This window comes from Sinorhizobium mexicanum, assembly GCF_013488225.1.
GTDB classification, from domain to species: Bacteria; Pseudomonadota; Alphaproteobacteria; order Rhizobiales; family Rhizobiaceae; genus Sinorhizobium; species Sinorhizobium mexicanum.
This window is the reverse complement of sequence record NZ_CP041241.1, coordinates 677,449-734,213: the sequence shown is the minus strand read 5'-3', so window position 1 is coordinate 734,213 and position 56,765 is coordinate 677,449. Positions and strand designations below refer to the sequence as shown.

51 protein-coding genes (2 of these 51 only partly in view) are annotated in these 56,765 nt (G+C 63.1%); 28 read left to right on the top strand and 23 right to left on the bottom strand.

The window, feature by feature from the left end:
- Together FKV68_RS27660 and FKV68_RS27655 are read right to left on the bottom strand one after the other, a co-directional pair.
- Nucleotides 1-510, bottom strand: partial view of a CaiB/BaiF CoA transferase family protein gene (locus FKV68_RS27660; protein ID WP_180943705.1) — the 5' end (the start) only. Its footprint begins 678 nt before the window's first position; the window shows 510 of its 1,188 coding nt (coding positions 1-510); it begins with the start codon at nt 508-510; its stop codon lies off the left edge, out of view.
- An 11-nt stretch (nt 511-521) separates the two neighbouring features.
- Nucleotides 522-1,709, bottom strand: coding sequence for an acyl-CoA dehydrogenase (locus FKV68_RS27655; RefSeq protein ID WP_180943704.1), 1,188 nt, complete (start codon nt 1,707-1,709; stop codon nt 522-524).
- Between the two features lie 165 nt (nt 1,710-1,874).
- Between FKV68_RS27655 and FKV68_RS27650 the strand changes: the two genes are divergently transcribed.
- Together FKV68_RS27650 and FKV68_RS27645 are read left to right on the top strand one after the other, a co-directional pair.
- Nucleotides 1,875-2,831 carry a LysR family transcriptional regulator gene (locus tag FKV68_RS27650; RefSeq protein ID WP_180943923.1) on the top strand — a complete coding sequence of 319 codons (957 nt, stop codon included), beginning with the start codon at nt 1,875-1,877 and terminating at the stop codon, nt 2,829-2,831.
- Nucleotides 2,832-3,017: 186 nt separating this feature from the next.
- The gene (locus FKV68_RS27645) at nt 3,018-4,154 is read left to right on the top strand and encodes an NAD(P)/FAD-dependent oxidoreductase (protein WP_180943703.1); all 1,137 of its coding nucleotides are present in this window, start codon (nt 3,018-3,020) and stop codon (nt 4,152-4,154) included.
- Between the two features lie 46 nt (nt 4,155-4,200).
- Here the strand turns inward: FKV68_RS27645 and FKV68_RS27640 are convergent, their stop codons facing one another.
- Entirely contained in the window at nt 4,201-5,130 is a 930-nt protein-coding gene (locus FKV68_RS27640; protein WP_180943702.1) for a LysR family transcriptional regulator, read from the bottom strand.
- Between the two features lie 192 nt (nt 5,131-5,322).
- Between FKV68_RS27640 and FKV68_RS27635 the strand changes: the two genes are divergently transcribed.
- The 6 genes from FKV68_RS27635 to FKV68_RS27610 all read left to right on the top strand — a co-directional run bounded on the left by FKV68_RS27635 (nt 5,323) and on the right by FKV68_RS27610 (nt 11,444).
- Nucleotides 5,323-6,168, top strand: coding sequence for an AraC family transcriptional regulator (locus FKV68_RS27635; RefSeq protein ID WP_180943701.1), 846 nt, complete (start codon nt 5,323-5,325; stop codon nt 6,166-6,168).
- A 213-nt stretch (nt 6,169-6,381) separates the two neighbouring features.
- On the top strand, nt 6,382-7,035 hold the full coding sequence (locus FKV68_RS27630; protein ID WP_180943700.1) for a hydrolase: 654 nt from the start codon (nt 6,382-6,384) through the stop codon (nt 7,033-7,035).
- A gap of 71 nt (nt 7,036-7,106) precedes the next feature.
- The gene (locus FKV68_RS27625; protein ID WP_180943699.1) at nt 7,107-7,391 is read left to right on the top strand and encodes a XapX domain-containing protein; all 285 of its coding nucleotides are present in this window, start codon (nt 7,107-7,109) and stop codon (nt 7,389-7,391) included.
- Entirely contained in the window at nt 7,391-9,376 is a 1,986-nt protein-coding gene (locus tag FKV68_RS27620) for an amidohydrolase (protein ID WP_180943698.1), read from the top strand. The genes FKV68_RS27625 and FKV68_RS27620 overlap by 1 nt, the downstream gene beginning before the upstream one ends.
- 14 nt (nt 9,377-9,390) lie before the next feature.
- Nucleotides 9,391-9,840, top strand: a complete 450-nt coding sequence (locus FKV68_RS27615) for a DoxX family protein (RefSeq protein ID WP_180943697.1) — start codon at nt 9,391-9,393, stop codon at nt 9,838-9,840.
- On the top strand, nt 9,837-11,444 hold the full coding sequence (locus FKV68_RS27610) for an MFS transporter (RefSeq protein ID WP_180943696.1): 1,608 nt from the start codon (nt 9,837-9,839) through the stop codon (nt 11,442-11,444). Before FKV68_RS27615 ends, FKV68_RS27610 begins: the two co-directional genes overlap by 4 nt.
- 121 nt (nt 11,445-11,565) lie before the next feature.
- Here FKV68_RS27610 and FKV68_RS27605 read toward each other — a convergent pair whose 3' ends face one another.
- The 12 genes from FKV68_RS27605 to FKV68_RS27550 all read right to left on the bottom strand — a co-directional run bounded on the left by FKV68_RS27605 (nt 11,566) and on the right by FKV68_RS27550 (nt 23,725).
- A complete protein-coding gene (locus tag FKV68_RS27605) occupies nt 11,566-12,996 on the bottom strand; it encodes an MFS transporter (RefSeq protein ID WP_180943922.1) in 1,431 nt (476 codons plus the stop codon).
- 60 nt (nt 12,997-13,056) lie between these two features.
- Nucleotides 13,057-14,091 carry an aliphatic sulfonate ABC transporter substrate-binding protein gene (locus FKV68_RS27600; protein ID WP_180943695.1) on the bottom strand — a complete coding sequence of 345 codons (1,035 nt, stop codon included), beginning with the start codon at nt 14,089-14,091 and terminating at the stop codon, nt 13,057-13,059.
- Between the two features lie 62 nt (nt 14,092-14,153).
- Nucleotides 14,154-15,020, bottom strand: coding sequence for an ABC transporter permease (locus FKV68_RS27595; protein ID WP_180943694.1), 867 nt, complete (start codon nt 15,018-15,020; stop codon nt 14,154-14,156).
- A gap of 12 nt (nt 15,021-15,032) precedes the next feature.
- Nucleotides 15,033-15,869, bottom strand: coding sequence for an ABC transporter ATP-binding protein (locus FKV68_RS27590; RefSeq protein WP_180943693.1), 837 nt, complete (start codon nt 15,867-15,869; stop codon nt 15,033-15,035).
- A 20-nt stretch (nt 15,870-15,889) separates the two neighbouring features.
- Complete coding sequence (locus FKV68_RS27585; RefSeq protein ID WP_180943692.1) at nt 15,890-16,219, bottom strand: 4Fe-4S dicluster domain-containing protein; 330 nt, start codon at nt 16,217-16,219, stop codon at nt 15,890-15,892.
- Between the two features lie 2 nt (nt 16,220-16,221).
- Complete coding sequence (locus tag FKV68_RS27580; protein WP_180943691.1) at nt 16,222-17,853, bottom strand: FAD-dependent oxidoreductase; 1,632 nt, start codon at nt 17,851-17,853, stop codon at nt 16,222-16,224.
- A gap of 78 nt (nt 17,854-17,931) precedes the next feature.
- Nucleotides 17,932-18,516, bottom strand: coding sequence for a thioredoxin family protein (locus FKV68_RS27575; RefSeq protein WP_180943690.1), 585 nt, complete (start codon nt 18,514-18,516; stop codon nt 17,932-17,934).
- Nucleotides 18,517-18,774: 258 nt separating this feature from the next.
- Nucleotides 18,775-19,176, bottom strand: a complete 402-nt coding sequence (locus FKV68_RS27570) for a c-type cytochrome (protein WP_180943689.1) — start codon at nt 19,174-19,176, stop codon at nt 18,775-18,777.
- Nucleotides 19,177-19,250: 74 nt separating this feature from the next.
- Complete coding sequence (locus FKV68_RS27565) at nt 19,251-19,451, bottom strand: hypothetical protein (RefSeq protein ID WP_180943688.1); 201 nt, start codon at nt 19,449-19,451, stop codon at nt 19,251-19,253.
- 93 nt (nt 19,452-19,544) lie between these two features.
- Nucleotides 19,545-19,913: a hypothetical protein gene (locus FKV68_RS27560; RefSeq protein WP_245181730.1), complete on the bottom strand. Its 369-nt coding sequence runs from the start codon at nt 19,911-19,913 to the stop codon at nt 19,545-19,547.
- Between the two features lie 213 nt (nt 19,914-20,126).
- On the bottom strand, nt 20,127-22,790 hold the full coding sequence (locus FKV68_RS27555; protein ID WP_180943687.1) for an ATP-binding protein: 2,664 nt from the start codon (nt 22,788-22,790) through the stop codon (nt 20,127-20,129).
- A gap of 389 nt (nt 22,791-23,179) precedes the next feature.
- Nucleotides 23,180-23,725 carry a gluconokinase gene (locus FKV68_RS27550; protein WP_427916000.1) on the bottom strand — a complete coding sequence of 182 codons (546 nt, stop codon included), beginning with the start codon at nt 23,723-23,725 and terminating at the stop codon, nt 23,180-23,182.
- A gap of 278 nt (nt 23,726-24,003) precedes the next feature.
- Between FKV68_RS27550 and gntR the strand changes: the two genes are divergently transcribed.
- The 3 genes from gntR (at nt 24,004) to FKV68_RS27535 (ending at nt 29,527) form a co-directional block, all read left to right on the top strand.
- The gene (gntR, locus tag FKV68_RS27545) at nt 24,004-25,017 is read left to right on the top strand and encodes an HTH-type transcriptional regulator GntR (protein ID WP_180943686.1); all 1,014 of its coding nucleotides are present in this window, start codon (nt 24,004-24,006) and stop codon (nt 25,015-25,017) included.
- A gap of 620 nt (nt 25,018-25,637) precedes the next feature.
- Nucleotides 25,638-27,107, top strand: a complete 1,470-nt coding sequence (locus FKV68_RS27540; RefSeq protein ID WP_180943685.1) for a multicopper oxidase family protein — start codon at nt 25,638-25,640, stop codon at nt 27,105-27,107.
- A gap of 209 nt (nt 27,108-27,316) precedes the next feature.
- Complete coding sequence (locus FKV68_RS27535) at nt 27,317-29,527, top strand: copper-transporting P-type ATPase (protein WP_180943684.1); 2,211 nt, start codon at nt 27,317-27,319, stop codon at nt 29,525-29,527.
- Between the two features lie 81 nt (nt 29,528-29,608).
- Here FKV68_RS27535 and FKV68_RS27530 read toward each other — a convergent pair whose 3' ends face one another.
- On the bottom strand, nt 29,609-31,198 hold the full coding sequence (locus FKV68_RS27530; protein ID WP_180943683.1) for a bifunctional aminoglycoside phosphotransferase/ATP-binding protein: 1,590 nt from the start codon (nt 31,196-31,198) through the stop codon (nt 29,609-29,611).
- A gap of 210 nt (nt 31,199-31,408) precedes the next feature.
- Between FKV68_RS27530 and FKV68_RS27525 the strand changes: the two genes are divergently transcribed.
- The 5 genes from FKV68_RS27525 to FKV68_RS27505 all read left to right on the top strand — a co-directional run bounded on the left by FKV68_RS27525 (nt 31,409) and on the right by FKV68_RS27505 (nt 34,785).
- Entirely contained in the window at nt 31,409-32,242 is an 834-nt protein-coding gene (locus tag FKV68_RS27525) for a universal stress protein (RefSeq protein ID WP_180943682.1), read from the top strand.
- A 213-nt stretch (nt 32,243-32,455) separates the two neighbouring features.
- Complete coding sequence (locus FKV68_RS27520; RefSeq protein ID WP_180943681.1) at nt 32,456-32,875, top strand: DUF3775 domain-containing protein; 420 nt, start codon at nt 32,456-32,458, stop codon at nt 32,873-32,875.
- Between the two features lie 172 nt (nt 32,876-33,047).
- Nucleotides 33,048-33,548, top strand: coding sequence for a DUF4405 domain-containing protein (locus tag FKV68_RS27515; RefSeq protein WP_180943680.1), 501 nt, complete (start codon nt 33,048-33,050; stop codon nt 33,546-33,548).
- Nucleotides 33,549-33,673: 125 nt separating this feature from the next.
- Nucleotides 33,674-34,384 carry a YoaK family protein gene (locus FKV68_RS27510; RefSeq protein ID WP_180943679.1) on the top strand — a complete coding sequence of 237 codons (711 nt, stop codon included), beginning with the start codon at nt 33,674-33,676 and terminating at the stop codon, nt 34,382-34,384.
- Nucleotides 34,381-34,785, top strand: a complete 405-nt coding sequence (locus FKV68_RS27505; protein ID WP_180943678.1) for a DUF1622 domain-containing protein — start codon at nt 34,381-34,383, stop codon at nt 34,783-34,785. Before FKV68_RS27510 ends, FKV68_RS27505 begins: the two co-directional genes overlap by 4 nt.
- Before the next feature lie 140 nt (nt 34,786-34,925).
- Here FKV68_RS27505 and minE read toward each other — a convergent pair whose 3' ends face one another.
- From minE to minC, 3 genes are read right to left on the bottom strand one after another with little or no spacing between them, the layout of a single operon-like run.
- A complete protein-coding gene (gene minE, locus FKV68_RS27500; RefSeq protein WP_180943677.1) occupies nt 34,926-35,189 on the bottom strand; it encodes a cell division topological specificity factor MinE in 264 nt (87 codons plus the stop codon).
- The gene (gene minD, locus FKV68_RS27495; RefSeq protein ID WP_136505139.1) at nt 35,186-36,004 is read right to left on the bottom strand and encodes a septum site-determining protein MinD; all 819 of its coding nucleotides are present in this window, start codon (nt 36,002-36,004) and stop codon (nt 35,186-35,188) included. Before minD ends, minE begins: the two co-directional genes overlap by 4 nt.
- 32 nt (nt 36,005-36,036) lie before the next feature.
- Nucleotides 36,037-36,789: a septum site-determining protein MinC gene (gene minC, locus FKV68_RS27490; protein WP_180943676.1), complete on the bottom strand. Its 753-nt coding sequence runs from the start codon at nt 36,787-36,789 to the stop codon at nt 36,037-36,039.
- Between the two features lie 522 nt (nt 36,790-37,311).
- On the opposite strand from minC, the gene phnC reads away from it, so the two are divergent.
- The 7 genes from phnC (at nt 37,312) to phnN (ending at nt 44,435) form a co-directional block, all read left to right on the top strand.
- Nucleotides 37,312-38,154, top strand: a complete 843-nt coding sequence (gene phnC, locus FKV68_RS27485) for a phosphonate ABC transporter ATP-binding protein (protein WP_180943675.1) — start codon at nt 37,312-37,314, stop codon at nt 38,152-38,154.
- A gap of 90 nt (nt 38,155-38,244) precedes the next feature.
- A complete protein-coding gene (gene phnD, locus FKV68_RS27480) occupies nt 38,245-39,150 on the top strand; it encodes a phosphonate ABC transporter substrate-binding protein (RefSeq protein ID WP_180943674.1) in 906 nt (301 codons plus the stop codon).
- 191 nt (nt 39,151-39,341) lie between these two features.
- On the top strand, nt 39,342-40,304 hold the full coding sequence (gene phnE, locus FKV68_RS27475; protein ID WP_180943673.1) for a phosphonate ABC transporter, permease protein PhnE: 963 nt from the start codon (nt 39,342-39,344) through the stop codon (nt 40,302-40,304).
- 9 nt (nt 40,305-40,313) lie between these two features.
- The gene (gene phnE / locus FKV68_RS27470) at nt 40,314-41,828 is read left to right on the top strand and encodes a phosphonate ABC transporter, permease protein PhnE (RefSeq protein WP_180943672.1); all 1,515 of its coding nucleotides are present in this window, start codon (nt 40,314-40,316) and stop codon (nt 41,826-41,828) included.
- A 174-nt stretch (nt 41,829-42,002) separates the two neighbouring features.
- Nucleotides 42,003-42,710 carry a DUF1045 domain-containing protein gene (locus FKV68_RS27465; protein ID WP_180943671.1) on the top strand — a complete coding sequence of 236 codons (708 nt, stop codon included), beginning with the start codon at nt 42,003-42,005 and terminating at the stop codon, nt 42,708-42,710.
- 1 nt (nt 42,711) lies between these two features.
- Nucleotides 42,712-43,851, top strand: coding sequence for an alpha-D-ribose 1-methylphosphonate 5-triphosphate diphosphatase (locus tag FKV68_RS27460; RefSeq protein ID WP_180943670.1), 1,140 nt, complete (start codon nt 42,712-42,714; stop codon nt 43,849-43,851).
- Complete coding sequence (phnN, locus tag FKV68_RS27455) at nt 43,848-44,435, top strand: phosphonate metabolism protein/1,5-bisphosphokinase (PRPP-forming) PhnN (RefSeq protein ID WP_180943669.1); 588 nt, start codon at nt 43,848-43,850, stop codon at nt 44,433-44,435. Before FKV68_RS27460 ends, phnN begins: the two co-directional genes overlap by 4 nt.
- Nucleotides 44,436-44,586: 151 nt before the next feature.
- Here phnN and FKV68_RS27450 read toward each other — a convergent pair whose 3' ends face one another.
- Nucleotides 44,587-44,958: an ArsR/SmtB family transcription factor gene (locus FKV68_RS27450; protein WP_180943668.1), complete on the bottom strand. Its 372-nt coding sequence runs from the start codon at nt 44,956-44,958 to the stop codon at nt 44,587-44,589.
- 141 nt (nt 44,959-45,099) lie between these two features.
- Here FKV68_RS27450 and FKV68_RS27445 point away from each other — a divergent pair, with 141 nt between their 5' ends.
- The 5 genes from FKV68_RS27445 to hutU all read left to right on the top strand — a co-directional run bounded on the left by FKV68_RS27445 (nt 45,100) and on the right by hutU (nt 52,067).
- Nucleotides 45,100-46,284, top strand: a complete 1,185-nt coding sequence (locus FKV68_RS27445; protein WP_180943667.1) for an MFS transporter — start codon at nt 45,100-45,102, stop codon at nt 46,282-46,284.
- Nucleotides 46,285-46,794: 510 nt separating this feature from the next.
- Nucleotides 46,795-48,042, top strand: coding sequence for an imidazolonepropionase (hutI, locus tag FKV68_RS27440; protein WP_180943666.1), 1,248 nt, complete (start codon nt 46,795-46,797; stop codon nt 48,040-48,042).
- Nucleotides 48,039-49,574 carry a histidine ammonia-lyase gene (gene hutH / locus FKV68_RS27435; RefSeq protein ID WP_180943665.1) on the top strand — a complete coding sequence of 512 codons (1,536 nt, stop codon included), beginning with the start codon at nt 48,039-48,041 and terminating at the stop codon, nt 49,572-49,574. Before hutI ends, hutH begins: the two co-directional genes overlap by 4 nt.
- A 1-nt stretch (nt 49,575) precedes the next feature.
- Nucleotides 49,576-50,391 (top strand): N-formylglutamate deformylase, encoded by an 816-nt coding sequence (hutG, locus tag FKV68_RS27430; RefSeq protein ID WP_180943664.1) that lies wholly within the window; start codon nt 49,576-49,578, stop codon nt 50,389-50,391.
- 2 nt (nt 50,392-50,393) lie between these two features.
- Nucleotides 50,394-52,067 carry a urocanate hydratase gene (gene hutU / locus FKV68_RS27425; RefSeq protein WP_180943919.1) on the top strand — a complete coding sequence of 558 codons (1,674 nt, stop codon included), beginning with the start codon at nt 50,394-50,396 and terminating at the stop codon, nt 52,065-52,067.
- A gap of 52 nt (nt 52,068-52,119) precedes the next feature.
- Here hutU and FKV68_RS27420 read toward each other — a convergent pair whose 3' ends face one another.
- The 3 genes from FKV68_RS27420 to FKV68_RS27410 form a co-directional block, all read right to left on the bottom strand.
- Nucleotides 52,120-53,334 (bottom strand): MFS transporter, encoded by a 1,215-nt coding sequence (locus tag FKV68_RS27420; RefSeq protein ID WP_180943663.1) that lies wholly within the window; start codon nt 53,332-53,334, stop codon nt 52,120-52,122.
- 80 nt (nt 53,335-53,414) lie between these two features.
- Nucleotides 53,415-54,848, bottom strand: coding sequence for a M81 family metallopeptidase (locus FKV68_RS27415; protein WP_180943662.1), 1,434 nt, complete (start codon nt 54,846-54,848; stop codon nt 53,415-53,417).
- Nucleotides 54,849-54,858: 10 nt separating this feature from the next.
- Nucleotides 54,859-56,765 carry the 3' portion of a beta-N-acetylhexosaminidase gene (locus tag FKV68_RS27410; RefSeq protein WP_180943661.1) on the bottom strand. 13 nt of this gene lie beyond the right edge of the window, so the window shows 1,907 of its 1,920 coding nt (coding positions 14-1,920); its start codon lies beyond the right edge, outside the window; it ends in the stop codon at nt 54,859-54,861.

The window sequence follows — 56,765 nt, the reverse complement described above, 5'->3', positions numbered from 1 at the left end:
AACGCCGATCTTCTGCGGCTCGCGATCCGGCTCACCGGTCAGGTCCATGATCCCGCTCATGCCCTGGACGATGTAGTCGTAGCCAGCGCGGTGAGCATAGGGGCCGTCCTGGCCGAAACCGGTCACCGAACAATAGATGAGCCGCGGGTTGATCTTCTTGAGGCTCTCATAGTCGAGTCCGTACTTGGCGAGACCACCGACCTTGAAGTTTTCGAGAAGCACGTCGGATTGCGCCGCCAGCCGGCGTACCGCCTCCTGCCCCTCCTCGGTCGTGAAGTCGAGCACGACCGAGCGCTTGCCCCGGTTGCAGGCGTGGAAATAGGCGGCGTCGAGCTTCTCGCCACCCTCGCCTTCGACAAAGGGCGGCCCCCAGGTTCGGGTATCGTCGCCGGCTGGGCTTTCGACCTTGACGACATCGGCGCCGAGATCGGCAAGCGTCTGGCCGATCCAGGGGCCAGCCAGAATGCGGGCGAGTTCGAGAACGCGAATACCCTTCAGCGGCGCTTCCATGACGGCGACACTCAGAAGAAGGCCTGGAGCCCGGTCTGGGCGCGGCCGAGGATCAGGGCGTGCACGTCGTGCGTACCCTCATAGGTATTGACCGTCTCCAGATTGAGCATGTGGCGCATCACCTGGTATTCCTCGGAAATGCCATTGCCGCCATGCATGTCGCGGGCCATCCGGGCGATGTCGAGCGCCTTGCCGCAATTGTTGCGTTTGACGATCGAGATCATTTCCGGCGCCATCCGGCCTTCGTCCATCAGCCGGCCGACACGCAGCGACCCCTGCAGTCCGAGCGAGATCTCGGTCTGCATGTCCGCCAGCTTCTTCTGGAAGAGCTGTGTCTGGGCGAGCGGACGGTTGAACTGCCTGCGGTCGAGGCCGTATTGGCGCGCCGCATGCCAGCAGAATTCAGCCGCACCGAGCGCACCCCAGGAGATGCCGTAGCGGGCGCGATTGAGGCAGCCGAAGGGACCCTTCAGCCCTTCGACATTCGGCAGCAGCGCATTCTCGCCAACCTCGACATTGTCGAGAACGATCTCGCCCGTGATCGATGCGCGCAGCGACAGCTTGCCGGCGATCTTCGGCGCCGAAAGCCCCTTCATGCCCTTTTCCAGCACGAAGCCGCGGATCGCGTTTCCATGCGCCTCCGACTTCGCCCAGACGACGAACACGTCGGCGAGCGGCGCGTTGGAAATCCACATCTTCGAGCCGACCAGGCGGTAGCCGCCATCGGTCTTGATCGCCCGCGTCTTCATGCCCGCGGGATCGGAACCTGCGTCCGGCTCAGTCAGGCCGAAGCAGCCGATCCATTCGCCGCTGATGAGCTTCGGAAGATACTTCCGCTTCTGATCCTCCGAACCGTAGGCAAAGATCGGATAGATCACGAGCGAGGACTGGACGCTCATCATCGAGCGATAACCCGAATCGACGCGTTCGACTTCACGCGCGACGAGGCCGTAGGCGACATAGGACGCACCGACGCCGCCGTAGGTGTCCGGCACAGTGACGCCGAGCAAGCCGAGGTCGCCCATCTCGCGGAAGATCGTCGGGTCGGTCTTTTCCTCCCGATAGGCCTCGATCACACGCGGCTGCAGCTTCTCCTGAGCGTAGGCGCGCGCCGTATCGCGGATCATCCGCTCGTCTTCGCTCAACTGATCCTCGAGCAGAAATGGATCGTCCCATTGGAACTGGATCTTTTCGGCCATGTCTCTCTCCCGTCGTATTTTCCGCCTGTGGTTATGGCAAGCGGGCTCAGCGGTTTCAAACGAAATTGAGGCACTGCCTCATGCGTCTGGGGAATGGACCTTGCGCCGGAGGCCGTTCTGCTGATTATTCGCAAACGCGATACAGAGATCGACACGCCCGCAGCCATGACCAACAATCGCCTCGAACGTTTTGCCCACAATCTCGACTGGAACCTGTTGCGCACCTTCGTGGTCGTTGTCGAGGAGGGCAGCATCACGGCGGCGGCCAACCGGCTGCTTCTGCAGCAGCCGGCCGTCAGCATGGCGTTGAAACGGCTTGAGCAGACCGTCGGCCAGAAATTGATCGACCGGCGGCCGGGTCGGTTCAATCTCACCGAAGCGGGCGAGAAATTGCACGGCCAGTGCCGGGACATCTTCGCGGCGGTGGTCCGTCTGCCCAATGTGCTGGAGACCGCGGGCGAGGAGGTGACCGGTCATCTCAACATCCACTCGGTCAGCCATGCCCACAATCCGGCCTGGGATCGCAAGCTCGACACTTTCTTCCGAATGCATCCGAAAGTGACACTGTCGGTGACGATCGCGACGACGGTCGATGTGCTCAGTGCCGTCGAGCGCAACATCGCCACAATGGCCCTCTGCGACGGCGTGATTCCCGACGGATTGAACAAGAGCTTCCATCTTCGCGAGCGTTACGCACTTTATTGCGGGCGCGGCCATCCGCTGTTCGGCGTCGAAGGCATCGATTTCAACGATCTGCGCGGCAACCCCTACATCGCCTTCATTGCCGACGTCCTTGGCGGGCAGCACATGAATTCGGTGACGGCCGTTCGCGCACTCGGCTCCTTCGGCCAGCAGGTCCGGGGCGTTTCCTGCAATGTCGAGGAGGTGATGCGGCTGATTTGCGCTAATGTCGGTATCGGCATGCTGCCCGATCATCTCGCGGGCCCTGCAGCCAAAGCCGGGCAGTTATGGCAGTTGCCGCCCTACAGCGACCTTCCGACGGCGGAGGTCTTTCGTATCTCGAACCCCAACTCGATCCTTAATCCGGCGGAAGCAGCCTTTCTCGCGCATGTCGCCGACACCGAACCGCTGGATCACTGCCTGAACCATCATCAGGATTGATAACGGCATTTCCAACTATAAATTTGAACAGCCCCTCTCGTCCCCTTATGGTCCGAGCGAACGATGTACTGCATGTTTTGTCCTTAAATCGCACCCGATGTAAGGACAAAACATGCAGCAATTCAAAGCGTTACGGCGACCTTGTGCGTCTGAAAGGACACACGGCGCCGTCGGGAGCCCGGGAATATGCGGAAATACGACGTGGTCATCATTGGTGGCGGAATTGCGGGCTTGTCGCTCGCCTATTTCCTCAGCCAGCACCGCTCGGTCGCCGTCATCGAACGGGAGGACGCGCTTGGTTACCACAGCACCGGCCGTTCTGCCGCCGAGTTCGTCCTGAGATACAACGCGCCGGAAGTGTGCGCGCTGGCAAGGATCGCCAAGGTTTTCTTCGATCGACCGCCGCAGGGCTTCACCGATGTGCCGCTCTTGAAGCAGCGGGGCGGCGTGATGATCGCCAGCGCCGACAAAATCGCGCGGTTCGAAACGGTTCTCGCCGAGGAACACACGTTCACGCCGGAAATCGCGCGTCTGACACCACAAGAGGCCGTGTCCCGCGTTCCGATCCTCAAACCCGACTACGTTGCTGCGGCTTACTATGACCCGAACTTTTGGGACATCGAGGTGGAAAACCTGCTTCAGGGCTACGTCAAGGGCGCCCGGCGCAATGGAAGCGAGATCCTGGAACGCCATGAGATCTTGTCGGCCGAACATGATGGAGCCGCCTGGATCCTGACGACGACCGCCGGCGAGTTCAGCGCGCGGATTGTCGTCAATGCCGCCGGTGCCTGGGCAGACCCGGTCGCCGCGCTCTTCGGGGTCGAGCCGATCGGTATCGTTCCGCATCGCCGCACCGCTATCACCGTCGATCTCCCGGACGGCGTGGACGCGGCAACCTTGCCGGAAATCAACGAGATAGACGAGGATTTTTACATGAAGCCCGAAGGCGGGCGACTGCTCGCCTCTCCTGCGGACGCCACGCCCTGCGAACCGTCCGATGTCCAGCCGGAGGAGATCGATATCGCCTGGGCAGCACACTACGTGGAAGAGGCCACCACGATCTCAGTGCGGAGGATCGCCAAGAGCTGGGCGGGCCTGCGCAGTTTTTCCGCCGACAAGTTGCCCGTCATTGGATTTGCATCAGGGCGACCGGATTTCTTCTGGGTTGCCGGACAGGGTGGCTACGGCATCCTCACGTCGCCGGCGCTGGGAGTCCTCGCGGCCAGTCGCCTTGCCGATAGCCCTCTGCCGGAAGCCTTCAAGAGGGAAGCACTCGATCCGCAATCCTTCTCCCCTGCCCGCTTCGATCGTCCAGGCGCATAGCGGGGCCTATGGGCATCGACTTGCAAACGGCCGTGAGGCCCCGGACCTAGATCCCCGCAAATCCTTGTTCGTCGACGTCGCCGGCGCCCAGCGCCACGAACTGATCCAAAAGCCACGACGCGGCCGGCCCCGGCGGTGTGTCGCGCCGCCAGACGCCGGCGAAACGATAGATCCCGCCATTGTGGTCGGGGATCGCGAGTCGCATCAGCGTGCCGTCATCGAGATCGGGCTGGACCAGAGGCAGGGGCATGTTGCCCCAGCCAAGCCCTTGGCGCAGCAGCGCATGCTTCGCACCGAGATCGGCAAGCCTCCAGGTGCGGGGACTGAGCACGGCGAAGTCCTGCCCCTCGGTCAAGGAAGAGCGATCCGTCAAGACGAGCTGAACATGGTTGCGCGCCTCCCCCGGCTCGATCCTCTCCATCCGCCCGAGCGGATGGTCGGGCGCAGCCACCGGGATCGTCGCCACCGCCCCTGCCGCAATACAACTCACTCCCTCGACGGCCGTTGCCAGCGGGCCGGAAATGCCGATCACTGCCTTGCGTTCCAGCACCGCCGCAGTAACCGCGCCAAGGGCCTCGACATGCAGGCACAGCGCCACCGTCGGAAACGTCTCGGCGAAGGAGTGCAACGCCTTTCCAATCCTCTCCGCCGGCACCATCACGTCGACGGCGATGTCGACCTCCGCCTCCAATCCGTCGAGTAGACCCTTCACCTTGGCGCGCAGGCCGTCGACGCCTTGAGCCAGCGCCCGTGCCTCCGCGAGCACCGTACGACCTGCAGCCGTCAGCTTGGGCTTTCGCGTGCCGTCGCGTTCGAACAACTCAAGCCCGAGCTGCGCCTCCAGATTGGCGATTCCGTAACTGACGACGGAGACGGCGCGATTGAGATTGCGGGCCGCTCCTGCGAAACTCCCGGCATCGACCACGGCCAAAAACACCCGAAGCTGCTCGAAAGTTGGCGTGCCAGGATTGGACATAGTTCAACTTTCTCGAACAAATATGTCACAATTATCCCACTGCCTAAGAAAGCCTGCAAGCCTATATACACGAACGAGAGAACCAAGCCGCCGGGAACTAGACGAGGATCCGGATCGTCGACACGCAAAGAAAGAGGCTCTGGCAGGCCGTTTCCGAAGCCACTGCACGGAACGAAAGAAGGGAGGAAGCTCATGTCAACCGGACCGCAAGTAGCCGTTCTTCGATCGGACTCCGTGTCGGTTGCTCGCGTTCGCAGCGATCGCGTTGCCAAGACCGAGAGCGTCGCAATCCCGAATTCGGATTCGTTCAGCACCATCGTTCAACTTCGCCCCTTCAAGGATCACCGCTTGTGGCGAAACGGAAGACTGGTCCATGACGGAAGCCACTCACAGGGGGCGCTGTCGATCACTCACCTTGTGGAGGACTGGCGCTGCGAACATCGCTCGGCGTTTGACAACATCCGCTTTACGATCGACCGCGGAGCCTTGCGCGACTTTTTGCTCGACAACGGAAAGGTCGACCTGCCCCGCCTGAAGTGCGAGTCCGGCCAGGTCGACTCAGTGGTGTATCACCTTGGCCAGGCACTCTTGCCCGCCCTTGCAGATCCTGACAACGCCGACAATCTGTATGTGGACCACGTCCTGCTCGCTTTTCAGGCTTACCTGGTAGGCCGCTACGGCGGCGTTGATCTGGCGCCGGCCCGGCAACATGGCCTTTCCAGACACCAACTGGCTGCTGCGACGGCATATCTCGCTGAACATGCGTCGCGCAAAATATCAATGACCGAGGTCGCGTCGATATGCGACCTGTCGACAAGCCACTTCATTCGGACATTCAAGAAATCGACGGGGCGCACGCCTCACCGCTGGCTGACCGAGCGCCGAATCCAGATGGCCCAGAACCTGCTGTTGAGTGAGACGCCCATCGCCGAGATCGCGGTCAGCTGTGGGTTTACCGATCAAAGCCATCTGACACACGTATTTTCGTCCATTTGCGGCGCGTCACCGGCCGCTTGGCGGCGGATGCAGCGCAAATGAGCCCCGGCAGCAGACAACTTCTGGAGGATCGTCGGCTGTTCATTACGCCCGTCTGCGCGAGGTCGATAAAATAAATCCATCCATCGGAGCAATTTTCGACAACGAGAGCAGTTATCTACAATCAGCATCCTTTCGCATATCTACAATCAGCATTCTTCCCAGATCTACAATCGACATTCTCTCGCACGTACGCGCAACATTATGGAGGTCTCAATGCCGAACGCCACCCCGACCCCTGGTTCCCTTCTGATATCACCGAAGGACCACACGCTGATCATGATCGATTTTCAGTCGCAGATGGCCTTTGCGACAAAGTCGATCGACGCGGTCTTGCTGCGTAACAACGCCGCGCTTGTGGCGCACGCCGCCGCCGGCTTCGGTGTTTCCACCATTCTGACGACCGTCGCCGAAAAGACCTTCTCGGGCCCGATGTTCGGCGAGATCACCGAGGCCTTCCCGGGCCAGGCGCTACTCGACCGCACCTCGATGAACACCTGGGAGGACGCCGCCGTCATCGAGCAGGTCAATGCCATCGGCAAGCCGCGGCTGGTCTTCTGCGGACTGTGGACCTCCGTCTGCATCGTCGGACCGACGCTCTCGGCGCTCGACCAGGGCTTCGAAGTCTATGTGATCGCCGACGCCTGCGGCGACGTCTCGGAAGAGGCGCATGAGCGTGCCATGGAACGCATGGTCCAGGCTGGCGTCAGGCCGATGACCTCGCTGCAATACATGCTGGAACTGCAGCGCGATTGGGCCCGCACCGAGACCTACGACATGACGACGGGTATCGCCAAAAGGTTCGGCGGCTCCTATGGCCTCGGCATCATCTACGCAAAGAGCATGTTCGGTGCGTCCGAAGGACACTGAAAGCTGCCAGTTGCTCCGACCGTTCCGTCCACATCGGGCGGAACGGCCGTCTCGCCGAAAGGACAATGTCGATGAAAATGTACCTGTTGTCGCTCGGCGCCGGGCTGCTCGTGGGCGTCATCTACAGCCTGCTTAACGTTCGCTCGCCGGCGCCGCCGGTTATCGCGCTGGTGGGGCTCTTGGGCATCCTCATCGGCGAACAGGCGGTCCCGGTCGTCAAGCGCCTGATGTCGGGCCACCCGGTGAACGTTTCATGGTTCAACAGCCGCTGTGTCCCGCACGTTTTCGGGGAACTGCCGACCGGGGTCAATCACAACGGCGTGCCCGATCAGCCGCCGACGCGGGAGATCGGCTGATGCCGACCCGCCGCGGCTTTCTGGGAGCGGCATCCGCTCTGGCGCTCCCGGGGCTGTTTTCACCGGCGCGCGCCGCCAATTCCGTTTCGAATCCTGGAGACAAGCCAATGAGCGCCGATCTGATCCTCCATCATGGCCTGGTGACCACGCTCGACCGGACGAACCCGAACGCAACCGCCGTTGCAGTCAAGGACGGCAAGTTTCTCGCCGTCGGTGGCGACAGCGAGATCATGGCGCTCGCAGGGCCCGGCACGAAAGTTATCGACCTCAAGGGCCGGCGCGTGTTGCCGGGGCTCATCGACAACCACACCCACGTCGTGCGCGGCGGCCTGAACTTCAATATGGAATTGCGCTGGGACGGCGTCCGCTCGCTTGCCGACGCGATGGATATGCTGAAGCGGCAAGTGGCGATTACGCCGGCGCCGCAATGGGTGCGCGTCGTCGGCGGCTTCACCGAGCACCAGTTCGAGGAGAAGCGCTTGCCGACGCTGGAGGAGATCAACGCGATCGCCCCCGACACGCCGGTCTTCCTCCTGCATCTTTACGATCGCGCGCTCCTTAACGCCGCCGCGCTGCGTGCCGTCGGCTACACGAAGGAAACGCCGAACCCGCCGGGTGGCGAGATCGCCCGCGACGCCAACGGCAACCCGACCGGCATGCTCATTGCCAGGCCGAATGCCGGCATTCTCTATGCAACGCTCGCCAAGGGCCCGAAGCTGCCCTTCGAGTACCAGGTAAACTCCACGCGCCATTTCATGCGCGAGCTGAACCGGCTGGGCGTCACCGGCGTCATCGATGCAGGCGGCGGCTTCCAGAACTATCCGGACGACTATGCCGTGATCCAGAAGCTCGCCGACGACGACCAGATGACCGTTCGCCTCGCCTATAATCTCTTCACCCAGAAGCCGAAGCAGGAGAAGGAAGATTTCCTCAACTGGACGAAGTCGGTGAAATACAAGCAGGGCGACGACTATTTCCGCCACAACGGCGCCGGCGAGATGCTTGTCTTTTCTGCCGCCGACTTTGAGGACTTCCGCGAGCCGCGACCCGACATGCCGCCGGAGATGGAGGGAGAACTCGAGGCGGTTGTGCGCATCCTCGCCGAGAATCGCTGGCCCTGGCGCCTGCATGCGACCTATGACGAGACCATCTCGCGCGCTCTCGACGTCTTCGAAAAGGTCAACCAGGATATCCCGCTCGAAGGCCTCAACTGGTTCTTCGACCATGCCGAGACCATCTCCGAGCGCTCGATCGACCGCATCGCCGCCCTCGGCGGCGGCATCGCCGTCCAGCACCGCATGGCCTATCAGGGCGAATACTTCGTCGAACGCTACGGCCTGGGCGCCGCCGAAGCCACGCCGCCGGTTGCACGCATGCTGGAAAAGGGCGTCAAGACGTCGGCGGGGACCGACGCCACGCGCGTCGCCTCCTACAACCCCTGGGTCTCGCTGTCCTGGATGATCACCGGCCGCACGGTCGGCGGCATGCGGATCTATCCGCAGCGCAATTGCCTCGACCGCGAGACGGCGCTCAGAATGTGGACCGAAAATGTCACCTGGTTCTCCAACGAGGAAGACAAGAAGGGCCGCATCGAGAAAGGCCAGTTCGCAGACTGCATCGTCCCGGACAAGGATTTCTTCGCCTGCGCCGAGGACGAGATTTCGTTCCTGACCTCCGACCTGACGGTCGTCGGCGGCAAGGTCGTCTATGCGGCGGGAACTTTTGCCGACCATGACGAAAGCGAAGTCCCACCGGCCATGCCCGATTGGTCGCCGGTCAGGACCTACGCAGGCTACGCCGCCTGGGGAGAACCGGAGGGTGCCGGCAAGCGCTCTCTGCGCCGAACGGCGATCGCCACCTGCGGCTGCGTCAACAGTTGCGGTGTCCATGGTCACGATCATGCCGGCGCCTGGACGTCGAAGCTGCCGGTCACCGATCTCAAGGGTTTCTGGGGCGCGCTCGGCTGCTCCTGCTGGGCTGTCTGACGAAGGGAGGCGCCATGACATTGGCTTCCACGCTCGAAACCCGGCTCGCGGCCCGCGCAAGGCCGCTGTTCGGCGCCCCGGCCCTGCGGTTCGCGGCGCTGCTTGCCCTGTGTTCCGCCTATATCCAGGGGCCATTGACGAAGATCTTCGACTTTGGCGGGGCGATCGCGGAGATGAACCATTTCGGCCTGCATCCTGCACCCTTCTTCGCCGTAGCGGTAATCGTCTTCGAACTCGCCGCGTCGGCAATGGTTCTGAGTGGCTTCTTCCGCTGGCTCGCGGCCCTTGCGCTTGCCGCCTTCACGCTGGCGGCGACTTTCGTCGCCCTGCGCTTCTGGGAACTCGCCCCGGGACAGGAGCGTGTCATGGCGACCAATGCGTTCTTCGAGCATCTGGGCCTCGTCGGCGCGTTCCTGATCGTCGCATGGCAAGACCTTCATGAGCGGAGGTCCGGCCAGCCATGACGGACGCGACGGTCCCCTCCAGCGGCTTCGCACCGCTTCGCCAGAAGGTCTTCGCGACGCTCTGGATTGCAACCGTCATCGGCAACACCGGCAGCTTCATCCGCGATGTCGCGAGCGCGTGGCTGGTGACCGACCTTTCGCCCGCGCCCGCCGCCGTCGCCACGATCCAGGCGGCCGCCACGCTTCCGATCTTCCTCCTGGCGATCCCGGCCGGTGTCCTATCGGACATCCTCGACCGGCGAAAATTTCTGATCGTCATCCAACTGATGCTTGCCTGCGTCAGCGTCTGCCTGCTGCTTCTCTCGGCAACCGGCCTCCAGTCGGTAAGCTCGCTGATCGCGCTGACCTTCGCAGGCGGTATCGGGGCTGCGCTCATCGCACCGACCTGGCAGGCGATCGTGCCCGAACTGGTCGAGAGGAAGGACGTCAAGAGCGCCGTCGCACTGAATTCGCTTGGCATCAACATCGCGCGGTCGATTGGGCCTGCGGCGGGCGGCCTGCTGCTCGCGTGGTTCGGCGCCGCCGTGACCTACGGCGTCGACGTCATCAGCTATCTTTTCGTCATCGCCGCGCTCCTCTGGTGGAAACGGCCGCCGGATATCGAGGACGCGCTTTCGGAAAAATTCGCGGGCGCCTTCCGCGCCGGCTTGCGCTACGCCAGGGCCAGCCACGAGCTGCACGTTGTCTTGCTGCGGGCCGCGGTCTTCTTCGCCTTCTCGAGTGCCGTGTGGGCGCTGCTGCCGCTGGTTGCCCGCAATCTCCTGGGTGGCGACGCAGGTTACTACGGCATCCTGCTTGGCGCCGTCGGCGCCGGCGCAATCGCGGGTGCCATCGTGATGCCGACCTTGCGCGCCCGCGTCGATCCCGACTCGCTGATTCTCGGTGCCGTGATCGTTACGGCTGCGGTCATGACCGGCCTCTCGTTCGCGCCCCCGCAATGGCTGGCGCCCGTGGTGCTTCTCGCCCTCGGGGCCGCCTGGATTACCGCCCTAACGACGCTCAACGGCGCCGCACAATCGATCCTGCCCAACTGGGTGCGCGGCCGTTCCCTGGCAGTCTATCTGACCGTGTTCAACGGAGCGATGACCGCCGGCAGCCTTATTTGGGGCGTTGTCGCCGAGGCGGCTGGTGTTCCGGTCACCCTGTTGATCGGCGCTGCCGGACTGTTCGCCGTGGGCCTCCTCTTTCACCCGCTCAAGCTTCCGAGAGGCGAGGCCGATCTCGTCCCTTCCAACCACTGGCCGGAGCCGCTCACGGCCGAACCCGTCGAGAATGACCGAGGCCCGGTGATGATCCTCATCGAATATCGGGTGGCAAAAGCCGACAGGGACGGATTTCTCGATGCCATCCATCGCCTGTCGCAGGAGCGGCGGCGAGATGGCGCCTATAGCTGGGGTGTGACGGAAGATGCGGCTGATCCGGAACGGATCGTCGAATGGTTCATGGTCGAGTCCTGGGCCGAGCACCTCAGGCAACATCGGCGCGTATCAAAGGCGGACGCCGATGTGCAGCAGGAAGTTCGGCGCTTTCAGCAGGGACCGGAGACGCCTGTCGTGAACCACTTCCTCGCCCTCAACCGGCCACGCGGCAATCGCCGCTGTTAGTCGGCTGCGATTCACCGCGAACTTGATTTTTTCATTGTTCCGTTGAACAGTGAAATGATCTAACTCTTTGAAACTACGCAATTCCGGACGGAAAACCGTTACACACTTTTCCTGGAATGCTCTAGCCCAAGGCACGGTGGCCGGAGACTTCGGCGCCGGCGTCAGACGGCAATGCGAGGAAGCGCAATGCCGAAACAAGGCCGATCACTGCGATGACCACGAAGGCGACGCGGATGTCCGCGAGGCCCGCGTGCTCACCCTCGGCGAGATTCCGTGCGCCAGCAGAGAACCGGATGACGGCGGCGGCAACGGCGACGCCGAGAAGCTGGGAGAGCTGCTGCAGCATGGCGGAGATGGTCGTGGCCGCGCTGCGCTGGTCGGTGGTCACGTCGGCAAAGGAGATCGTGTTGAGCGAGGTGAACTGCATCGACCGCGAGAGGCCGGCGGCAAGCAACAGGGCAAGCAGCAAGATGCGAGGCGTTTCGTGCCCGACGGCAGCGAAGGCCGCAAGCGACGCAGAGGCGATGATGCCGTTGACCACCAGAAGCCTGCGGAAGCCGAAGCGGCGGAGCAGCGGCGTCGTCACGCTCTTCATCAAGAGGTTGCCGAGAAAATACGCAAGCACCAACGTCCCGGTCTCGACGGCACTGAAGCCGAGGCCAACCTGAAAGAGCAAGGGTAGCAGGAACGGCGTGGCGTTTATCGCAAGCCGTCCGGCAGTTCCCGATGAAAGCGTCGCCAGCGCGAAGGTCGGGATTTTCAACACCGAAAGGTCGAGCAGCCCGGCCCTGTTGCGATTGAGATGCCGAACAGCGAAGACCGCCAGCATCCCTCCTGCGATCACCAAAGCAGCGGCTACGCCGCTGCCATTCGGCGAAGAGGAGAGTTCGAGCCCCGCGAGGATCGAGGCAAGCGCTCCGCTCGTCAGGAAGAAGCCCTTGAAGTCGAAAGGTCGAGCACGCTCCGCCGGCTCGCGCGGGACGAAAGCGGCGACCAGCAAGACGCCGGCTAGCCCGAGCGGCACGTTGATGAAGAAGTTCCATTGCCATCCGATGTTGGTCGTGATCCACGCGCCGATAAGCGGCCCGAGCACGGGCGCGATCAGCGCCGGCCATGTGATCGTCGCGATCGCGTGCACCAGCTCGGCCTTCGGCGCATTGCGGAGAACCAGTTGCCGTCCGACCGGTGTCATCAGCGCCGCCGAGGTGCCCTGCACGAGGCGCGCGGCGGTGAACTCGCCAAGGCTCGAGACGACGCCGCAGGCGACGGAGGAAATCGTGAAAAGAGCGATGGCCGAGAGAAAGACGCTGCGGGCGCCAAACCGATCGGCAAGCCAGCCCGCAGGCGGAATGAAGACAGCCATTGCAAGAAGATAGGCCGTGAATCCGATATTCAGCGACACGACGTCCGTTGAGAAGGCCGAGGCCATCGCCGGCAGCGAGGTCGTGATGATGGTGCTGTCCAGCATTTGCATGAAAAAGGCGACGGCCACAATGCCGGAAACCAGGCGCGAGCGATGCAGAGGCTGGGAAATCGAGGAGATGAAGGACATTGGGGAATGGCAAAAGGAGGAGGAAACGCCGGCCTCTGGGGCCGGCGTCATAATAAGGCTTCAGTTGCTTGCCGCAACCTTCTTCACGGCTGCGTTGTAGTAAGACCGGTCGACCCAGCTGTCGTAGTCGACCTTGCCCTTGAGAAGGCCGGCCTCCGCCATGAAGGCTTCCTCGCCCTGGAGCGCCCGGACGGCTTCATCGGTGATTTCCGGGTTTTGCCAGAATTGGCCATTCGCATAGGTCGACCGGACAGCCGCCTCGCTGTTGCCGGTCTCCTTGACGAAGATATTGATGGTTTCCTCCGGATTTGCATCGACCCAGCGCGACAGGGCGAGGTCGACGGCAAGCACACGCGCCACGATCTCGGGATATTTCCGGGCGAATTCGCCATTGACGCTGAGGAGATGCGGCACCGCCCATTCGGGGTTGCCGGAAACGCCGGCATCGTAAATCAGCCGCGCCTGCCCGGCGTCGACGAGCTTCTGGACCGGACCATTGCTTTCGACGATCGCGTCGACATCGCCCCTCGCGAGTGCTGGACCCGAGTTCTCTATACCAAGGTTCAGGCTCTCGACGTCGGCGATGCCGAGGTTGACCGATTTCAGCGCCTTGGCGAAGGTCGAGTGGCGGACTGTGCCCGAGAGATAGGCAACCTTCTTGCCTTTGAGGTCTTCAAGCTTCTGGATCGGCGAGTCTGGACGTACGACGATCTGCGTCTCGTTCGACCTGACCCAGCTCGAGAGGCCGATCAGCTTGACATCGGCGCCCGTGGCTGCGAGGCGCAACGACGGATTGTTGCCGATATAGGTGAAGTCGAGCGCGCCGGACCCGAGCGCGACCGACGCGGCCGAGCCGCCGTCGAAGGTCGTCAGTTCGACCTTGATGCCGTCCTTGGCGAATTCTTCCTCGAGGATCTTCTTGCTGCGGAAGAGAATGAACTTCAGATGTCCCGGCGCGGTCGAACCGATGCGAATGGTGTCGGGCTTGGCGCTATCCGCAAAAGCGGGCGCGTATCCCACGAGCGGGGCGACGGATAGCGCAAGGGCAAGCTTCAGGAAGGTGCGGCGCAAGGAACTGCGAACGGTGCGTGCCATGGGGCGGGTCCTTTTCGGGTGCAATCGGGTTAGCGTTGGAAATGCGGCTTCGTGCGTCTGGCTCAGTTCGGTCCGCCTTCGCCCGTGCCGCGCCAGCGCGTGGCGCGCCGTTCTGCGGCGACGAGGCCGTAGTTGAGCAGGAGACCGATGATCGTCAGCGTCAGGATGCCTGCGTACATGCGGTCGGTCTCAAGCATCAGCGAGGAATGCTGGATCAGGTAACCGATGCCGGATTGGGCGGCGAGCATTTCGGCGGCGATGACCGAAAAGAGCGAGGTCTTAACGCCGAGCCGCGCCCCGGCCACGATCGAAGGGATCGCCGAAGGGAAGATGACCTTCTTGAAGAGGTCCCAGTCGGAGGTTCCCATCGAGCGGGCAGCCTTCACGAGCAGCGGATCGACCGACTTCACTCCAACGATCGTGTTGATGAGGAGAAAGAAAACCGCCGCGTAAAAGGTAATCGCGATCTTGGAAGCCTCGCCAATGCCGAGGACGAGGATGAAAACGGGTAGCAGCGCAAACTGCGACGTATTCCTGAGAGTCTGGACGAGAAAATCGCTGACCTTTTCGAAAACCGTGTATCTCCCCATGAGAAAGCCGAGCGGAACCGCGGTAACCACCGCGAGAACGAGCCCGATCGCGGCGCGCTGCAGGCTGATGCCGATATGGGCGGCAAGCTGTCCGCTCTCGGCCATGTCCCAAAGAGAGGCGAGTACCTGGCTGAGCGGCGGAAAGAACAGCGCGTTGATCCAGCCGGCGCGCGGCGCAATCTCCCAGAGCAGCGCGAAGGCGATCAGCGCCGGAAGGCCGAGGGAGAAGGTCGTGAGCGCCCCGCCAACCGCGTTGGAGCCATTAAAAAGGGACGAATGCCGACGCCAGAAGGCAAGCGGCGAGCGGACGGAAGGTGTTCTGTCGGTGACCAGGCTCATGCGGCCCTCCCTTTAATTGGCGTAGGCCGAAGCCAGCGCCCAGTCGCGCTGAGCCTTGCTGACCTCGTCGCGAAGGCTGTTCCACACCCAGGCGCGATAGGCGTTGAAGGCATCGGTGTTGCGGATATCGATCTCGCGCGGACGCGGCAGGTCGACGTCGATGATCTCCTTTACCTTGGCGGGCCGCGCGGTCATCACCACGACCCGGTCGGCGAGAAAGATCGCCTCGTCGATAGAGTGCGTTACGAAGACCACAGTGGTCTTGATCTGCTCCCAAATGCGCAGGAGTTCGCTCTGCAGGATGTCCCGCGTTTGAGCGTCGAGCGCAGCGAAGGGCTCGTCCATCAGCAGGACCTGCGGTTCGGTCGACAGCGCCCGCGCGATGGCTACGCGCTGCTGCATGCCGCCGGAGAGCTGCGAAGGAAAGCGGTCCTCGAAACCCTTGAGCCCGAACAGGTTGAGGAAATAAAGCGCCTTCTCCCGCCGCACGGCCGCCGGCGCGCCGCGCACCTCCAACGCATATTCGACATTCTCCAGCGCCGTTCGCCAGGGAAAGAGCGCATATTGCTGGAAGACGTAGGCCGTCTGGGAATGCGGCTTTCGCACTTCGGCGCCATCGATCGACGCGACGCCGGACGAGGCTTCGGTCAGCCCGGCGATGATGTCGAGGAGCACGGATTTGCCGCTCCCCGACGGCCCGACGAGGGTAATGAACTCACCCTTGCGGATCGTGAGGTCGATGCCGTCCAGGACCGGGATCCGGTTGCTGACCCTGCCGTCCACGGTGACGGTCTGTCCCGGTTTCAGCGCGAACGTCTTGCGCACGGAATTGACAACGATACGTTCCATGGGATGGGCCCTCCTCGGCCTTAGACCTGCGCGACGCGGATGTGGTGTGTGGGGTCCCGGTCGGTGCCGCCTGCCTGACCACGTCTCCAACCAAGTGAGCGCGAGTAGCTGCCGAACAGGCCCAAAGCCGCGACCTCCGCTTCGCCAATACCGGTCGGCCCGTCGGCCTGCTCGGCAACGTAAAGCGCATCGGTCGGGCAATAGATCTCGCAGAGGAAACAGGTCTGACAGTCATCCTGCCGGGCGATGGCGGGCAGGCCCGTCTCGTCACGATCGAAGACGAATGCCGGACAGACTCGCTCGCAGATGTCGCAGCGAATGCAGCGATCGGCGGAGATCACCTCGATCATGATCAGTATCCCTCCTGCGCGGCATCAAGCACCGGCTGCTCGCGTGTCGCGGTCACCCTGTCGAGACCGGAGACAATAATTCTCGCCGCCTGGGCGTCTTGTTCCTGCGGATAGTCCCTGCGCCTGTGCACGCCGCGGCTTTCGGTGCGCGCAAGGGCAGCAGTAACGGTCCAGCGGGCACTCGCCGTCACCGCGGCGACCTCTCGGGCGCGCAGCCGTTCGGCGCCGGTCGCTGGCAACGCGTTGTTCAAGCGCTTCCAGAGAGCATCGAGCCGGGCGCTGCTCGCCTCGAGGCCCGCGGCCGAGCGCCAGTAGCTCTTGCCGAGCGGTGCGATCTCCGCGTGAACTGCTTTGGCTGCGGCGCCAAGGTCGATCCCGGCATCTCGGCCGGTTCCCCTCAGCCCCGTCGCGCCGAGGGGCCTAAGCCACGACGAGTCGTGGTCGCGGTACCGGCGCGCATGGGCTGCCGCGCCCTGCCCGGCCCACCAGCCGCTGGCGATGGCCCAGGATGCGTTGATCGCACCGCCGCCGGAAATACCGCCCGTGACATTCTCGCGGCTGGCGGCATCACCGGCTGCGTAAAGGCCGCTCACCCCGGTCGCACATTCGGACGAGGTAAGCCGGATGCCGCCGGTACCACGCACGGTACCCTCGTATTTGAGGTCCACACGGAATAGGTCCCGGAACGGATCGATCCCAAGACGGTCATAGGGGAGAAAGCAGTTCGGCTGGCCGCGCCGAAGCCAGTCCTGCATGGCAGGTTCGGCGAGATCGAGCCTCGCATAGACGGGACCGGACAACAGGGCCTCGGCGATCGAGCGTTCGCCGCCGCCGATGCCGTTGGTCACCGGCTCGCCACGGGCATCCCGCAATGGCTCGCCGTTTTCCCGATAGAAGGTCGCCCAACGGAAAGGCAGTCCCTTGTTCAGCGACGAGCCGTGCGGGGCAAGAGTGTATTTGCCCGTGAATTCCATGCCCGAGAGGGCAGCGCCGGCCTCTGCCGCGAGGAGATAGCCATCGCCGGTCAGCCCCGTACCACCCAGGATGCGCTCGAAGAAAGCACATCCGCCCGTGGCCAGCACCACCGCGCCCGCAGCGACGCGGAAATTCGCGCCGCTGCGCCGCGACAGTCCCGCCGCGCCGCCGACACGACGGTCGTCACCGAGCAGTTCGAGGATCGGATGATGATCGAGGATCTGGACACCGGCCTGCTGCACGCGGCGGCGCATGAAGCGCATGTAGTCCGGACCGCGCAGGTTGGCGATGTAGAGCGCACCGTCATCTTCGCTTGGGAACGGATAGCCCCATTCGGCGAGCTTCAGCAGGTTCTCATAGGCCCGATCGGCGCAGCGCAACATCCAGCGCTTGTCGGCCAGGCCTGCCGTGCGCTTCCAGCGCTGCTCGACGGAGGCTGCTCGCCCCTCCCCCGGAGGCACGCACCACGTTCCTGTGTTGGAGGGAGCCGTGGCGCCGCTGGTGCCATGATACCCCTTGTCGGCGAGAACGACTTTCGCACCGGCTTCAGCCGCCGACAATGCTGCCCATGCAGCCGATGGGCCGCCGCCGACGACGAGAACGTCGGCTTCAATCGGTTGGCCGTCTTCCACGGACCGCGTCTTGTGCAGGGATGCCATGAGGCAGCTTTCTCCAGGATGCCGGTGCTGTTCGGCCGCCGACACCGGCCGGTCGAACACGATGGTGACCCGCTCTGGTTACGCGGCCGTCGAGAACCACGACGGCTCGTTGCCGGCCGTCCACTTGATGTTGCAGCCGATCGACGGCACCTGGTTCGAAACGGACTCTCCCTTCAGCACCGAGTCGACCGCCGCACGCAGATCCGCGCCCGTGACCGGCTTGCCATTGCCGGGGCGGGCGTCGTCGAACTGGCCGTGATAGGCAAGCTGACGCGCGCCGTCATAGAGGAAGAAATCCGGCGTGCACGCGGCCCCGTAGGCCTTGGCAACGGATTGGGAAGCGTCCTTCAGATAAGGGAAACCATACCCGTAGGCCTTGACCTCCTCTCCGATGCGAGCCAGCGTTTCTTCCGGATGATCGGAGGCGTCGTTCGCATTGATCGCGACGACGGCGAGCCCTTTAGCGGCGTATTCCTTGGCAAATTTCGCAAGCTCTTCGCGGATGAGCACGACGAACGGACAACGATTGGAGATGAAGGCGACAAGCACCGCCGGGCTGCCCTTGAAGTCGTCAAGCTTGAACAGGTTGCCATCGGCGTCCGGCAGAATGAAATCCGGTGCGCTGGTGCCAAGCGTGATCGGGTTGGATTGGGTCTTGGGCATCTGGGGTGTTCTCCTCACGTGTTGATGCATTAATCTATCAAAACCATGTTTTTTATCATCATTAAAGGAATGAATTTTCGCCCGCGCCGAAATCATTCGAACGCTGACCCTACAGAGCGCCGTTGCGTGGAAAAGTCTTGATTCCCGTTCACGGTCGGGCGTGGCGCGAAGCCACGTTGCCAACAGTCGAACAGCGGGCGAAAACGTGTTTTGTATCGCCGCCAGCCGTTCGACCGGATGCCCGCCTTCAAAGCGGTGCTACGGCTCTAATCTCTGAGGCCGCCCGCGACCGAGCGCGCCTTCGGCGCGGGCCTGCAGATAGGCGTAGATGTCGTCGATATAGGGAGCGAAATTGGGATCGTCGCCGAAGCCCTTCATGACCGAAGTGCCGCCACTGCTCCGTCCGTTGCGCACGACGCGCCTGAACTCCTCGATACCGAGCGGTCGGGCGACGAGCGAGGATGCGAAGCTCGAGCCTATTCCATCGGGGCCGTGGCAATGGTTGCAGCCGGCATTATAGCGCCGATAGCCGTTATAGGTCCGCGCATCGGCCTTGCCGTCGACGACCCTGTAAAACCTGTCGGTGGCTGCGAAGCTTCCCCCGCCCGCAAGGCCACAGCAGACGACAGCGAACAAAACCAGATACTGCAATCGGCGCATGTCCTGTTGCCTCGACGGCGCATCGCGGTGTGACCGTCCACGATGGGATTGGCCTTAGACCTGCGTGAACGATCTCAGACCCTCAGGTCCGGCAAAAGCCTCCACCGCTGCACGAAACGACCGGGATGCTCGTCGGTCCAACGCGCGACGAATGCCTGCGCCTGCATGAAGGCGACGCCTGGATTCGCGGCCAGATCCCAAACGACTTCTTCGCGGACCTCGCAAGCGTCAGGCGTGTTCGACAGGCAAACCAACATAGTGAGCGTGTAGAGCATCGTTCCCCCCTTCCGAAGCTCTCGTGCTGGCGGCGTTCACACCCCGAAATGTCAGTGATCGCCCAAGGATTCTGGACCGATCAATAGGATCGGTCACTTCTCGAGTATGGCGCTGGTCGTCACGCTGTCGAACCGATTGGTGCCCGGCTCGTTTACGACAAGGACTTCGCCATCGCGTATGATCTCCAAGTCGGCAGAAGGCTGGCCGATCGCTTGAGGCACGGAGATCAGCAGCCGCTGACCCGGTCCGAGCGTAGATACGAAGCGGATCGGCTGCTCGTCTGCTCCCGGGGCCACGGTCGCAACCACCCGGTAGCCGTCCTTTTCGACCGTGTAATACACAGCGCCATCGAAGCGGCCGAGATGAACGCTGTGGCCGTTCCCTGCCTTCAGGTCCGACGCCGCCGCCGCGCCTGTCATGGCGAGCAAGCCCATTGCGAATGCGATAGAATGTCTGGTCATCGCTGTCCCTCCTCCGTGAGCCATCAACTGCCCAACTCAAAGGGCTACATAGTCCTCTGGAGATGTTATAAGACGCGCAGTGCGGCAGATTGTCTGTTCCAATGGTGACACGCTCAGCCTATGCGCGGATGAACTCAGGCAAAATCGGTGCGGTCCCCCAATTTGCCGCGGCCGATCCCCTAATTTTCGCGAGCTTGCCTAACGGTCTAGCGCTTACAGCACATCGCTGGCCGACAGAAGCCACGGCTCGCCGCGCAGGCGCAGGAGGACTTCCATCCGGTTGGCCGCGTGGAACTTGCCGAGCACGGACGAGACCTGATGCTCGATCGTGCGCGGCGAGCGCGACAAACGCCGGGCCGCTTCCTTGTTGCTCATGCCTTCTGCCATCAAGGCGAGCACCTGTTGTTCGTGCCGCGTCAAGCCAAGGGGGTGACGGCGAGCCGCCCCGTATGGCCCTCTGCGGGCTTTCGGCAACTGATCCGCAATACCGAGACACTGCGCCTGTTTTCGCGCCAGCATGGCGGCGGGACGCGCCTCCAACGACTCGAATATGCTCACGGCACGAGCCAATGCCGGCCCGACTTCGGCTCCGCGAACCTGCATCAGGGCAAGCGCCGCTTCATAGGGAAGCCCCAAGCGTTCCCATTCCTTAGCCGCCGCCAGCGGATTGCCGCGGAGTTCGCAGGATCGACGTAAGGGAATCCGCGCGGTCGACGTCGGCAGCGGCTTAGCCATACCGCATCGCTGCCACCAGACGGCCAGTTCGCCCAAATCCCAGGCACGGAAGTTGTCGAGGTCCATCGCGGCGAGCGCGGTCAGTTGTTCGTCGCTGGCATTCTGGTCTTCGGCAAGCCAGGCGGCTTCTGCCAACGCCATGCGCACCGGCACGATCCGTTGGAGCTCACCCGTCGCCTGCCCTTCCTGGAGCGCTTGCTGGAGCAGATCCAGGCCACCGGCCTCACCCAGTCGCACGCGCACCCTTCCGAGTACCGTGAGGGCCGGCAGGTGCATGACCATCGCCAAGCGCTCCAGATTCATGACGCCCTGGGCAATGGTTTCGGCTTCTCTGAACCGGCCCTGCTCCAGGCGAAGCTGCGCCTGCCGCCCGAGCAGGTATTGTGCCGCTGAATCGAGATCGTGTTTGGTCGCGAGTGCTATGCCTTCGGCCAGCAAGCGTTCAGCCAAGGCAAAATCCTTGGAGGCAACGGCGCACTCCGCAAAATTGGTGTAGGCCCGCACGGCATGGTCGTGAAATCCGTGCTCAAGCGCCAGCGCCAAGCTTTCCTCCAACCGCTCCCGACCGCCCGGGCGGTCGGCGAAAAGAAGCGCGGTGCCGACATTGTTCAAAGCGTGGACGCGCGTTTCGACCTCCCCAAGTTGATCGGCGAGAGCGATCGCACGCAAGCCCCAGTCTATCGCTTCGTCGAAGCGGTAGTGCAGCATGTGGAACTGAGAGCGCGTGCTGTAAGCCATCGCCAATTCCGACCCGGGCGACAGCTTTTCCATTTCGCGCACCGCCTGGTCTGCGTAGTCCTCCGCTGGCTTGCCCTCGCCGCGGCGCCAATGCAGCCGCGACAACCTGCACAGATTGGGACCGATCTTGTCGGTGCGCCCCAGTTCGCGCCAGATCTCGATTGCGCGATGGTGCGCCTCGATCACCGGCTCGTAGACCAGCAGCGCCAGTCCCGCCTCGTAGGCCCAAGCCTCGTAAAGCTGAGCGGCCTGCTCAGGTGTGGCTTGCGCAACGTACTTGAGGGCCATTGCCAAATGCGAAGCGGCCTCCCGATGGGCGCCGAGACGGGCAGCATGAGCCGCAGCCCGTGGTGCAAGTTCGAGGACGCGCGCTCCGTCTTCGGCTCCGGCGGCATGATGGACCCGGCGCGAAAGCAGGGCAGACGGGTGCGCCGTCGGGAGTTGCGATATCGCCGCCTCCGCCTTTGCATGGAGGGACCTCTGAAGGCTCGGTGGCAGCCGGTCGAGCGTCGCCTGCCGGGCAAGTTCATGCCGGAACATCAGGGCGTCCTGATTGTCTCGCTGCAGCAATCCGCGCGCGACGCACTGGTCCACCAGTGGTTCGGCCTCGACGCCGAGCAATGCCCGGAGCAGCCACCGCTCTACGCTGCCCGGTACGATGCTGATCACCTCCAGCACGTCCCGTTCGCCCGCGGTCAGCCGTGAAAGACGCGCCCAGACCGCATCGCGTATGGAATCCGGCACGCGCCCCGGCTCGGTCTCGCCGCTTGCCAGAAGTTCGGTGATGAAGAACGGATTGCCCTCCGTGACGCGATAGAGGTCAGCGCCGCAGCGACCTGCCTGTTCAGCCAGTACCGTCACGGCCTCGGGAGACAGCGGTTCCAAAGCTATACGGGTGACCGACGCAGATGGCAGGTCGCCAAGGACATGCGTCAGCGGATGATCGGCACCGATTTCATCGCTGCGCAGACTGAGAACGAGCACGACGGGCAGCAGAGAGATACGGCGACCGAGGTATTTCACCAGGTCGAGCGTGGCGTTGTCGGCCCAGTGCACATCTTCGAAGATCAGTACAATCGCGTCACCGGCGTGCTGGAGGACATTCAAGAGTGCCGGGAACAGTCGCTCGGGCGGGGCCGTCTGATCGAGCAGTGCCGCCACACGTGGGTCAAGCAGTTCCCTCATGTCCTGCAGGGGTCCCAGCGGGCACGGCGTAAAAAGCGCCTCGCACCAACCCCACAGCACCCGGTGCCCCTTGTCCACATGCTCCGCGAACTCGCGCAGGAGGGCGGTCTTGCCGATTCCCGCTTCGCCTTCGAGCAAGACAGCACTGCCGCGTCCGGCCGCGGCGTTCCGCACCGCACTCAGCAAAGCCTCGAGTGGACCCTCTCGGTCGAGCAGCATCGCTAACCCCCATCGGGAGTATAACAAGAAGATCTGATTTACACGATGAGATTTGCACGAGTTTGCGACCGTATTTCGGTAATAATAATGATGCGCCCTCAATTTTTTCTTCGAAAAATCGAGTAATCCCCTTGTGGTTGCTTGGATACAACGCTGAAACCAGAGCGGGCGCACGGTTGAAGACGCCTAACTTATTGCCGCCCTGGAACCAGAGGGTTGCAATAAGCACAGTATTGAAGTGAACCGCGGGTTGAGCAGGGCGCACAAGTCCCTGGTTCTTCGGCACCCTGGCCAACGCGCGTCAGCGACGCACCCGACCTATGCGAAGTTCACCTGATGGGTGCAAAAGGTGCGGGAGATAGCGCTATCGTGATCGCTGCTTGGAACACTCAGGCAGGATTCGTTCCATTGGCTTTCCGCCACCATTGAACAGCCTGCTCCGCTATCGCCTCCAGCGGCAGACTTGCGTCCACGGCAAGTGTCAGCGGCTCCTGATGGGGAGGCTCGAGCGTCCGGTATTGGCTTTCGACGAGGCTTGCCGGCATGAAGTGGCCCGGACGCTTGGCAACGCGTTCGCCGGCCAGATCCCGGGCCAGATCGAGGAAGACGAAACCAAGCCCTGGCTCCCCCTGGCGGAGCAGGTCACGATAGCTTTTCCTGAGCGCCGAACAGGTGAGGACCGGGCGCTCCCCGGCAGCGAGTGCCGCGGCGACTTCCTCGCTGAGGCGGCAAAGCCAACCGTGCCTATCTTCGTCCGTAAGGGGGACGCCTGCACTCATCTTGGCAATGTTGGCGGCCGGATGAAAAGCATCGCCCTCGATCAGGCGACCTTGGTACCGATCGGCGATGGCGGCGCCAACGCTGCTCTTTCCGCAGCCCGCAACACCCATGACGACGATACCGCGTATTTGTCCGGCCATATTTGCCCTCCTCAAGATAGCGCTGTCTCATCAAGTGTAAAAAAACACCTCCATGCCGATTGGCACGGAGGTGACTGGAAATGAACGTCCCGAAATCGCCGACAACCCTCCTACAGCGCCGCTGCGTCTTATCAGACGCCTACAGGACGCAGTAGCGCTTTGAATTTACTGCATGTCTTATCATCTAAATCGACCAGGATTTAAGGATCCATACAGTGGCGGCGAGATCGCATTCCTCGTAAGGTAGCGCTGTCTTACCGAAGCGAATCCGTATTGGCAAGTATCAAAGCACCATGCGTAAAGAAGTCTCCCGCGCCACCGGCCGCCCTACCCTCGCCGAGGTTGCACAGCTTGCCGGCGTCTCGCAGATCACCGCATCACGCGCCTTGCGCGACGTCCCGACGGTCGATCCGGTGCTGGCGTCGAAGGTCCGCGAAGCCTCGAAGGCGCTAGGGTATGTACCGAACCCGGCCGCACGTACGCTGGCCTCGGCGCGAAGCCAATCGGTCGTCGTTCTTGTTCCCGCGCTCTCGAACCAACTGTTCATCGAGACGCTCGATGCCATTCATAACGTCCTTCGCCCGCGCGGCTATGACGTCTTGATCGGAAACTTCCACTACTCCCGGGAAGAGGAAGAGGAGCTCATCCGCAACTATCTCGCCATCCAGCCCTGCGGCATCCTGCTCACCGGCTTCGATCGCACGGAGGCATCCCTGCGCCTGCTCGAAGCGAACAAGGTTCCCTGCGTCCACATGATGGAACTCCAGAAATCCGAGGACATCTTTTCGGTTGGTTTCTCGCAGGAAGACGCCGGAGCCGTGATAGCGCGGCACCTTCTGGCGAGGGGAAAGCGCCGGCTCGCCTATGTCGCGGCCCAGCTCGACGCCCGCGTCATGCGACGCGGCGAAGGGTTCAAGCGCGCACTCGCCGAAGCGGGCGTGGATGCACTGGAGCTGGCGGTGCCTGATCCCTCGTCCGTCGGGCTCGGCGGTGAACTCTTCGACAGGCTGCTGCGCCAGCATCCGGAGGTTGACGGCATTTTCTTTTGCAACGACGACCTGGCGCACGGCGCGATTTTCGAGGCCCAACGGCAGGGCATATCGATCCCAGGCCGCATCGCCTTCGTCGGCTTCAACGACCTGCCGATGTCCGCCCACATCGTTCCGCGACTGACCTCGATCCGCACCCCTCGGGAGGATGTCGGCAAACATGCAGCGCATTTGATGCTGGCGCTGCTTGCGGGCGCCGAGGTCCGCGACAGGACGATCGACCTGGGTTTCGAACTCGTCGTTCGCGAGAGCAGTTGACGGCGGGTGAACGGCGCCAAAAAACCATTCGAGCGACTTCGGCCGATCGCTGCTCTTTCCTGCGCCGGGCGACATCCTATTTGATCAAAGTCAACACGGCACTTGCAACCGCACGGCACTGTGTTTGAATACAGATAAACGTTCGAGTGGAATCGTGATCGCGATGCGCCAAACGACCTGGAGATGCGCGAGAGGATTGCTGGCCATGCTGGTCGCGATCATGTTCCTTGCCGCGCCCATGGCTGGCGCAACTGCCTCGACATGCGATGACCACGTTGCGCCGCTCGAACACACCGAGACGTCAGGGGACATTACCCACTCGGGCGACCATCGCCCCAACGACCACAAGGCTTGCTGCCAGAGCGCGTGCACCTGGTGCAGTATCGTGCTTCCGGCCGCCAATTCCATCGTCCTGTCGCTGGATTCCAATGGTCAGCGATATCTTGATCCTCAAAGCTCTATCACAGGCGTAATCTCGCCTCCCGCTCTCGGCCCTCCCCGAACCCAGGCCTGAACATGTGCTCCGCTCGCCCAGCGGAATGATCGTCGGTTGCCTGCGGTTCGCGCATGGCGACCGTTTCGTCGGCGTTGCCGACGCGGGAAAGAGGTTCAAACGAGATATGAAACGTCGTCAATTCTTAGGCCGGTTGCTTTCGGGCGCCACACTTATCGGTTCGGCGCCGGTATGGCTCCCGGCGCCAGCATGGCCGCAACGGGCAACGGACCCGTCATCGCACGCGGATGCCCTTCCGCTTACAATCTCCACACGCGTGATCGAAGTGAAAGGGAAAGCCGCGAACGTCTTCGGCCTCGTCCAGCCGAACGGAAGGCATGGCCTCACGCTCGACGCCAATGGCCAGTTCGACGTCGCCCTTGGCAACGAAGGCGGCGAGCCGACGCTCATGCACTGGCACGGCCTGACGCCACCCTGGGAGCTGGATGGCGTGCCGGATAATCCGGCCGCACTGCTGACGCCGGGTGAGACGCGGCGCTACACTTTCCCGGCAGGGCAAGGAGGCACGCACTGGATGCATGCGCATACGCTGCAGGAGCAGAATCTGCTGGCCGCCCCGTTGATCATCAGGACGGCAGAGGAATTGAAGCGCGATGAGCAGGAGGTCGTCATCCTGCTTCACGACTTCTCCTTCACGCCCGCCGAGGAACTGCTCGCCAATCTCAAGGGTGCCGCTGCAAAGGGCGGGATGCCAATCGATCACGGTTCGATGATGCAGGGCATGGCGGACGGGATGCATGCCGGGCACATGTCCGGCGCCGCAATGTCGGGAATGGCTGCCATGGACCTCAACGACATCGAGTATGACGCCTATCTTGCCAATGATCGAACGCTTGATGATCCCGAAGTCGTTGCGGTCGAAAGCGGCGGCCGGGTCCGGCTGCGCATCATAAACGGCGCGACGGCGACGGCCTTCACGATCGATACCGGACCGATCGTCGGACAACTGATCGCGGTGGATGGACAGGCGATCCAGCCGATTGCGGGAAACCGCTTCCCCATCTCCATGGGCCAGCGCCTCGATATCCGTCTGCAACTCCCGAAGACTGCGGAGGCGCACCCTGTTCTCGCCTTGCGCGAAGGATCCAATGAGCGCACCGGCGTGATCCTCGCCCCGCCCGGCGCGACGGTAAGCAGGCTCGCGTCCCAGGGCGAAGGCGCAGGCCCGGTGGTTGGCCTCGAGCTCGAGCGGAGTCTGACGGCAGTCGCGACGCTGCCGAGACGCCCGGCAGATCAGCGTTTCGCGCTGACGCTGACCGGCGACATGGCAGGCTACGACTGGCAGATTGGCGGTGATGCCTTGAGCGCGAAGCAGGGCGACAGGATCGAGGTCGTCATGCAGAACATGTCGATGATGGCGCACCCTATGCATCTTCACGGGCATCATTTTCAAGTGATCGGAATCGACGGTCTGCCCCTTCGGGGCGGGGCCGTGCGGGATACCGTCGTCGTGCCGCCGATGACGAGCGTGGCGATTGCCTTCGACGCGAACAATCCCGGGCGCTGGCCTCTCCACTGCCATCACCTCTATCACATGGCATCGGGGATGATGTCCTTCGTTAGTTATCGGAACTGAGCACCAGAGCACCGCGCGTCCCAGCGCGCGGTGCTCTAACGCCTTGAATTGCTGCATAACTTCCCCCTTGATCGCTTCGAATTAGGGAACAGTGCAGCGGGGTCAGTATTCCGCTTCGGCGTTCGCCCGCAACGGCATCGCCGAACACGTTGGGAGCCGCGCCAAGCTCGCGGGCAACCAACGGGCGTCTACCAACGGAGTCGTGTCCAATGGACGATCATGAGCATCACAAGCATCACCACCATCCCGTGCAGCAGAGCGCGACGAAGCCGAGTGACGGGGCAGCTCCTCAGACGGAACAGGCGGAGGACGTCGTCTACACCTGCCCCATGCACCCGCAGGTGCGCCAGATCGGCCCGGGCAATTGCCCGATCTGCGGCATGGCGCTCGAACCGGAGGTGACAACCGCGGAAACCGGACCGAGCGCCGAACTCATCGACATGAGGCGCCGGTTCTGGGTCGGCCTGGTGTTGACGATACCCGTGCTTGCTCTCGAGATGGGTGGCCATGTCATCGATCTGCACATGCTGCTTGGGGCGCAGACATCGAACTGGCTCCAACTCCTCTTTGCAACACCGGTGGTGCTGTGGGCAGGCGCGCCGTTCTTCGAGCGGGCGTGGCGATCCATCGTCAACCGACACCTCAACATGTTCTCGCTGATCGCGATGGGAACCGGCGTTGCGTGGGTCTATAGCGTGGTTGCCACCGCTGCGCCCGGCCTCTTCCCGGCAACCTTCAGCGCCGTGGATGGCTCGATCGCGGTCTATTTCGAGGCCGCCGCCGTCATTACGGTGCTTGTCCTGCTCGGGCAGGTGCTGGAGTTGCAGGCGCGCGAACAGACGGGAGGCGCGATCCGCGCTCTGCTGGATCTCGCCCCGAAAACAGCCCGTCGCATCCGCGATGACGGCGTAGACGAGGACGTGCCGCTCGAAGCCGTTGTCGTCGGAGATCGGCTGCGGGTTCGTCCCGGCGAGAAAGTCCCGGTCGACGGCGTTCTCGTCGAGGGCCGCAGTTCGGTCGATGAATCTATGATTACCGGAGAATCGATGCCCGTTACCAAGGAGGTCGGCGCCAGGCTCATTGGCGGCACGATGAACCGCACAGGCGGGTTCGTCATGGAAGCGGGGAAGGTCGGGCGCGATACCATGCTGTCGCAGATCGTGCACATGGTTGCGGATGCCCAGCGCTCGCGCGCACCGATCCAGCGCCTTGCCGACCAGGTCTCCGGCTGGTTCGTCCCCGTCGTGATTGCCATTGCCGTGATTGCGTTTGCGACGTGGATGGCGGTCGGACCCGAGCCCCGCTTTGCGCACGGGCTCGTCGCCGCGGTCGCCGTGCTCATCATCGCCTGCCCCTGCGCTCTCGGCCTCGCCACGCCGATGTCGATCATGGTCGGCGTCGGACGCGGCGCGCGGCTCGGCGTGCTGATCAAGAATGCCGAGGCATTGGAGCGCTTCGAAAAGGTCGACACGCTGGTGGTCGACAAAACCGGGACGCTGACGGAGGGCAAACCCAAGGTGACATCGATCGAGGTCGCCGACGGATTTTCCGAGACCGAACTGCTTCGCCTCGCCGCCACCCTGGAACGCGCAAGCGAGCATCCCCTCGCGGCGGCGATTGTGGAAGCCGCTCATGAGCGCGGCCTCAGCCTCGGCACAGCGGAGGATTTCGACAGTCCGGTAGGCAAGGGCGTGACCGGCTCCGTCGACGGGCGCAAGCTCGTCATCGGCAGCCACCGCATTATGGCCGAGGAAAAAGTAGACGTTTCCTCTCTCAGCGAAAAGGCGGAAGCGTTGCGAGGCGAAGGGGCGACGGTGATCTTTGCCGCGGTCGATGCCCGCGTCGGCGGACTTTTTGCCATCTCCGATCCGATCAAGTCCACGACACCCGCTGCCGTCGAGGCACTCGTCAAGGAAGGTGTGCGGGTGGTCATGCTGACCGGAGACAACAAGACCACGGCGCATGCGGTCGCGAGGAGGCTCGGGATCAAGGAAGTCGAGGCCGAAATCCTGCCGGAGCATAAGAGCGAAATCGTCGCCCGATTGCGCCGGGAGGGCCGGATCGTTGCCATGGCCGGCGACGGGGTGAACGATGCCCCTGCGCTAGCCGCGGCCGATGTCGGTATTGCCATGGGGACCGGAACGGACGTTGCGATCGAGAGCGCCGGTGTAACGTTGCTCAAGGGCGATCTTCAGGGCATCGCGCGGGCACGGCAGCTCAGCCACGCCACGATGAAGAACATCCGGCAAAACCTGTTCTTCGCCTTCGTCTATAACGCCGCCGGCGTGCCGGTTGCGGCCGGCGTCCTTTATCCGGCCTTTGGGCTCCTCCTGTCGCCAATCATCGCCGCCGCGGCCATGGCGCTCTCCTCCGTCAGCGTCATCGGCAACGCTCTCAGGCTGAGGAGTGCCCAGATATGAGATGGGAGCATGTAAGGAGCCTCATCCGGAGCTGCACAATTTCAAGGAGTTAGAGCGTTTCCTCGCTCCAAGAATGAAGCGCTACGGCTCCTTCGCAGGTGCACGTTGCAACGGCACCGGTTCTTGCGGAAGGCGCAGGATCTCCGCGGCGATTTGCTCGGCGCTGCGAGCGGCACCGATCCGACTCCAGCCGCTCTCGCCGCCGTCGCGAGCCAGTTGTCCGGATAGAACGTCGAGGTCCGCGTCCGAAGGCCCACCGCTTCGAGAGGCAACTCGGTCACGCAAAAGCGTCGGTTCGGCATTCAGCCATACGGCCGTGAACGGGAGGCCGAGCTCACCTGCAAGCTCTTCCATCAGGCTGCGATTTCGCGGATTGTCGAACACCGCATCGACAATCACAGTGCCTCCTGTAGCCAGGATCAGGCGAGCCCTCTCTGCCATTTCGCGATAAACCTTTTCCGATACCTCGGGACGGTAGGCTGAGGGCGGTAGTCTGGTTTCTGCGGCAACGCCAAACATGGCCTTTCTGACGCGATCGCTCTCGACAATCCTGGCTCCCGGCGGAGCGCCCACCTGCGCAGCCAATGTTTCTGCCACCGTCGTCTTGCCCGAACCGCTGAATCCACCGATGGCGATCAGCCGTGCCGGCACCGGTTCGATCAGCGAGCGCGCCAAGTCGAAGTAGGACCTCGCTTCGGCAACGAGTTTCTCCGAGCCTTTCCCGCTTTCTTCCACCTGTGTCGCGGTGACATGCGACCTGACGGCGGCGCGAATTGCCATCAGGTACGGCAGAAGCACGAAACCGTCCTCGTCATCCAAATCATCCAGGTAACGATTCATGACCAGGTTCGCGAGATCCTGGAAGCCGCGATGCCAGAGATCCATCAGCAGAAAGGCGAGGTCATAAAGTGTGTCGACCGTGGCGATCTGATCGTTGAACTCGATGCAATCGAACAACCGCGGCCCACCCTCGAACAGGCAGATGTTACGCAGATGCAGGTCGCCATGGCAGCGCCTGACCTTTCCTGCCGCCTCGCGGCGATCGAGCAGCGCCGCATGACGCGCAAGCCCTCCCTCGAATGCGAGAGTGAAGGCGGCGAGCTCATCCGGCTGAAAGACCCGGCTCGTTGCAAATCCCGCGGCATTGATCCGGAGCACTCCGGCGATATTGTCAGCGCCTCCCCCGTCATGAACGACCGGCGCCGCGCGATGAAAGCGTGCGATCATCTGCGCGGCCACGGTCATAAGCTCAGGGGTCAGGGTGCCCTCGATCGCCATTCGGTCGAAGAGTGCTTGCTGATCGAAGCGCGCCATTTCAACCACTGCGTCCACCAATTCTCCACGGCCGCCGAACGCCAAGGTACCATGCTTCTCGCGGGTAATTCGCCGGACGCCGAGATACAGCCCTGGCGCGGTCGCGGAATTGAGCTCCACCTCCTTCTGGCAGGCATCGAGCCGGAGGCTCGCTGTCGAGAAATCGACGTAGGGCAGTTTGACCGCGCGCTTCATTTTGAAGGCGCGCCGGCCGACGAGGAAGATGCGGGAAATATGCGTCTCCATCGTCTCGATCAGCTCGGTGGTGCCATAAGAGGCGGGAGCGCTGAGAAACGCGACCGCCGCAGTCTGGTCTTCCGCTATCACGCGTTCCTCCTGCTTTCTCCGACTTGCCATGGAACGCCGTTTGGGGATCGTTCTCATTGATACCGATCAACCAAGGCATTCACCGAAGGAAACCCTCAAGCGGCTAAAGCGTTTCACCAAGTAGCCACGCTACAGGCTGATCGCTCGGCCATGCGGTTTGATGCAGCTCAATGAAGGATGCGGTCACTCGCTTAAGCTGACATGCGATAAGCGCAACCAACTCTTCGAGGGAGAAAGCTCATGCCCTTCAAGACAATTCTCGCCGTCACCGGGGTCGACGGTTCAGATAGCGATCTGCAAACCGCAGCCGATCTCTGCCGCCAAGCGGGTGCTCATCTTTCTGTCCTCGTCGTCGCCATGGCTCCGCCACCGCCGATCGGAGAGTATGCGACCGTTTCCACCATATGGCTGGAACAACGTGATCGCGATCGCGCGAAGCTTGAAGCATCCGCGAATCATGCTCGCGAAACGGTTTCCCGCGCGGAAATCTCCTTCGAGATCGAAGGCATCTACGTCGAAGCCGGGGCGGCAGATCGCGAAATTGGCGACCGCGCGCTCTACGCCGATCTCGTCTTGATCGGGCCAAGCGTTCTTGACCAGGCGGACTTCAAGCGCCAGGTGATCAACGGCAGCCTCTTTCAGGCAACGCGACCGATCCTGCTTATCCCGACCGACAGCACGCCGAGTCTCCAGCCGAAGACGGTCCTGCTTGCCTGGGACTCGCGCGCGGAAGCTGCCCGCGCGGCGCGCGAGTCTCTTGAACTCATGGCGAAGGCGACCTCGGTCCACGTAACCTTGGTCGACCCGGAGGCGGTTCGCGGGAAAAACGGCGCGGAACCTGGCGCCGATGTCGCCGCCTATCTCGCTCGCCACGGCATCAACGTGACGGTCGATCAGCTGCCGAGCGCGGGTCGTCCTGTGGCGAGCGTGCTGCAGCAGCATGCCGTCGACATATCCGCCGACATGATCGTCATGGGCGCATACGGGCATTCGCGAGTGCGCGAGCTGATCTTCGGTGGAGTTACAAGGACAATGCTCGGCGAGACTGCCATCCCGATCTTGATGGCCCGCTGAGCGCTCCCGCTGTCGAGGTCGACAGCAACCCCGCCGTTCGCAGAGTGGATCGAGGGGATCGAACGGTAAATGGAAGACGGCAATGCGCCAAGATCGGGAAGGATCTGGTAAAGGTGCCGATATGGGGGACCGAATGATACTTCTCGGACGGGGTATCGTATCCACCCTTCCGAGGGAGATCGCTACTGACGACGCCAATTGGAGGTTGCACCAATGAGCGAAGCTTGGGACCTGTCGCTTTCACCCGAAAAAGTCTGCTATTTCATAGTCAAGGCCCGCGAATTCGACGTCAAGGATGCCGTGACGGATCCCGACCCGGCATCCAACGCATCCGACGACAACATGGCCTCGGTGCTCGAGGATCAACCGGACGATCCCGTCGAGGCTGAACTTGCGAGCGCGATCTGGGCGCTCAACGAAGACGAGCAGATCGATCTCGTCGCTTTGAGCTGGCTCGGCCGCGGCGACGGCAAGATCGAAGACTGGGACGACATTCGTGCCCAGGCTGCCGACGCACACAACAACCGAACTGCCGCCTATCTGCTCGGCATACCGCTGTTGGCGGACTACCTGGAGGAGGCAATGGCGCAATTTGGCGAGTCCTGCCAGGATTACGAAACAGGCCGCCTCTGAGGCTCCTTGTGCGCCCTGACGAGGCGAATGCGTCTGCTTGCGGAAGCAGGCGCCCGCCGCTCGAAATCAACACGGCGCTTGATTTACATCAATAATTACAAACACTTAACTGTCCGACACCGCTTGGGCGCGCTAGTGTTCGTCGCAGGACAACAGAAATCGGAGAGGTCCCGTGAAAGCCATCCTGCAGCGATATGCGACGCCCTTCATCACAGGTCTATTTCTCGTTTCGCTCATTTCTGGAATCGCACTGTTCTTCCATGTCGGCAACGGCGTCTTCAACGAGATGCATGAATGGCTGAGTGTCGCGCTCATCCTGCCCTTCGCGCTGCACGTCTGGAGGAACTGGCGACCGATGACGCATTACCTCGGACGTCTTCCGATGACGCTTGCGCTGCTGATCTCGACCGGAGCGGCCGTTGCCATGGCCTGGCCGAGCAATGAGGGTCGTAGCGGCGGGCCGCCCCAGATCGCCTTCAGCCGGCAGATAATCGCCAACACCGCCGGCGAGATCGCACCGCTTCTGGGTCTGACGAGCGAAAGCCTGGTCGAAACGCTCAAGGCGCGCGGGTTCGCGACAGCGGCACCCGACATGGCCTTGATCGAGATTGCCACGAAATCGGGCAAGAACGAATCCCAGTTGGTGCGGGCCCTTTTGCCCGCTCAACCGTGACAACCAGCACAGAGCGCACGACTTTATTCTACAAGCCTGCAATATAAACTCATGCTAGCGTCTCCCGTAGCGCCGATCGATAGTTGCTGCGCATCTCAATTCGTCGGGCAACGGGAGAGCATTGAATGGAACCATCGCCTGCGGGCCAATATGACCCGCTACCGCTCGTCCTTATTGTCCTTTCGGCGGTGACCGGGCTTGTCGACGCGGTCAGTGTGCTCGGCCTCGGCCAGGTCTTTGTTGCCAACATGACCGGCAACACGGTCTTCCTGGGCTTTGCCATCGGTGGAGCCCCCGGCTTCGATGTCTCGCGCAACCTGACGGCGTTGATCGCCTTTTTTATCGGGGCTTGGGCCGGCGGGCTCATTGCCGTACGCCATGCAAAGGCCAGTCGCCGGCGTTGCCTGCTGACCGTTGCGACGGGTGAAGCGTTGCTCTTCTGGATCTCCGCCTTCCTTGCGATCGGATTTGACACGAACGCACTGGCGCCTGCCCGCAGTCTTTACCTGCTGATCATCCTTACCGCCATTGCCATGGGGCTGCGAAATGCCACAGTTCGCGCGCTCAAGGTGCCGGATCTCACCACGACGGTTCTTACACTGACTATCACTGGCCTTGCCGCGGATTCCTCGCTCGCCGGCGGCAGCAACAAGAACTGGCAGCGCCGCGTTGCAGCCGTGCTCGCCATCCTGATCGGCGCCGCTATCGGCGCTGCGTTGATGCGGTGGGTCGGGCTCGCGCCGACATTGCTCGTGACCGGCGCCATTGTGCTGGGCGTAACGATCGCTTATGCCCTCCACCCTGCATCCCGCCAGCTCGCGAGTGACGCTGCATGAGCACTGCGATCGAACGAGGCGAGTTGGCGAGTTTGGTGGCGCCGCTGATGGAGCCATTGGCATCCGCGCTGGAGGCCTTCGGCGTCGCGGTCACCATCATCGGCGTGATCGTCGCCACCGTCCGCTATGTGAGGGATCTGGCCGCAGGTCTCGGCGATCTCGCCTACGACCGCTACCGCGCCAACCTGGGGCGCGGGATCCTGCTTGGCCTCGAACTTCTGATCGGCGCGGATATCATCGCGACCATCACGTCGCCTCTCACCTGGGAGAGTGTCGGCTTGCTCGGGCTGATCGTGCTCATACGGACCTTCTTGAGCTTCTCGCTCGAGGCGGAGATCGAAGGCGAATGGCCCTGGCAAAGGCAGCAGCGCAACAGGGGCAGCGGGTCCGAAAGACCTTAACGATTAAGCCGGGGGCTCAAAAACTCCGACGCGAATGGCCGGGGTCAATACGAATGGTGGGCGAGCCAACTCCCCGCAGCGGGGTGTCTCGGCCGCTCCGTCGCGGCCGAGACTATCGGGGGCTTGCCGGCCTAGGTCTGTCAGGCCGCCCGGACGCTTGCGTCGAGCGGGATCTCGATATCGACCTCAAGCGTCGAGACCTGTTCGCCGCGGTCCATCTTCACGTTCACTTTGTCGCGGTCGACCTGAACGTGCTTCGCAATGACCGCGAGAATTTCCTCCCGCAGTTGCGCGACCAGATCCGAGTGACCGACCGAGGCGCGCTCATGTGCGAGCAGGATCTGGAGGCGTTCGCGCGCAGTCGGCGCCGAAGTTTGTTTGCTGAAGAAGCTGAAAATACTCATGCTGCCCTCCGTCCGAATATTTTTCCGAACAAGCCGCCGCGCTTTTCACCAGGGATGGTGATCGGAACCGTTTCGCCGGCAAGCCGGCGGGCGGCATCTAGGTAAGCGAGCGCCGGTGCGCTGCGGCTGTCGGCGATCGTGACAGGTGCACCGATGTTGGAAGCGCGCAGCACGTCCATGCTTTCCGGAACGATCCCAAGCAGCGGGATCGAGAGAATCTCGAGCACGTCATCGACCTTCAGCATGTCGCCCCGCTCTGCGCGGTTGGCATCGTAGCGGGTGAGCAGCAGATGCTTTTCCACCCGTTCGCCGCGTTCCGCTCTCTCCGTCTTGGAGTCGAGAAGGCCGATGATGCGATCCGAGTCGCGAACCGATGAGACTTCCGGGTTGGTGACGATGACGGCAACGTCGGCATGGCGCATGGCGAGCGTGGCGCCGCGCTCGATCCCGGCCGGGCTGTCGCAGATGATCCAGTCGAAGTGCTTCTTCAGCTCGGCCATCACCTTTTCGACGCCCTCCGGCGTCAGGCTGTCCTTGTCGCGCGTCTGGGATGCCGGCAGCAGGAAGAGGGTTTCGAGCCGCTTGTCGCGGATCAGCGCCTGCGGCAGCTTGGCGTCGCCCTGTATGACATTGACCAGATCATAAACGACTCGTCGCTCCGCGCCCATGACAAGATCGAGATTGCGCAGGCCGACGTCGAAATCGACGACCACCGTCTTCTCGTTCCTCTGCGCCAATGCCGCACCGAGTGCGGCGGTAGACGTCGTCTTGCCGACGCCGCCTTTACCCGATGTAACCACGATTACTTTCGCCATCTTGCACTCCTGTTTCCCGGCCGGCAGCCGGCTCAGTTAAGTCTCTCTGCCATGATTGAATCGCCTTCCAGCCAAAGCTGCACCGCTTGCCCGCGAAGGTGTGGCGCCATATCGTCGGCCGTCTTGTAGACACCGTCGATTGCCAGCAATTCTGCTTCAAGCTTACGGCAGAAGATGCGCGCCGAGGCATTCCCCACGGATCCCGCCAGCGCCCGTCCCCGCAGCGTTCCGTAGATGTGAACCGAACCACCCGCGATGATTTCCGCGCCCGACGCGACCGACCCGACGACGGTGACGTCACCTTCGGGAAAGATCACCGATTGCCCGGAGCGGACGGGCTCCTTGATGATGATCGAAGGCATTGCCCTGACCAGCTGCGGCTCTGGACGAACGGCAGGCTCTGCCGCTTTGCCGTTGCCGGATTTGGCCGCTTCGGCGGTCGATTCGGCCGGCGGAACCTCGAAATCGGGGGCGGGCCGGCCGCCCTTCATGGCCGGCGGCATGCCCGGTTCGAACAGTGATGGGCGCCCGCCTTCGATGCCCATGATGCGCACGTTGCGTTTCGCGAGCTCGCCGATCAGCGCCTTCAGCTGCGTCCGGTCGATCTCGATGTCTTCCACGTCGAGGACGACCGGCCTGCCCAGGAAAAACCCCGCCGAGCGCGAGGCCAAGTCGTCGAGCCGGGTAAGCCATCCATCGAGTGGCAGTTCCGGAGAAAGCACGAGCGCCAGGAATGAGCGGCCCTTGATACGGATCGAGCGAGTATCTGTTAGCACTTTGGTCATCTACGTTAATTTTTGGTTGCCAAGATGTACGTGAATCGCGGTTAACAAATGGTTAACCAGGGCACCCTGCATGAAGCTGGAGAGCCGGATTTAACGGCCAAAAAAGACGCCTCCGACCAGCGACGGCAGGTCCGGTAAGAGTGATAAGTTGCCGGGCCGCGGTGATCTCGGGTGCGCTTGCGGGGTGAGGCGCCCTCACGTCGGGCCAGCGATCGACTTCGTCCCTAAATTCGACGTGCTTTCGAACCGCTGCCGGGCCGCCGCCGAATCGTCACCGCCGCGTCGGCGCTTGTTTACAGGGAAGATTCGCTACCTCTCCAACTCGGGCGAAGCCTACCTGCATTGTCAGTCTGTCGCGGCCATGCCGCCGAGCCCCAAGCATGTCCTGCTTAAGGGCCACGACCGCTCGCAGCCGTGCACTGTTACAGAAACGACAAGAAACTGACATTTGGCGTTCATGAAGCGTCGCTATGGCAGGTGTCATACCGATGACCGGTCTCCCCGAAAGAGGAACTGCTGCCAATGTTTCAATTGAAGAATGTAACCCGCCGATTCGGCACGAAAACAGCCGTCAGCTCGGTTACCTTCGACATCCCGCAGGGCCAGATGGTCGGCATCATCGGCCGCTCGGGTGCCGGCAAGTCGACGCTGCTGCGCATGATCAACCGCCTGGTCGATCTCTCCTCGGGCTCGATCGAATTTGCCGGCACGGAAGTGTCCTCGCTCCGCGGTGCGCCCTTGCGTAACTGGCAGCGCGATTGCGCGATGATCTTCCAGCAGTTCAACCTCGTGCCGAGGCTCGACGTCCTGACCAATGTCCTGCTCGGCCGCCTCAATCACCGCTCGACCGCACTCAGCATCCTCAACATGTTCACGCGCGAAGAGCGGATCATGGCGATCGGCGCGCTCGAACGCCTCGGCATCGAGCAGACGGCGCTGCAGCCGGCCGGCACGCTTTCCGGCGGTCAGCAGCAGCGCGTCGCGATCGCCCGCGCTCTGATGCAGCAGCCGAAGGTGCTCTTGGCCGACGAGCCGATCGCCTCGCTCGACCCGCTCAACGCCAAGATCGTCATGGATGCCCTGCGCGACATTAACGAGCGCGACGGCATCACCGTCATCACGAACCTGCACACGCTCGATACCGCACGGAGCTATTGCGAACGGATCGTCGGCATGGCGCATGGGCGCGTCGTGTTCGACGGGCAACCGAAGGATCTGACCGCCGCCGCGGTCGCCGAGATTTACGGCGCTGACACCGCAATCGAAGAATCGATGACCTCGACAAGCATCAACATTCCCGCGGCGCTCCCGCAGGAAAACACCGCATCGGCTAGCCTCAAGCCGCTGGCATTGGCCGGTCTCTGACGACCCGCCACGATCGAGCGCCCGCGTCAAGGGCACCTCTTTGCAACCGATATCGATCCGGCGCGGCCGGATAAACGGGAGACGAACCTTATGTTGAAGAAAGCTCTTTTGGGCGCTGTCGCGCTCTTCGCCCTCGTCGGCCATGCCCAGGCCGAAGACCTCAAGGAATTCCGCATCGGCATCCTTGGCGGCGAGAACGAAGCCGATCGCCTGCGTAACTTCCAGTGCCTCGTCGACAAGCTCCCGGCTGCAATCGGCGTCGAAAAAGTCTCGCTGTTCCCGGCCGCGGACTATGACGGCGTTATCCAGGGCCTGCTCGGCGGTACGCTCGACTACGCAGAGCTCGGCGCTTCCGGCTATGCCAAGATCTACCTCGCCAAGGCAGACGCGGTCGAGCCGATCCTGACGACGGTCCAGACCGACGGTTCGACCGGGTATCACTCGATCATGGTTGCCCGCAAGGACTCCGGCATTACCAAGCTCGAAGACCTCAAGGGCAAGAAGCTCGGCTTCGCCGACCCGGATTCGACCTCCGGCTATCTCGTCCCGCTCGTCACGCTTCCGGAAGCCATCGGCGCACCGGTCAAGGAATTCTTCGGTGAAACCGGCTTCGGCGGCGGCCACGAGAACCTCGTTCTCGAAGTCATCAAGGGCACGTTCGACGCCGGCACGACCTTCGGTTCGGGCATTGGCGAATTCAAGGACGGCTACACCTCGGGCAACCTGCGGAAGATGGCCGACAAGGGCATCGTCGACATGAACGACCTCGTCGAGCTCTGGAAGTCGCCGCTGATCCCGAACGGGCCGATCGTCGTGCGCACTACGATGAACGACGACATGAAGGCGAAGTTCAAGCAGTTCATGATGGACCTGCCGAAGACCGACGCCGCTTGCTTCTCGGCCATCCAGGGCGGTGATTTCATCGGCTTCACCGAAGTCAATGCCGATTTCTACAAGCCGATCATCGACGCTCGCAAGGCAACGATCGGCGGCTGATCGCCAAGGCATCAGATACGCGCTGACCATGTTGCAGCGCCGCACCGCGGCGCTGCAACGGTTTGAGCCGCTGCATGATTTTATCCTTAGATCGGGTTCGACTTGGGACTCATGCAGTAGCGGCCAGCGTTTGATTGTTCGGGATTGCCATCGGCACCCATCTCAGAAGGCCGGCACATGCCGGAAACCCCATGGCCACTTCCGTGCTTTCCCGACAGCTGAGCGAGAGCGGCGCTCTGGTTGAGCGTCACTGGCAGGAGCTCAATGCCCGCCGCCGGCTTTACACCCTCCTGGGCCTGGCGCTCCTCGTTCTGACGCTGTGTGCCTCGCTCTGGTTCGCAAACGACTCGAATGCCGGCAAGTTTTTCGATCGCCTGCCCCATTTCTTCGATTTCGTCGGCGATCTGGTCCCGCGCGACGCCATGGAAATCGTACGTGCCATGTTCGACCTGCCCTCGCCCTATGACGATGGCAGCTTCAAGTACAACTATACGGACGGCAGGCTTTACCTCACCGAGAGCCTCTACATACCGGAATATTTTCACAAGATGCTGGAGACGGTGAACATCGCCATCTTCTCGACAGTGGTCGGCGTCTTCTTCGGCTTCATCCTCTCGTTCCTTGCGGCGCGCAATCTCATGCCCAACCCCTGGATCAGGGGCCCGGTGCGCCGACTGATGGAGATCCTGCGCGCTTTCCCGGAAGTGGTCATCGCCGGTTTCTTCCTGGCGATCCTCTCGCTTGGCCCCATTCCCGCGATTGCCGCGGTGTCGATTCACACGATCGGCGCGCTTGGCAAGTTGTTCTTCGAGGTCGTCGAGAATGCTGACATGAAGCCGGAAGAGGGTTTGCGCGCCGTTGGCGCCAACTGGATCGAGCGTGTCTGGTTCGGGATCGTTCCGCAGGTTCTTCCGAACTTCACCAGTTACTTCCTGCTTCGCCTCGAGATCAATGTGCGCGCCTCAACCATCATCGGCGCGGTCGGCGGCGGCGGTATCGGCGAATTGCTGCGCCTTGCGATCGGTCAGGGTCACGAGGCAAAGACGATCGCGATCGTGATCCTGTTGTTCACGACGATCTTTGCCGTTGATCAGTTTTCCGCATGGCTCCGCCGCCGCCTTGTCGGCGATCAGGCCTTCCAGCTTGCCCAGTAGGATCGCACCATGACCGTCTCTACCAAGCCGAGCCTCCTTGAAATGGAAGCGATCGCCGCCCGTCACCCGCACCTGTTGCAGTCCTCTTCGACAAAGAGGTTGAAAACCGCGCTGATCGGTATCGGCGTGTTGCTCTACCTGGTTTTCAGCTGGTGGTTCTTTTCGATCGGCCATGTGCTTGCCAACGCCAATTGGGGTATCGCCGGCACCTATCTCGCCGACTGGGTCTCCTATGAGGTCCGACCGGAGATCGCGATTGCCGCCGATGGCACGATGGCCCTCTCCTATGCGCGCAATTCGCCGCTCGGCCCCAATCCCAACCCGGATTGGGTCACGCTCGAGAAGAAGACCGTGACCCGCACGATAGAGGCGCCAGCCGCTGCACAGGCGTCGAAGCCGAAGGGGAGTTCGTCCTTTAATTTCATGGCCCCGAATGCCGCGCTCGGCGATAACCAAACGGTCCAAGCACCGAACCGCATCGAAACCCGCAGCGAAGAGGTCGTCACGCGCGCACTCATCGCATTCGATCGGTCGACGAGCATCGAGGTCGCCAGCGGCGTCGTGACGGCGACGCACGGCGGCGAGACACTGGTAATGACCGTCGACGGCGCCGATACGGCAACGCCGCAAGGCCCGCTGCCCCGCTGGGCCAGGCAGAAGCGCCCGGGAGAAAAGATTACGCTCTCCTTCGGTCTCACAGGCTGGGCGGAGGTCGAAGGCGACGAAGTCTCGATCCGCAACCGTTTCTTCGGCTGGGCCAACTTCCTCTTCGATACTAACTCGCCGTTCTTCGGAAAGCCCTATGGCGAAGTGGCCTCTTTGATCTTCTCGGGCGAGCGTATCGATCCGGCGCGTTCCAACCTTTCGCTTGCTTGGAACAACATTCTCTATAATGCGGAGTGGCAGCATCTCGACGTCTGGACCAAACTGCTGCAGACGGTCATCATGGCTTTCGTCGGCACGCTCTTCGCATCGCTGATCGCCTTTCCGCTCTGCTTCCTCGCCGCGCGCAACATCACGCCGAACTTTTTCGCCAACCAACTCACCAAGCGCTTCTTCGATTTCTTGAGGTCGGTGGACATGTTCATCTGGGCGCTGTTCTTCACGCGCGCCTTCGGCCCCGGGCCGCTTGCCGGCATCTCGGCGATCTTCTTCACCGACACCGGCACGCTCGGCAAGCTCTATTCCGAAGCGCTCGAAAACATCGACGACAAGCAGCGCGAAGGCGTGAAGTCGGTCGGCGCGACGCCGATCGCGGTACAGCGCTTCGGCGTGCTTCCGCAGGTCCTGCCGGTCTTCGCCAGCCAGGCACTCTATTTCTGGGAATCGAACACCCGCTCGGCGACGATCATCGGCGCTGTCGGCGCCGGCGGCATCGGACTCAAATTGTGGGAGGCGATGCGCACCAACTCCGATTGGGAGAATGTCGCCTACATGGTGCTTCTGATCTTGGTGGTTGTCTTCATTTTCGACAGCATCTCAAACGCGCTCCGCACGCGGCTGATGGGACGCAAAACGCATTAGAATGGAGCGGGAGGCGGTGAACCGCACACACTTTTCCTCAGCCCGCTCTGACCCGAATTGCGTTTCGCACCGAAGTCATCATGATGTTGTCATGCAAATCGGTTAGCTGCGCATCGCACCCTGCGAACATCGACCCGCCGGACGGCGGGCCGGGCGATACAGAAAGTGAGACCCGTGCGTTATGCAATCTATTTCGCGCCGCCGGCCGATGACCGGCTGACGCAGACGGCAGCCCGTTGGCTTGGCCGCGACGCCTTTGTCGACGGGGCACTCAGTTGGCCGGAAGTGCCGGCGCTCGGGCGCGAAAATCAGATGGCGCTGACGGCAGATCCGCGCCGATACGGCTTTCACGGAACGCTGAAGGCGCCGTTCGAGCTCGCGCAAGGCAAGAGTGAAGCGGATCTGCTGGCGGCCTTTGACGAGTTCGCGGCGGAGATCGAACCCTTCGACGTGCCGCGGATCGTGCTGCACCAGATCGGTCCCTTTTTCGCTCTGGTCCCGGCCGAAGACTGCCCGCCGCTCCGAACCCTCGCGGAACAGGCCGTTCGCCGTTTCGAGTCGTTCCGGGCGCCGCTGTCGGACGCCGACATCGCTCGCCGCAATCCGGAAAAGCTCCCGCTGCGTCAGCGGGAATACCTTGCGGCGTGGGGTTACCCTTACGTCTTTGAGGAATTTCAGTTCCACCTGACGCTGACGGGACCGGTGCCGACGGAGACGCAAGGCGTGATGCGCGAGACGCTCACCGCCGCATTCGAGGAGTTCATCGGCAAGCCGCTCGACGTATCGACCGTTGCGCTTTTCATCGAGCCCCATCGCGGCGCGCCATTTACTGTCCATTCCCTACTGCCGCTTGGCGGCGCATCCGAACGAAAGATCGCATGAGATGAGTAAAGAACAGGTTTTGAGCAACGCCCGCATCGTCCTGGAGGACAGGATCGTCAGCGGTTCCGTCCTCATCCGCGACGGCCGGATCGCCGATATTTCGGAAGGGGCGAGCCGCACGGGTGAAGACTTCGAAGGCGACTACCTGCTGCCTGGCCTGATCGAACTCCACACCGATCACCTGGAGGCGCACTACTCGCCGCGCCCAGGCGTGCGTTGGCTGAAGATCGCGGCGATCCAGGCCCATGACGCCCAGGTGGTCACGTCCGGCATCACCACGGTCTTCGACTGCCTGCGCCTGGGCTCGGACGAGGACGGCGGCTTTCAGAAGGGAGAGATGCGCAGCATGGCCGACGCCTTGGCACAGGCCAAGGAGGAAGGACGCTTGCGTGCCGACCACCTCATCCACCTGCGTTGCGAAGTCTCGACCTCCGACGTCCTCGAACATTACGAGGATTTTCAAGACGACCCGCAAGTTCGGCTCGTCTCCCTGATGGACCACGCGCCGGGACAGCGCCAGTTCCAGACGATGGATCAGTACACGCTCTACTACAAGACGAAGCGTGGCCTCTCGGACGAGGCTTTCGCCGAGTTCGTCGAGCGTCAGCAGGCGCTTTCCGCCCGCTACGCGGCGCCTCATCGTACAGCGCTGGCAAGGGCGTGCACCGAACGCGGCATCACCATTGCCAGCCATGACGACGCGACGGTCGCGCATGTCGAGGAATCGATCGGCCACGGCATCCGTTTGGCGGAATTCCCGACGAGCTTCGAGGCGGCCGAAGCCTCGCACCGCGCCGGCCTGAGCGTTCTGATGGGCGCGCCCAATATCGTGCGCGGCAAGTCGCATTCCGGCAACATCGCCGCCCGCGACCTCGCGGAGCGCGGTGTGCTCGACGTGCTTTCCTCCGATTATGTGCCTTTCAGCCTTATCCATGCGCCGTTCATTCTGGCCGACGAGGTCGAGGCGATCGATCTTCCGCAGGCGATCGCCATGGTAACGGCGACGCCGGCGCGCACGGTCGGTCTCGATGATCGCGGCCGGATTGCCGTCGGACTGCGCGCCGATATCGCGCGTGTCCATCGCCATGAGGGCATTCCGGTCGTTCGCTCCGTCTGGCGCGAAGGACGGCGTGTCGCATGACGGGGGTCGGACAGGGGCGTGGAGCGCTCATCGTCGTCGTCGGCCCGAGCGGGGCAGGCAAGGACAGCGTCATGGGCTTCGCCGCGCACCATTTCGCGCATCGCCCGGACATCCTCTTCGTGCGGCGCGTGATCACGCGGCCATCGGATGCCGGCAGCGAAGTGCATGAAAGCGTCTCGGCCGCGGAATTCGAGAACATGAGCCGAAACGGCGCCTTTGCCGTTTCGTGGCAGGCCCATGGTTTGAGCTACGGCGTTCCAGTCGAGATCGCCGACAGGGTCACAAGCGGCATGACGGCGATCGTCAACGGCAGCCGCGCCGCCCTCCCCGCAATTCGCTCGGCTTTCGGCACCATCGCCGTCGCGCTCGTGACTGCGGACCCGGCAGTGCTGGCGAAGCGCCTGGCCGAACGCGGGCGTGAGAGCGAAGAGGACGTGTTGCGCCGCCTCACGCGGCAGACGCCCGACGTCGTCGCCGGACCTGACGTGACGGTGATCGACAACAGCGGGCGGCTCGACGTCGCCGGGCAGCGCTTCGTCGCTCTCGTCGAACGGCATTGCGCGGCGTTGCATCATACGGCCTGAGCAAGAACGAAAGATCGCGAACGTTCTCGAGAGCCCCCGGGCCCAACAGTCCGGGGGTTTTTGCGCTGCGCACGTCGACGGGCAACAAACCTTGCGCACCTAGACTAAAGCGTTGTTGGGACCAATACGACCGATGCCCCGGCGGACCTTGCTATCGCTGGTCGCCCTGCGCCAGCGCCTCCTCCGCCGCTTCCTCGATCTTCTTCACCATCGGCAGGTTCACCGCGGCTGTGATGACGGAATCGAGAAGGCCTGGGAAGCGACTGTCGAGGTCGTCGCTCCGTAGCGTGATCAGTCGGCTGGTGCCGGAGACCTCGGTGCGGGTGATGCCCGCCTCGCGCAATTTGGCCAGGTGGTAGCTGATATTGGTCTTGGAGCCGAAGTCCGTGAAGTTCAGGCACATCGTCGGGCGCCCGTCGCGGCGGGCGAGATAACCGACGATCGCCAGGCGTGTCGGGTCGCCGAGGGCGGCGAGCACGTTGGACAGGGTGATCTGATCGGCGGTGGGATGAGGCAGGGTCATGATCCGAACATAGCTGCGCCGGCACTCCAGTTCAACGCGGCAGGCTGTCCCGTCCCTTATGCTGGGGCGGCAGAACGCGTATATTGACATGGCGACCGGTCATGTTCAATAGTTCAATATATATTGAACAAAGGACACCCTATGGACAAGCGCCTCATCTGGCTCGCTGTTGGCTCCTTCACGATGAGCACGGTCGGCTTCGTCTTCTCGAGCCTTCTGCCATCGATCGCGGCCGACACGCACACGACCATTCCGCACGCGGGGCACCTGATCACTGTGTTCTCGCTTTCCTACGCCATCGGCGCGCCGCTGCTTTCGGCGTTGGCCGGGGCGGCCGACAGGCGGCGGCTGCTGGTCGTTGCGATGCTTGCCTTCGTGGCGGGTAACGGTGTCGCTGCGACAAGCGTCACGTTCACCACGCTGCTACTTGCACAGATCGTTATGGGAATGGCGAGCGGACTGTTTGCTGCCACTGCCCAGGCGACGGCGGTTTCGCTGGCCGGGTCGGAGCACCGCGCGCTGGCAATCTCGATCGTCGTGGGCGGCACGACGTTCGCAGTGGCGCTTGGTGCGCCCCTCGGCGCACTGATCGCCGCCTTCTGGGGCTGGCGCGGCACGTTCGCGGCGGTTGCCCTGCTCGGGCTCGCCTGCGCCACCGTGCTGTGGCTCCGCCTGCCGCGCGGCCTTAGCGGAACGAAGCTGACACTTTCCGAGCGCTTCAACGCCATCGGCCTCCCCGGCGTGGCCTCGTCGCTGATGGTAACCTATCTCTACCTTGCGGGCGGGTTCATGATCATCTCCTATCTCGCACCGCTGGCGATCGACGGGGCGGGGCTTTCGAAGATTGCACTGCCGGGCCTGCTGCTTGCTTTCGGCGTGGGCGCGGTGATCGGCAACCTTTCCAGCGGCTTCTTAGCCGACCGGGTCGGCGCGACCCGCATGGTGGTGCTTTCTCTGTTGTCGGCACTGGTGGTGTCGCTGGCGATTGCCTTCGGGCTGCACCTGCTGCCGCGCAACCTCGCCGGGCTGCTGCTGATCGGCATCATGGTGCCATGGGGTATCATCGGCTGGGCGTTTCCGCCGGCACAGGCCAGTCGCATCGTCGGCTTCGCGCCGGAGGTGGCGCATCTGACGCTGTCGCTCAACGCCTCGGCGATCTATCTCGGCATCGCGAGCGGCACCGCAATCGGCGGGCGGGTGCTGGAAAACACGGCCGCAGCCGACCTCGGCTTCTTTGCCGCGCTGTTTCCGGTGGCCGCGCTCGCCGTGCTTTACGCAGGCCTGCGCTCCTACCGGCGGCGCTTCGCCACGGGCCTGGCCGAATAGGTTCAGCCGCAATTAAGCCGGTGCGTGGCATCGACGCTTTCGCGCTGGCCGACTCAACGCAGTCGGCGACCGCCGATCTCAGTGGAATCGCCGAGCGGCTCCAATTTCTCCGGCCGCCACCCGTACCGATAGAACCGGCCCAACGTATTCCGGCCGAGCTTGTCGACGCGCTCGCCTCCTCGCTCGCACAGCATTTGAACGGTCTCAATTCGAAAGCCGTGCCGGCTGGCTGCGACCCCGCGGAGCGGATTATCCTGCTGCTGCCGACATGTTCAACTATGTCCGCGGTCCCCGGGGGTCGGCTATCGCGTCATTCCCACGGCAGTTGTGCCCCTGGCTGATGGCCAGATCTCGGGCGATGTGCTGCCGGGATCTACCATGCTGTAAGATCACCCTATCTTCTCTGTCATCAGGCCGATCGGGCACCCTCGTGTCGCGATGACGTGAATTTCTGCTTGCCCACGGACATCATTATGTCTATACATTATCGCAAGAGAAGGGCGGAAACTTATGGACGGAAACAAGAACGCGAGTTCAGGCAGAACCGGCCTTTGGCGCAATGCGCGCCTTGCGACGCTTCGCGAGGACATGGGACCGCTCGGCATTATCGAGAAAGGCGCCGTCGCCACCCGCGGCGACCGGATCGTCTACGTCGGCGCAGAAAAAGACCTGCCCCAGAACCTTGCCCAAGCCGACGAGGCAACCGATTGTGAAGGCCGCTGGGTGACCCCGGCGCTGATCGATTGCCACACCCATATCGTCCATGGCGGCAACCGCGCGCGTGAATTCCAGCTTCGGCTCGAAGGAGCCACCTACGAGGAAATCGCGCGCGCCGGCGGGGGCATCGCCTCGACGGTGAAAGCAACCAATGCCCTTTCGGTCGAGGAACTGGTGGAAGCGGCACTTCCAAGGCTCGACACGCTGCTTGGCGAGGGGACCGCGACGGTCGAGGTAAAGTCTGGCTATGGCCTGAATATAGAGGCTGAACTGAAGATGCTGCGCGCCGCGCGCCGGCTGCAAGAGTTGCGTCCCGTGCGCATCGTCACGAGCTATCTCGCCGCGCACGCAACGCCCCCCGAATACAAGGGCCGCAACGGCGACTATATCGACGATGTCGTGCTGCCGGGCTTGAAAGCCGCGCACGCCGAGGGCCTCGTCGACGCCGTCGACGGCTTCTGCGAAGGCATCGCCTTCTCTCCCAGCGATATCGGCCGTGTGTTTGACGCCGCGAAGGCGCTTGGCCTCCCGGTCAAGCTTCACGCCGAGCAGCTCTCGGATCTCGGCGGCGCCAAGCTCGCAGCCTCCTACGGCGCGCTTTCGGCCGACCATCTCGAATATCTCGACGCGGAAGGCGCGGCGGCCATGGCAAAGGCCGGGACGGTCGCCGTGCTCCTGCCCGGTGCCTTTTATACGCTGCGGGAAAAGCAGTTGCCGCCGGTTCGGGCCCTGCGTGATGCCGGAACGCGCATCGCCATCGCAACGGACTGCAACCCCGGCACCTCTCCGCTGACGTCGTTGCTTCTGACCATGAACATGTCGGCGACGCTCTTCCGGCTGACCGTCGACGAATGCCTCGCGGGTGTCACGCGCGAAGCCGCACGCGCGCTCGGAGTTCTCGACGAGACCGGCACGATCGAGGTCGGCAAATCCGCGGACCTCGCAATCTGGAACATCGATGAGCCTGCCGAACTTATCTACCGGATAGGCTTCAATCCGCTGCATCAGCGCATCTTTGGAGGCGAAAGAATCGGCCAATGACCATCGTACTTAAGCCAGGCTCCGTTCCGCTCAAGGATCTGGAGACGATCTACTGGACTCAGGAACCGGCGCGCCTCGATCCCGCATTCGACGCCGCCGTTGCCAAAGGCGCCGCGCGCATCGCCGAGATCGCCGCCGGCAATGCCCCGGTTTACGGCATCAACACCGGCTTCGGCAAACTGGCGTCGATCAAGATCGACAGCGCCGATGTCGAAACGCTGCAGCGCAACCTCATCCTGTCGCATTGCTGCGGTGTCGGTGCGCCGCTACCGGAAAACATCGTCCGACTGATCATGGCGCTGAAGCTCGTCTCGCTCGGCCGCGGCGCTTCGGGCGTTCGCCTCGAACTCGTCCGCCTGATCGAGGCGATGCAGGAACGGGGCGTGATCCCGCTGATCCCGGAAAAGGGGTCGGTCGGCGCATCGGGCGACCTTGCACCGCTTGCACACATGGCGGCCGTGATGATGGGCCACGGCGAAGCCTTCTTCGATGGCGCGCGCATGCCGGGCGGAGCCGCATTGGAAAAGGCCGGGCTTTCGCCCGTGACGCTCGCCGCAAAGGAAGGCCTGGCCCTGATCAACGGCACGCAGGCGTCCACCGCTCTGGCGCTCGCCGGCCTCTTCCGCGCCCATCGCGCCGCACAGGCGGCGCTCATCACCGGAGCGCTTTCGACCGATGCCGCGATGGGATCGTCGGCGCCATTCCATCCGGATATTCATACGCTGCGCGGCCATCGCGGCCAGATCGACACCGCCGCCGCCCTTCGACAATTGCTCGAGGGATCCCTCATCCGGCAGAGCCACATCGAGGGCGACGAACGGGTGCAGGATCCGTACTGCATCCGCTGCCAGCCGCAAGTTGACGGCGCCTGCCTGGATCTCCTGCGTTCCGTCGCCGCATCGCTGACGATCGAGGCCAACGCCGTGACAGACAATCCGCTCGTCCTTTCCGACAATTCCGTCGTCTCGGGCGGCAATTTCCACGCCGAACCGGTGGCCTTCGCCGCCGACCAGATCGCGCTTGCGGTTTGCGAGATCGGCGCGATCGCGCAGCGTCGCATCGCGCTTCTTGTCGACCCGGCACTCAGCTACGGGCTACCCGCGTTCCTGGCCAAGAAGCCGGGACTCAATTCGGGCCTGATGATCGCCGAAGTCACCTCCGCCGCACTGATGTCGGAAAACAAGCAACTCGCGCATCCGGCTTCCGTCGATTCGACGCCGACATCCGCCAACCAGGAAGACCACGTATCGATGGCCTGCCACGGTGCGCGCCGCCTGCTGCAGATGACCGACAACCTGTTCTCGATCATCGGCATCGAGGCGCTGACGGCCGTCCAGGGCGTCGAGTTCCGGGCGCCGCTCACAACCAGTGCCGAGCTCCTGAAGGCAGTGGCTGCCGTACGCGGCGTGTCGCCGACAATCGAAGAGGACCGCTACATGGCCGATGATCTCAAGGCGGCCGGCGAGCTCGTCGCGTCCGGCGCGCTCAACGCCGCCGTCTCCGATGGCATCCTTCCGAAGCTGGATATTTGACATGGCCGTTTTCGAAGTCCATCGGGGCACTTCCCCCGTCATCCTTGGCTTTCCCCACACGGGCACCGACGTGCCCGCACTGATCTGGGAACGGCTCAACGACAACGGTCGCATCCTCGCCGATACGGACTGGCACATCCACGAGCTCTACGAAGGGCTTCTGCCGGAAGCCACGACTGTGCGCGCAACCTTCCACCGCTACGTCATCGACGCCAACCGCGACCCGGAAGGTGCGAGCCTCTATCCCGGCCAGAACACCACCGGCCTCGTGCCGGAAACGGACTTCGACGGCGTGTCGATCTGGAAGGACGGCGAAGCGCCGACCGAAGCAGACATTGCGACGAGGCTCCGCGATTTCCATGCTCCCTATCATGCGGCGCTCGCCGCCGAGATCGAGCGCGTCACGGCGATCCATGGTGTGGCGGTTCTCTACGACTGCCACTCGATCCGCTCGCACATCCCCTTCCTCTTCGAAGGCAAGCTCCCCGACTTCAATATCGGCACGGACATGGGCAAGACCTGCGCTGCCGAAATAGAAAAGGCGACGGTAGAAATCGCCGCTTCGGCAGAGGGTTATACCAGTATCCTGAACGGCCGCTTCAAGGGCGGCTGGACGACCCGCCACTATGGCCGGCCGGAAATCGGCGTGCATGCGATCCAGATGGAACTTGCGCAATCCACGCATCTGACGACCGAAGCGCCGCCCTTCTCGCTGGACTCCGCCAAGGCCGACCGCCTTCGCGTCCATCTCAAGGCCATCCTGAAACGCATCGAAACAACGGCATTCGCCCTCAAACTGACAGGGAGTGAGGCATGAACGTGAACAATCCGCGCCACAATATCCGCGAGGTGCGCAGCCCGCGTGGCACCGAGATCAGCGCCAAGAGCTGGTTGACCGAGGCGCCGCTGCGCATGCTGATGAACAATCTCGACCCGGACGTTGCCGAGAATCCGCACGAACTCGTCGTCTATGGGGGCATCGGCCGCGCCGCCCGCACCTGGGCGGACTTCGACCAGATCGTCGCGACGCTCAAGGATCTCAACGAAGACGAAACGCTGCTCGTCCAGTCCGGCAAGCCGGTCGGCGTCTTCCGCACCCACAAGGATGCGCCGCGGGTGCTGATCGCCAACTCCAACCTCGTGCCGCGCTGGGCGACCTGGGACCATTTCAACGAGCTGGATAAGAAGGGTCTCGCCATGTACGGCCAGATGACCGCCGGCTCGTGGATCTATATCGGTTCGCAAGGCATCGTCCAAGGCACCTACGAGACCTTCGTCGAGGCCGGCCGCCAGCATTACGGCGGCAACCTCAAGGGCAAGTGGGTGCTGACCGGCGGCCTCGGCGGCATGGGCGGCGCACAGCCGCTCGCCGCGGTCATGGCCGGCGCCTGCTGCCTTGCCGTCGAATGCAATCCGGACTCGATCGATTTCCGCCTGCGCACACGCTACGTCGACGCCAAGGCCGAGACGCTGGACGAGGCCATGGAGATGATCGATCGCTGGACCAAGGCGGGCGAAGCAAAATCCGTCGGTCTGCTCGGCAATACCGCGGAAATTCTGCCCGAAATGGTTCGCCGCGGCATCCGCCCAGACATGGTCACCGACCAGACCTCCGCCCACGATCCGGTTAACGGCTACCTGCCGAAGGGCTGGACGATGGGCCAGTGGAAGGAAAAGCGCGTCAGCGACCCGAAGGCGGTCGAAAAGGCGGCACGCGCATCGATGCGCGAGCACGTCGAGGCGATGATCGCCTTCCAGAACATGGGCGTCCCCACCTTCGACTATGGCAACAACATCCGCCAGATGGCCAAGGATGAGGGCCTCGAAAACGCCTTCGCCTTCCCGGGCTTCGTGCCGGCCTACATCCGCCCGCTCTTCTGCCGCGGCATTGGCCCGTTCCGATGGGCGGCGCTGTCGGGCGACCCGGAGGACATCCGCAAGACCGACGCCAAGGTGAAGGAACTGCTGCCCGACAACAAGCACCTGCACAACTGGCTGGACATGGCCAAGGAACGTATCGCCTATCAGGGCCTGCCCGCACGCATCTGCTGGGTCGGCCTCGGCGACCGTCACCGCCTCGGCCTGGCCTTCAACGAAATGGTTCGCAAAGGCGAGCTCAGCGCTCCGATCGTCATCGGCCGCGACCACCTCGACTCCGGCTCGGTCGCTTCGCCGAACCGCGAGACGGAAGCGATGAAGGACGGTTCCGATGCCGTTTCCGACTGGCCGCTCCTGAACGCGCTGTTGAACACGGCCTCCGGCGCGACCTGGGTCTCGCTCCACCACGGTGGCGGTGTCGGCATGGGCTTCTCGCAGCATTCGGGCGTCGTCATCTGCTGCGACGGCAGCGAAGACGCCGACCGGCGGATCGAACGCGTGCTGTGGAACGACCCGGCAACCGGCGTCATGCGCCACGCCGATGCCGGCTACGACATTGCGCTCGACTGCGCCAAGGAGAAGGGCCTGCGCCTGCCCGGCATTCTCGGGAACTGACGAGAAATGCGGGAGGCCGCCGCGGCCTCCCGCTCTCCTTTGCAGGCGACTGCTACGGCATGGAACCCGCCCTGCGACGCGCGCCGTCAAGGAACAAGAGCAAGGCACAGCCTGCAATCCCCGCAGCCGCACCAAGCAGCGCGGTTCCGGAATAGTCGCTGATGCGGGTGCCGAGCGCGAAGAGCGCCGCACTGAGAGCCCCGCCCAGAAAGATGTTCACCGCGATCAACGAGCTACCAAGCCCCGGTCGGTCGGCGATCAGGTCTTGCAGATAGGTGATCGGGATGCTGATCAACGCTGCCGCGCCGAAGCCGCTGATGAGCGTCAGTGCGTAAATATGCCATGGCCGGGACGAAAAGCCGAGCAGCGCCATGTAGACCACGTAGATTGCCGTTCCGAGCGCAAGCGCGTCGACGTGGTGGATGTGATACTGGATCCGTCCCCATACCAGAATGAAGATCACCTCCAGCAGCGCCACGGCGCCGACGACAATACCGATATCGGTGGGCGAGCCGCCGGCAGCATCGGTGACGATCAGCGGCAGCACGGCCGCGTTGACATGCAGCGTGGAGCAGATGAGCGCCACGGCGACAATGCGGGCAAGGACGCGGGGCGAAAGGATTTCGGCGAGGGACGCAAGATAGGAAAGCCGCTTGCTGAAGATGGGATCGACGCCGCGTCGGGCCGGCAGCAGGAAGAAGACAAGCAGCAGATTGGCGAGACAGCCGAGGCTGGCCAGCAGATAGGCAGGCAGCAGGCTGCCCCGTGCCGAGAGCACAAAGCCGACCAGTCCCGGAACCAAAACCCACGAGAGCGATATGGCCGCCCTCACGCCGGAGTTGACCGCTGCCGCGTCCTTGCCGCCCATGCTGTTCGCGGCGGTGCGGACATTGGCGAACAGGAGCGAGTTCAGTGCGCCATGGACCGGCAGCAGCGCCAACGTGGCGATAACGAAACTCGTCTTTGCCGGCAGGGCGTAGACCAGGCCGTAACCGATCGCGCCAGAAAGGATCACCGCCAGCATTAGCTTCCGGTAGTTGCCGACGCGGTCGGCAACTATGCCGACAGTGACGCTGACGGTGACGTTCACCAGCGCCGCGACGAAGATCAGCGCCGAATAGAACCCGTCGCTCAAGCCAAGCTCGGTGATCCCGACTACCGACTGAAAGGGCGAGGTCGCAGCACCGGAGAAGCCGAAGAGGAAGATGGCAAGCACGCTCGTCCGGATGACCGGGTTACGCATGGCAAAGAGCAACGAGGAAGACATGGTTCGATCCGCGCGTGCGAAGTCTTGTGAGAGGCCGCCGCCAAGACAGGCGGTCGTTCGGAAGGTTGGTGAGCTTCGGCTCAGGTCCAACGGGCCGAGAACCGAGCCCTCGGCTTGAAATCGAAATCGCGGTCGAACGGGAAGATCGGCCGCTGGCGTCGTTCGCTCGCGAGATTTTCGATGTCCTGATTGACGACACCATCGGTGAGCGCCATCAGGTTGGGATTGGCAATCGGCGCAAGTTCCGGCGAAAGGTAACCGGACTTGACGACGAGGAGGCGCACGCTTCCCGGATCGAGGCCAAGGCGACGGAAATCCTCGATGTTGTGGTATGGGCGCCGGCGCGCCGACAGCACCACCTCGATCCCGTCGATGCGGACGACTGCCTGGCGCTCGGCAATCGGTCCCGGATCGTCCAGCCGCATGACAATAGCCGTGACCTCGGCCACGGCGCTCGACGGATCGAGACTGCCGCCGAGCCGCAATGCGAGCGTCGCGCCTTCACCGGCCGCGAAACAGGCATCCACCGCCGGCCGGTCAGCGATGCCGGCAATCAGCGCATCCCGCCATCCGCGCGCGAGAAGAGCCCTCAACACGTCAGCGCGGTCGCCGACGCCGCCTCCCGTGGGATTGTCTCCGGAATCGGCGAGGATGACGGGCTTCGTTGTCGTCTCCTCGGCAATGGCGAGCATCGCATCGAGCGGACCGGTGACCTGGCCGAAGCGGAAATTTTCCCGTTCGTTCCAGTAGCTTCCGGCGATTTCTTCTGCCGCCATCGAGGCGGCTGCCTTGTCCGATCCGGTCACCACGGCGCAAGCGGTCGCCCGCGGCTCGTCGGCCCAGACGTAGCCAACCATCAGGTTGGCATCGAGAATGCCGGGACGCTGATCGAAGTCCGGCAGGCGCCGGTAAAGGCCGCTGGCAGGCTCATCCTCCGTGGACGTGCATTCTCCCGGCAGCAGCAGCGGCACGGGCGCCCAGGCGACGCCGGGACGCGTCCCCGTCCGCAGCGCTTCCACCAGCATCGACCAGGCCCGAACCATCGTCTCGCGCGTATCGATGTGCGGCGCGGTGCGGTAGCCGGCAAAGATGTCGATCTGGTCGATGATCTTCTGGCTGACATTGCCGTGGAGATCGTAGCTCGTTGCGATCGGGCAGTCCGGCCCGACGACCGCGCGGGCGGCGGAAATCCAGTCGCCCTCGGCGTCGTCCATGCTGTCGACCTTGATCGCTCCATGCATCGCGAGATAGAGGCCGTCGAGCGGCAGTGCGGCGCGAAGTCGCTCGAGGAACTCGGTCTTGAAGGCGTCGTAAGCCGCACGCGAAACGGGGCCGCCGGGTACGGCCCGTGCATGAAGGAGCGGGACATGCTCGAAGCCGTCGGCGTCGAGAAAATTGAAATAGTCCGCCTTAAGGAGTTCGGCCCCCCTCAGCACCCGGAAGTCGTCCGCCGTCATCAGGACAGGCGAATAGGTGCTGCACTCCGTATGGATTCCACCGACGGCGATCCGCATGGCTTCAAACTCACAAAATCGGGCTCAGAGGGGCGATTGCGGCGAAACGCAGCCAATCCTTTTGCGCCTTCGGCGTCCAGGCCGCTTCGGCGATGGCGGAAAGGCGCGGGAAGACGAGACGGTTGAAATAGCCTCGCGAGAGGAAATGCTCCGACCAGATGCAGGCCTGCACGCCTCTCATGCGGTTCTTTAATTCTTCCGGGAATTCGCCTTCCGCCTCATAGGCATAGGTATGCGCCGGCGTAGCGGTGCCGGCCCAGCTCGCGCCCGGCTCCTGGAACGCCTCGGCCTGCGCCATGTCAAGGTAGTAGGCCTGGCCGGGCGTCATCACGACGTCGTAGCCTTCGCGCGCGAGCTCGATCCCGACCTTGGGGTTCTCCCAGGCCATCAGCAACGTACCCTCGGTGCCGACGCCGCCGCCATGGGCGACCTCGTTCCAGCCGACGAGCTTGCGGCCGCGCGCCGTCAGCATCTGCTTCACTTTCCTCAGGAAGTAGGACTGCAGCGCAAAGGTCCCGGAAATGCCCTCCTGTTCCATGAGCTTGCGCGCCAATGGCGACGCCAGCCACGAACCATTGGCCACCTCGTCGCCGCCGACGTGGATATATTGGCTCGGGAAAAGCTCGACCATTTCGTTGAAGATCTTTTCGAGGAAGTCGTATGTCAGCGGAATGGCCGGGTTCAGCGCGTTGTTGGGGTAGCCTTGGACGGAATGATAGCTTTCCGGGGCCTCCTGACCGTCGGAGAGCTCCGGCAGGGCGACGAGCGCGGCCGTGCTATGGCCGGGAATGTCGATCTCCGGCACGACCTCGACATTGAGCGCGCCGGCATGGGCGACGATCGCCCGCACCTCGTCCTGGCTGTAGAAACCACCCACCGGTTCGGCGCCATTGCCGAGCTGCGGCAGCATCGGCTCGTCCGGCCCGCGCAGCACGCCGAGCGTCGTCAGCGTGGGATAGGCCTTGATCTCCAGCCGCCAGGCTTCGTCGTCGGTCAGATGCCAGTGGAAGATGTTGAGCTTGAACCAGGCGAGGATATCGATGAGCCGCACGACATCGGCAGCCGGATAGAACTGGCGCGAGACATCGAGATGGCAACCGCGCCAGCCGTAACGCGGCCGGTCGGAAATCGTGCCCGACACAGGAAAACGGAACCTGCCCCCGTCCCTGCGCGCGCCGTCAAGCAATTGCGCAAGCGTCGTCAGCCCATACTGCCGGCCAGCGGCCGCGCCATATTCGAGCCGGATCTCCCGCTCGGAGAAAGCCAGTGCATAGGCCTCGGGGCCGAGTTCGGGCTTCCCGGCGAAGACGATCGGACGACCCTGGGGGGATGAGGCGAGCGTGAAGGGAGCGTGGCCTGCCGAGAAGAGACGATGGAAGAGGGAGAGCACCGTGTCGACCGCCCTGATCTCATCCTTGCTGCTCCCGGGCGCCGGATAGAGAACGACCGGAAATCCATCGCCCGGCACGGCGTCGATCTCGGCCGGCCAGGGCTGCAAGGCGAAGGGCAGGTCGAGACTTCCTTCCGGCAGGCGCTGCGGCGGAGGTTCGCTCGTTGCTCCTTCGAGGAGAAGATCGGAAACCGCCACCGGCACATGCCGGCCGTCTGAGAGTGTCAGATAGGCGGACTTTGCGCCATCGGTGCAGTGTTTTGCCTGCCTGTGCAGCCCGCTGACGGTAAAGGTCCAGCTTTCGTCCGCGCCAAGGACAAATCCCTTTGGCGGTGCGAATTCGTGAAAATTGGCGTTGCGGCGCAGAAAGACGGCGTTTTCGCAAGCGGCCGCATCGATGACGCGGGTCAGCGACGTGTAGACGAGGCGAAAGTCGCTGAGGGGGGACTGGGAGAGATTGGCCAGGGTGAAGGTGAAGCGTCCGAACGGGCCCCCATCACGTTGCCAGGCAGATTCGAGGCGATAAG

What these genes read in the sequence shown, in the direction of transcription:
- FKV68_RS27655 (WP_180943704.1), bottom strand. Translation starts at nt 1,709, where the DNA reads ATGGCCGAAAAGATCCAGTTCCAATGGGACGATCCATTTCTGCTCGAG.
- FKV68_RS27650 (WP_180943923.1), top strand. Translation starts at nt 1,875, where the DNA reads ATGACCAACAATCGCCTCGAACGTTTTGCCCACAATCTCGACTGGAAC.
- FKV68_RS27645 (WP_180943703.1), top strand. Translation starts at nt 3,018, where the DNA reads ATGCGGAAATACGACGTGGTCATCATTGGTGGCGGAATTGCGGGCTTG.
- FKV68_RS27640 (WP_180943702.1), bottom strand. Translation starts at nt 5,130, where the DNA reads ATGTCCAATCCTGGCACGCCAACTTTCGAGCAGCTTCGGGTGTTTTTG.
- FKV68_RS27635 (WP_180943701.1), top strand. Translation starts at nt 5,323, where the DNA reads ATGTCAACCGGACCGCAAGTAGCCGTTCTTCGATCGGACTCCGTGTCG.
- FKV68_RS27630 (WP_180943700.1), top strand. Translation starts at nt 6,382, where the DNA reads ATGCCGAACGCCACCCCGACCCCTGGTTCCCTTCTGATATCACCGAAG.
- FKV68_RS27625 (WP_180943699.1), top strand. Translation starts at nt 7,107, where the DNA reads ATGAAAATGTACCTGTTGTCGCTCGGCGCCGGGCTGCTCGTGGGCGTC.
- FKV68_RS27620 (WP_180943698.1), top strand. Translation starts at nt 7,391, where the DNA reads ATGCCGACCCGCCGCGGCTTTCTGGGAGCGGCATCCGCTCTGGCGCTC.
- FKV68_RS27615 (WP_180943697.1), top strand. Translation starts at nt 9,391, where the DNA reads ATGACATTGGCTTCCACGCTCGAAACCCGGCTCGCGGCCCGCGCAAGG.
- FKV68_RS27610 (WP_180943696.1), top strand. Translation starts at nt 9,837, where the DNA reads ATGACGGACGCGACGGTCCCCTCCAGCGGCTTCGCACCGCTTCGCCAG.
- FKV68_RS27605 (WP_180943922.1), bottom strand. Translation starts at nt 12,996, where the DNA reads ATGTCCTTCATCTCCTCGATTTCCCAGCCTCTGCATCGCTCGCGCCTG.
- FKV68_RS27600 (WP_180943695.1), bottom strand. Translation starts at nt 14,091, where the DNA reads ATGGCACGCACCGTTCGCAGTTCCTTGCGCCGCACCTTCCTGAAGCTT.
- FKV68_RS27595 (WP_180943694.1), bottom strand. Translation starts at nt 15,020, where the DNA reads ATGAGCCTGGTCACCGACAGAACACCTTCCGTCCGCTCGCCGCTTGCC.
- FKV68_RS27590 (WP_180943693.1), bottom strand. Translation starts at nt 15,869, where the DNA reads ATGGAACGTATCGTTGTCAATTCCGTGCGCAAGACGTTCGCGCTGAAA.
- FKV68_RS27585 (WP_180943692.1), bottom strand. Translation starts at nt 16,219, where the DNA reads ATGATCGAGGTGATCTCCGCCGATCGCTGCATTCGCTGCGACATCTGC.
- FKV68_RS27580 (WP_180943691.1), bottom strand. Translation starts at nt 17,853, where the DNA reads ATGGCATCCCTGCACAAGACGCGGTCCGTGGAAGACGGCCAACCGATT.
- FKV68_RS27575 (WP_180943690.1), bottom strand. Translation starts at nt 18,516, where the DNA reads ATGCCCAAGACCCAATCCAACCCGATCACGCTTGGCACCAGCGCACCG.
- FKV68_RS27570 (WP_180943689.1), bottom strand. Translation starts at nt 19,176, where the DNA reads ATGCGCCGATTGCAGTATCTGGTTTTGTTCGCTGTCGTCTGCTGTGGC.
- FKV68_RS27565 (WP_180943688.1), bottom strand. Translation starts at nt 19,451, where the DNA reads ATGCTCTACACGCTCACTATGTTGGTTTGCCTGTCGAACACGCCTGAC.
- FKV68_RS27560 (WP_245181730.1), bottom strand. Translation starts at nt 19,913, where the DNA reads ATGACCAGACATTCTATCGCATTCGCAATGGGCTTGCTCGCCATGACA.
- FKV68_RS27555 (WP_180943687.1), bottom strand. Translation starts at nt 22,790, where the DNA reads ATGCTGCTCGACCGAGAGGGTCCACTCGAGGCTTTGCTGAGTGCGGTG.
- gntR (WP_180943686.1), top strand. Translation starts at nt 24,004, where the DNA reads ATGCGTAAAGAAGTCTCCCGCGCCACCGGCCGCCCTACCCTCGCCGAG.
- FKV68_RS27540 (WP_180943685.1), top strand. Translation starts at nt 25,638, where the DNA reads ATGAAACGTCGTCAATTCTTAGGCCGGTTGCTTTCGGGCGCCACACTT.
- FKV68_RS27535 (WP_180943684.1), top strand. Translation starts at nt 27,317, where the DNA reads ATGGACGATCATGAGCATCACAAGCATCACCACCATCCCGTGCAGCAG.
- FKV68_RS27530 (WP_180943683.1), bottom strand. Translation starts at nt 31,198, where the DNA reads ATGGCAAGTCGGAGAAAGCAGGAGGAACGCGTGATAGCGGAAGACCAG.
- FKV68_RS27525 (WP_180943682.1), top strand. Translation starts at nt 31,409, where the DNA reads ATGCCCTTCAAGACAATTCTCGCCGTCACCGGGGTCGACGGTTCAGAT.
- FKV68_RS27520 (WP_180943681.1), top strand. Translation starts at nt 32,456, where the DNA reads ATGAGCGAAGCTTGGGACCTGTCGCTTTCACCCGAAAAAGTCTGCTAT.
- FKV68_RS27510 (WP_180943679.1), top strand. Translation starts at nt 33,674, where the DNA reads ATGGAACCATCGCCTGCGGGCCAATATGACCCGCTACCGCTCGTCCTT.
- FKV68_RS27505 (WP_180943678.1), top strand. Translation starts at nt 34,381, where the DNA reads ATGAGCACTGCGATCGAACGAGGCGAGTTGGCGAGTTTGGTGGCGCCG.
- minE (WP_180943677.1), bottom strand. Translation starts at nt 35,189, where the DNA reads ATGAGTATTTTCAGCTTCTTCAGCAAACAAACTTCGGCGCCGACTGCG.
- minD (WP_136505139.1), bottom strand. Translation starts at nt 36,004, where the DNA reads ATGGCGAAAGTAATCGTGGTTACATCGGGTAAAGGCGGCGTCGGCAAG.
- minC (WP_180943676.1), bottom strand. Translation starts at nt 36,789, where the DNA reads ATGACCAAAGTGCTAACAGATACTCGCTCGATCCGTATCAAGGGCCGC.
- phnC (WP_180943675.1), top strand. Translation starts at nt 37,312, where the DNA reads ATGTTTCAATTGAAGAATGTAACCCGCCGATTCGGCACGAAAACAGCC.
- phnD (WP_180943674.1), top strand. Translation starts at nt 38,245, where the DNA reads ATGTTGAAGAAAGCTCTTTTGGGCGCTGTCGCGCTCTTCGCCCTCGTC.
- phnE (WP_180943673.1), top strand. Translation starts at nt 39,342, where the DNA reads ATGGCCACTTCCGTGCTTTCCCGACAGCTGAGCGAGAGCGGCGCTCTG.
- phnE (WP_180943672.1), top strand. Translation starts at nt 40,314, where the DNA reads ATGACCGTCTCTACCAAGCCGAGCCTCCTTGAAATGGAAGCGATCGCC.
- FKV68_RS27460 (WP_180943670.1), top strand. Translation starts at nt 42,712, where the DNA reads ATGAGTAAAGAACAGGTTTTGAGCAACGCCCGCATCGTCCTGGAGGAC.
- phnN (WP_180943669.1), top strand. Translation starts at nt 43,848, where the DNA reads ATGACGGGGGTCGGACAGGGGCGTGGAGCGCTCATCGTCGTCGTCGGC.
- FKV68_RS27450 (WP_180943668.1), bottom strand. Translation starts at nt 44,958, where the DNA reads ATGACCCTGCCTCATCCCACCGCCGATCAGATCACCCTGTCCAACGTG.
- FKV68_RS27445 (WP_180943667.1), top strand. Translation starts at nt 45,100, where the DNA reads ATGGACAAGCGCCTCATCTGGCTCGCTGTTGGCTCCTTCACGATGAGC.
- hutI (WP_180943666.1), top strand. Translation starts at nt 46,795, where the DNA reads ATGGACGGAAACAAGAACGCGAGTTCAGGCAGAACCGGCCTTTGGCGC.
- hutH (WP_180943665.1), top strand. Translation starts at nt 48,039, where the DNA reads ATGACCATCGTACTTAAGCCAGGCTCCGTTCCGCTCAAGGATCTGGAG.
- hutG (WP_180943664.1), top strand. Translation starts at nt 49,576, where the DNA reads ATGGCCGTTTTCGAAGTCCATCGGGGCACTTCCCCCGTCATCCTTGGC.
- FKV68_RS27420 (WP_180943663.1), bottom strand. Translation starts at nt 53,334, where the DNA reads ATGTCTTCCTCGTTGCTCTTTGCCATGCGTAACCCGGTCATCCGGACG.
- FKV68_RS27415 (WP_180943662.1), bottom strand. Translation starts at nt 54,848, where the DNA reads ATGCGGATCGCCGTCGGTGGAATCCATACGGAGTGCAGCACCTATTCG.